We start from the raw sequence: 54,934 nt of genomic DNA on the forward strand, positions 1-54,934 counted from the left end.
CGCGTCAGATCTTGAAACGTATCGAGAACTGGTCTGTTCGATCTTTCACGACTACGCCGATCGGATAAGCTTCGCAAAGTCATGGATTGATCGCTTCTTATCTATTCAAAAGTTATGACTATCACTATCGGCGTCTCGTGATGACGAGAGAGCGAAGCTCTCTCGAACCACGCTCCTCGCTCGCGTTGCTCGCTGCGGTGCTTACAGCGCCTCTGACCGCCTCGCGACCGCCCCTTCGAGTCCCACCCACCCCGCACAGTACCTCACGCCTCCCCAGCCTCGGCGGACGGCCCGGCGCGGCTCCGCTCGCGCCGGACCGCCGCCTCCCTCGCGGGCCCCTCGCGGCCGCCCTCGGCGGCCGCCCGGCGGCGCGCCGTCGGCATGTTATACAACTAGCCGCGCTCAGTTCGGGTCCTCGATCGCTCGGGCAGCGGCGAGCACCTCGTCGTGGAGGGCATCGTTCGAGGCGACGAGCCCCGTCGAGTCGTGCCGCCAGCGATCTCCAGCCAAGTCCGTCACGCGCCCGCCCGCCTGCCGGATCACGAAGACGCCCGCCACCGTGTCCCACGGGTTCGCGGCGACGTTCGTGATCGTCCCCTCCAGCCCGCCGGCCGCGACCGTGGGGAGCACTACCTGCGCGGCGCCGAGCCGACGCATATCTCCGAACCGGGTGACGATCGCCTCGCAGGCGCGGGCGTACTCGTCGCGGGCGTCGTACGCCCACCAGATCGTCGGGTCGACGGTCGCGCGCCGGGGCTCGGTGGCGTCGCTCACCGAGATCGGCTCGCCGTTGCGGTACGCGCCCGTCGCGTCGGCGGTGTAGGTGTCGCCGAGCGCGGGGGCGACGATCGCGGCCGCAACGGGCTCGCCGTCGACGACGGCCGCGACCGCGGTGGCCCATACCCGGATGTCGCGGACGTAGTTGTGCGTGCCGTCGATGGGGTCGATCACCCACGCGGGGCCCTCCTCGGGCACGGTCTTCCGTTCGTCTTCTTCCTCGCCGACGACGGCGTCGTCCGGGTACGACTCGCGGATCTCGTCGATGACCGCGCGCTGGGCGGCGCGGTCGGCCTCCGTCACCACGTCGTCCTCGCCTTTCGTCTCCACGTCGATGTCGCTCCGGAACCCCTCGCGCGCCACGGCCGCGCCCGCCTCCGCGGCGCGCGTCGCGACGGCCGCGCGCTCGGCGACGTCATCGGCGCGCTCGTCTGCGTCGGTCATGCCCCCCGTCGCCGCTCCGGCGGCGTATAAACGTCGATTCCGCGCCCCGCCGCTGTCGCCCCCGGCGCCCCCGGCAAGCTTCGCCGCGCGGTCGAAATTAACTCGGTTCCGAATCTGAGTACCTTTAAGTGGGTCGCGGCCGCAGGAATGGGTATGGAACCAGAGGAAGCGGTCCGTCAGCTCGAATACACCATCGACGCCTCGCTCGACGAGATCGGTCAGCGCGCCGCCGCCGGCTACCGCCCCACCTTCGAGCGCGTGGCCGAACGCGCGGACGGGGCCGCGGTGTACGACCTCGCGGGCCAGCTCTCCGCCGAGGTCGTCGAGGGGTCCTGTCCCTCTCCGGCGGAGGCGAATCAGGTCGCCGAGCGCGTGCTCGACGACTGGGCGTACACCGACGGCGGGGCGTAAGGAACTCCCTCCCCGCTCCCGGTTCTCTCGTCAGCGTCGAACCGGAAGCCGCCATTCTCTCCCGCCGTCGGGAGCCGGTCACACCTCGGTCCGCTCCCCGATTTCGGGCGCGCTCGCCGCGACCCCGTCCGCGCGCAGGTCTTCGGCGAACGCCTCGCAGCGGTCGCCGTGATTCACCAGCACCTGCGCGTCTCGGTACGGGCGCAGGAACGACTCCAACCCCTCTCGGTCGGCGTGCGCGGAGAAGTCGTACGACTCCACCCGCGCGCTCACGGGCCGGACGCGCCCGTTCAGCTCCAGCTGCCCGCGCTCCTGAAGCTCTCGGCCCGGCGTCCCTTCCACCTGATACCCCGTCAGCGTCACGAGGTTCGTGGGGTTCGTCCGGATCTCCGGGAGGTAGGTGTGGACCGGCCCGCCCGCGAGCATCCCGGACGTGGTGACGATGGGCGCGTTCTCGGCCGCGATCCGCTCCCGCTGTCCGTCGCGGCCCGTGACGATGCGCGCCCGGCCGACCGCGTCGCCGAACGCGTCCGCGTCGCGCAGGAACGCCGGGTAGCGGCCGAGCATCTCCGTCACCTCGACGCCCATCCCGTCGACGTACGGCGTGAGTCCGTTCGCGGCCGCGACGAGCAGCAGTTCCTGCGTCCGGCCGATGGCGAACGCGGGCGCGACGACGGTGCCGCCCTCCCAGATCGCCCGCTCGACGCGCTCCGCCCACGCCGACTCCACCGCGGCGCGGTCCTCGTGGGTCACGTCCGCGTAGGTGGACTCACAGACCACGACGTCGGCGTCGGGGCGCGCGGTCGTCCCCGCGACCAGCCGCTGGTCGTCGGTGTGGAAATCGCCGGTGTACAGCAGCCGGGTGTCGCCGTCGTCGACGAGGACGTGCGCGGAGCCCGGGATGTGCCCCGCCGAGAACAGGGTCACCTCGTAGCCGCCGCCGTCGATTCCGCCGGCGACCGGGAACGCCTCCTCGTAGCCGTGTCGTCGCTCGACCTCGCCGAGCCGGGCGACGTGTTCGGCCCCGAACGGACACAGCGGGCTGTTGCCGTGGAGCTTCAGGGTGTCCTCGGCGAGGATGCGCGCGAGCTCGCCGGTCGGCGGCGTCCAGTGGATCGCCGGCCGGCGGTCGCCCTTCAGCAGCGCGGGGACCGCCCCGACGTGGTCGAGGTGGCCGTGCGAGACGACGACGGCCTCCGGCTCGGGATCGCGAACCGGGTACCGCGGCGGGTCGGCGGTCATGAGCCCGTAGTCCAGAATGAGGGTCTCGTCGACGAGGAGGGCGCTCCGACCGACCTCGCGGGCGCCGCCGAGGAACTCCAACTCCATCGACGGCCCGTAACCGCCGGCGGGGTTAGTGTCCGTCGGTCAGTCGATGCGCTCGGCCGCGTCGCGCTGGACCAGCGGGTCCGCGTTCTCGACCGGGAGGGAGACGACGTCCTCGCTGGCGAGCTCGTACTCCCGCTCGTCGACGCCGAAGATGGCTCCGACGTCGCGGGTGATCCGGACAGTCGCCCGTTCGGTCTCTCCGTCCGGTCCCGGGTCGGCGTCCGGATCGCCGCCTGCCGCCCCTCCGGACACCGCGCCGCCGTCCGTCGTCGCCTCGGCGCTCGGCCCCTCGTCGGCGTCGCTCGCGGGAGCGCCGTCCGGGGCGTCGCTCGCGGGAGCGTTGTCCACGGCGTCGCCCGCGGGAGTGCCGTCCACGGCGTCGTCGGAGTCGTCCTCGACGCCGACCGCCCCCGGGGGCGCGGGCTCCGGCGGGACCGGAGTCGGCTCGTCGTCGCCGTCGGTCGCCGCGTCTCCGTTCTGCTCCGGGACATCGGGCGCGGCGTCGTCCTCGGTCGGCTCGGACGACGCGCCGAGGGGCGCCTCTCCCCCGTTGCCTCCCATCGCGCCGGTGAGGGCGTCGGCGGCGTTTTCGTCGGCGTCCGCCCGTCGGGAACTCGGATCCGTCGACGACGCCTCGGCCGACGACTCGGCGACTTCGGCCGCCGAGTCGTCCGACCGCCGGTCGCCCGGCACCGAATCGACCGATTCCGCGGGATCGGCGGCGGCGGGCGACTCGGCGCCGGGCGAGTCGTCGGCCGCCGACCCGCTCGCCACCGGCGAATCGCCGGCGAGCACGTCGAGCACCGTCGACTTGTTCGCGGTGATGCGCTCGACGAGGTCGTCGAACAGCCGGCGCTCCTCGGTCGTCATCCCCTCCTCGTCGACCGACATGTCGGCCGCGGCGAAGGAGGCGAGCTTGACGACCTTGCCGACGCGGCGCTCGTACAGCGCCTCGGCGACCTCCTCTGCGGTCTCCACCTCGTCGGAGAGCCGTCGGACGTCGTCGTCGGCGAACGGGTTCTCGACCTGCTCGGCGCGGCGGTCGCGCGCGGCGCGGAGGTCCGCGACGTACGCGCCCACGTCGTCGTAAAACGAGTCCCGCAGGTGCTGGAGGCTGTCCTTCCGTCGCTCCTTCGCCTGCGCGGACCGGAGTTCGTCGAGGTTCATCTGTGGTCGGTCATCGTTCGGGCGCTTTCCGCGCCTCGCCGCGGGCCATCAGGAAGGCTCCCGCGAACTCGGGCACGGTGTTTCTACCGGATTCAACTCTGACGCGCTCACCGTTTAATTCTACCGTCCGATCCGCGTCCGTCTCGATCCGGATCTCGCGGCCGACGAACCGGTCGGGGACCGCGTCGCGGAGGGGGTCGAAGTCGGCGAGTTCGTCGCGGTCGAGCGGCGTGACGACCAGCGCGGAGCCGCCGTGGAGCGTCCCGGGAAGCCGGATGAGCCGTCGGGTGTCCGTGGTCACCGGCTCGTCGATCGGCGCCGCGTCGGTCGCGGCGACGCGCGAGGCGAGCGCGGAGACGAGCCGCCGCACGCCGGGGCCGCCGGCCTCCACGTTCCCCTCCCGGACCGCGGTCGGGTTCCGGTCGAACGCGCCGAGGATCGTTTCCGCGCGCCCCTCGCCGATCCCGTCGAGCTCCATCAGTCGCTCGCGCGCGGTCTCGTCGTCCATCTCGCGGAGGTCGTCGGCGTACTCGACCAGGGCGTCGTGGACGCGCGCGCCCCACCCGCCTTCGGTCCGGAGGACGCGCTTCGTCGTTCCGCGGTCGGAGACGGTCCGGATCAGGCCGTCGGTATCGAGGTCGATCGCCCGCACGTAGTCGACGATCTCCCGTCTGGCCTCGCTGTCCAGCTCCCGGACGCCCTCGTCGCGGACGTGGACGTGGTAGCCGCGGCCGCCCGAGAAGACGACGGTCACGTCCTCGAACGTGAAGTCGTCGTCGATGAAGTCCAACAGCCGCAGGAGGGCGTCCTTACACGCCGCCAGCATCTCCGGGTACGAGGTCGTCTCCGGGTCGACGCCGGGGAGGTGGTCGGCGTCCAGATCGAAGACGAGGTCCGCGTTCCGCCATCCCTTCTGTCCCATGGTCGCCGCGCCGGGATCGTCGTACCGCGCGGCCGAGAAGTACGCGTGGCGGGGCGCGTTGTCCGCGAAGAACGTGTCGACGTCGCCGAGGTCGAACAGCGACTGGTGGCGGACCATCGTCGTCCCCGACCCGGGGGTCCACGGGATGTGGCCCCACTCGCGGAGGTTCGCGTCGGGCGGGAGCGACAGCGACACCGACCGGTAGTAGTCGCCGAACCGCCCCCGGAGGTACTCGCGGGTCCGCTCGTCCATCTCTCCGTCCCTACCCGCGGTCGACGTATCAACGTTGCCGTTCAAGAGCGGGCGCGGCGCCGTCCGCGTACGAATGATGCCAATGCGGTGGCGCGCGCCTGCGAGCGGCCGACAGGCCGCGAGTAGCGAGAAACCTTGGGTCTCTCGCTGGAGTCGGGCGCGCGGAGGACGACCGGAGGGAGTCCGAAGGCCGCGCCCGACGAGGCTGGGGAGGCGCGAGGTGCGGGGCCGGGCGGGACTCGAAGGGGCAGGGCTTCGGCGGTGGTCGTGTCGATCGGCGCTTCGCGAGCGTTCGCCGCAGTCGCCGCCTCGTCTCGGCCACAACACTATCCGGGACCGCTCCGTACCCGTTCGCATGCGCTCCGAAGAGGAGGTCAGAGAGCAGTACGAGTTCCTCCGCGAGCAGTTGGACGACGAGGAGATGAGCCACCGCGGCGTCGAGGAACTGTTCACGCACTACAAACGCGCGCTCGGTTGGGTGTTAGAAGAGGAACACATGTGAGCGACGTACGACACGTTTATGACGCTCTACCCAGTACACCCACGTGACGCTTCGTCTGGAGGGCCGAAGCGTCAGCGGGGACCAATCGGCAGGCCCGACGCGGCTTTTTTCCGCGTCGGGCGTGCCTTCTTCGGAAACTGATTCGACTAGCGTCCCGCACGAACTCGAGACGCTCCGTATCCCGACTCCGACGTCCGCCGGGACGGACCGCGCTCCCGACTCCGAATCGCTGACACGTCAGACGGTAAAAACGAGTTTGCGCCGCCGACGTGCGACCTCGTTCCGACAGACAGTTGCGGAGTTGACACAACGAGCCCGTCGGTTACGGAGGGTAAATGGCCGCGGGGCGGTCGTCCGAGGACTGAAATAACGGTATATTTATTTATTTTCGACAGGTATGTATGAGCAGTTGTATGTACGACCTCACAGGTTTTCAGCGTGACCTGCTCTACGTGATCGCGGGGCTCGACGAGCCGCACGGGCTGGCCATCAAGGAGGAGCTCGAAGAGTACTACGAGAAGGAGATCCACCACGGCCGCCTCTATCCCAACCTCGACACGCTCGTCGAGAAGGGACTCGTCGAGAAGGGCCAGCGCGACCGCCGCACCAACTACTACACGCTGACCCGCCGCGGGCGCCGCGAGATCGAGGCCCGTACCGATTGGGAAGCCGAGTACATCGAGCACTGACGCGGCCGCCCGTCGCTCCCCCACCCGACCGATAAGCCGCCGCTGTTCTTCCCTTTCGCCGCTGTTCTTCGTCCGCTGCTCGGCCCGCCGCCGTGCCGTCCCGAACGGTTGGATTCAAGTCCGCCCCGGCGGAACCGGAGCGTATGCAACCGGGAGATCGCGTCCGCGTCGAGCGCGGGGGCGTCACCAACGAGGGCGTACTGCTCCCCTCCACGACGCGCGACCACCTCGTCGTCAAGCTCGACGGCGGGTACAACGTCGGTATCGACCGCGACGAGGCCGACGCCGAGGTGTTGGAGTCCGGCGTCCGCGAGGTCGACCCCGCGGCCGACGCCGACGACGGCGGCGACGCCACCTCGGAGATCACCTTCGACGAGGGGCTGCCCACCGTCTCGCTGATCTCCACCGGCGGAACGATCGCCTCCACCGTCGACTACCGGACCGGCGCCGTCACCGCGCAGTTCGACGCCGAGGACGTCCTCCGCGCGGTCCCCGAACTCGCCGGACGCGCGAACTACCGCGGCCGGGTCGTCGCGAACATCCTCTCGGAGAACATGGACCCGTCCATCTGGCGCGACCTCGCGGACGCGGTCGCCGAGGAGATCGAGGCGGGCGCCGACGGCGTCGTCGTGATGCACGGCACGGACACGATGCAGTACTCCGCGTCCGCGCTCTCCTTCATGCTCGACTCGCCGGTCCCGATCGTGTTCACGGGGAGCCAGCGCTCGGCGGACCGGCCCTCCTCGGACAACGTGATGAACGCGGTGTGCGCCGTCGAGGCCGCGAAGGCCGACCACGCCGAGACGCTCGTCTGTATGCACGCGAGCCCCTCGGACGACGCCTGCGCGCTCCACCGCGGCACGCGCGTCCGGAAGAACCACACCTCGCGGCGGGACGCCTTCGAGACGGTCGGCGCCGAGCCGCTCGGGCTGATCGACTACGAGGCCGCCGCGGAGGCGGGAAGCGAGGGCGACGCGGCCGACGCCGCGATCGAGTGGCACCGCGAGCCGCTCCCGCGTAGCGGCGGCGAGAGAGGCGACGAGAGCGCGGTCGACGTCGACCTCGCCCCGGACCTCGACGGCGACGTCGAACTCGTCAAGTTCACGCCCGGGATGGACCCGGCCGCGTGGGAGTACCTCGACGGCAAGGACGGCGTCGTTATCGAGGGGACCGGCCTCGGCCACGTCCACACCGACCTCATCCCGCGGATCGAGGAGCTCGTCGAGGGCGGCACCGTCGTCGCGATGACGAGTCAGTGTCTCGCCGGCCGCGTCTGCGACCGCGTGTACGACACCGGCCGCGACCTGCTCGACGCGGGCGTCGTCGAGGCGGGCGACACGCTTCCCGGCACCGCGAAGGTGAAGCTGATGTGGGCGCTCGCGAACACCGCCGACCCCGCCGACGCGATGGGCCGCGACCTCGCCGGCGAACTCACCGAGGAGTCGCGGCCCTGGCGATGAGCGAGGGCGACAGCGGCGACGGCGTCGCGGGCGCCGATACCGCCGACCCCGAGACGACCGTCGTCGTCCGCGAGGCCCGCCCCGCCGACGCCGACGCGGTCGCGGCGTTCACCGGGGACACGTGGGGCGAGCGCCACGAGGACTACATCCCGCGGGTGTTCCCCGACTGGGCCGCGTCCGACGACCCCGACCGGGGCACGTTCGTTGCGACGCTTCCCCCGGAAGCCGTCGACGCTGACGGCATCGACGACCTCGACGGCCGAGCGTCGGGCGACACGCACGTCGAGGGCGACGGGACCGGCGCGGCCGACGCGGGCGAGCCGGAGGCGGTGGTCGGCTGTATCCAGGGCGCGCTGCTCTCCGAGTGGGAGGCGTGGGGACAGGGGATCCGCGTCGACCCCGCCGCGCGCGGCCACGGCGTCGGCACGGCGCTCTCCGAGGCCGCGCTCGGCTGGGCCCGCGAGCGCGGCGCGACGGTCTGTCGGAACATGGTGTTCTCGTGGAACGTCATGGGGCTCGGCCAGTCGCGCGCGGTCGGCTTCGAGCCCGAGACGGAGGTCCGGTTCGCGGAGCCGGAGCCCGACGCCGACGCGCTCGACGGCGACGCGGACGCCGCGACCGCCGACGGCGACGCGGTCGCCCCCGTCGCCGACCCCGATCCGAACGCGGCGTGGGCGTTCTGGAGCGACAGCGACGCCCGCGACCACCTGCGCGGCCTCGCGCTCGATCCGGGCGAGTCGTGGGCCTGCTCGCAGCTCACCCGCGAGCGGCTCGCGGCCGCGGCCGCCGAGGGGCGACTGATCGCGGTCGCCGACGCGGCCGCGGTCGCCGGGTTCGCGGTCCGGACGCGCGTGACGGAGCGCGAGGTCGACGGGGAGACGACCCGGGCCGCGACGTACGGCGTCGCCGCGTGGCGTGACGTCGACGCGGCGGGCGTCCTGTACGACGCGCTCGCCGCCGACGCGGCCGAAGCGGACGCCGACGCGGCGCGCGCGCTGATCCCGGAGACGGTCGAACACGTGAGCGACACCGGCGCCAACCGCGTCCCGGTCGCCGGCGAGCCGGACTTCGTGATGTGCGCCGACCTCACCGGCGGGGACCGATGACCCTCTTCGGTCTCGCGCTCCCGTGGTCGCTGCCGCTCACGCTCGTCATCTACGGCGTCGTCGTCGCGGCCGCGGCCTGGATCTACCGCGACGCGAGGGCGCGCGGGAACCGCTACGCGATACTCTGGGCGCTCGCGACGCTCCTGTTCACGATCGTTCCGGTGCTCGCGTACCTGTACCTCCACCGCGACGCGGGACCGGCGCGCTGAGTCGGTCGCGCCTCGCGTCGGATCGGTCCGACGCCGCGCAGTTCGGTCGTCCCCGACCGCTTATGTGTGACGGCATGGAACGACCGACGGATGCCCTCCTCCCGACTCCCCGGACCGCTTCGCGCGCTCGGTCGCGGTCGTCGCCTCCGCGCGCTCTCGGTGGCGGTCGCCAACCTGCTCCCGCTGGTCGGCGTCGTCGCCCTCGGCTGGAACGCGGCCGCGCTGATGACGCTGTACTGGTTCGAACTCGGGATCACGTCCGGCTGGGCGCTCGTCCGCGCGCTGTTCGCCGGCAGACCGTCCGAGATCGAGCGGGACGGGCTGATCGTCGGCCCGCTCGCGGAGCGCCGCGCCGGGCTGTCGATCCCGCTGACCGGCGTCGAGATCCGATTCTCGTCGCTGCTCGTCCTCCCCATCGCCGCGGCGATCCTCGGCGTCGTCTGGGTGGTCGTCGGCACGCTCACCGTCGGCGTCGTCGCCGACGGCGGGCTGGGGCCCGAGGCGCTCGACACCGTGACGCTCGCGGTCCTCGCCGTCTTCGTCGGGGAGGGCGCGACGACGCTCGTCGAGTACTTCGGTCGCGGCGAGTACCGCGACCACAGCGCCCAAACGGCGATTCAGGGCGTGTTCGCCCGCGGCGCCGCGATCTTCTTCGGCGCGCTGGTCACCGTCACGATCGTCGGCGCGAGCACGCTGGAGGGCGACGCGCCGATCTCGGCGATCGACCCGGACGCGATCGGGCTGCCGCTCCTGCTCGGGATCGTCGCGGTGAAGTTCGCCTTCGACCTCGCCGGGCTGTACGGCGACCGCCTCGCGGCGTTCGACGAGTCGTCGGCGCTCGATCTGGGCTTCTCGCACGAACCGCCCGCGGCGGAGCCGGTCGACGGCTCGCTCGCGGAGCCGGTCCGCACCGTTCGCCAGCCCGTCCGCGCGCGGCTGGCCGGGGCGCTGACGACGCCGCTCGGCCACCCGGGGCTGTGGTACCTCGCCTCGCTCCCGGCGCTCGGCGCCGCGCTGTTCGCGATCGGCGGCGAGTGGGGGGCCGTCGCCCTGCTCCTCTGCGTCGCCGCCGCCGTCCCGCTCGGCCTCGCCGCGCTCGACCACGAGCTTCGACACGGACTCGTCGCCTACCGCGCCGGCGGCGACGCGCTCGCGGCGCGCGACCGCCTCTCCGGCGTGACGCTCTGGCGCGTCGAGCCGTGGGACGAGACCGACCTGCGCGTGGAGCGGGGGCGGCTCGACCGCCGGCTGGGAACCGAGACCGTCGTGATCGAACTCCGGGACGACGAGCATCGGATCCCGGGACTCGCCGACCCCGAACCGATACTCGACGTGTTCGACCGGCGGGCGACTCGGCCGGACGGACAGGCCGGGCCGGACGGACAGGCCGGGCCGGACCGACAGGCCGGACCGGATCGATCGACCAAGTGAGCCGCGTCAGCCGTTCGCGTCGCTCGTCTCCTCCCACCCGGACAGCGAGTGCGCGTCGCCGCCGACCCGCTCGAACGCGAGGAGGGCCCCGGCGTGGACGGCGACGAGGACGGTCACGCTCGCGACGATGATCGCCACCGCCGGCGGCGTCGAGAGGAGTCCGAGCGAGGCGATGAGCGTCGTCGCGCACGCGGGCGGGTGGACCCAGTCGGTCGCGATCATCGCCCAGCTGGTCGCCACGAGCGAGAGGACCGCGCTCGCGGTCAGCCGGAACCCCTCGGGCGAGAAGGCGGGCGGCGTCGCCGTGAGCGCGGCGCCGTCCGCGACGACCGCCCACGCCGCCAGCCCGGCGAGCCCGCCGAGGAGGTGGCCCCCGACGACGCGGACGGCGCGGTCGCGGTCGGTCGGCGGGTCGAACGCGAGGACGAACGCGGACGGGCCGAGGCTCGGGAAGACGAACGGCCGGCCGGTCGCCCACGCGACGAGGCCCAAGACCGCGAACAGCAGGCCGGCGTACAGGCTGGTTCCGAGGCGGCGGCGCATTGCGATCCGGTCGGCTGGCGAGTCACAAAGTCCCGACGGATCGGGGACGCCGAGGCGGCGCGACGGCTCGGACGCGGACCGGCGGTATCGATCGCGATACGCGAACCCGAACGCCTAATTGGTCTCCCCTCGGCCGTGGAGACATGTTTGCGACGCTGCCGGACCTCCTCCGACTGCTCGTCGTCCCCGTCTTCGCGTGGGCGGCGATCCGGGACGTCCGGACCCGGCGCCTCCCGAACCGGATCTGGCCCCCGCTGTACCTGTTCGGCGCGCTGCTCCTCGTGTGGGAGGCCGTCTCGCTGTGGCCGTTCGCCGGGTTCGACGGGCGGATCTTCCTCGTGCGGGGCGCGATCAGCCTGCTGTTCGTCGCGCCGCTCGGCTACGCCTTCTGGTACCTCGGCGCGTTCGGCGGCGCCGACGCGAAGGCGATGATCGCGCTCGCGGTGATCTTCCCGACGTTCCCGGCCTACGAGCTCCTCGGGGTCACGCTCCCGCTCGTCGACACCCAGCTCGGCGTGTTCTCGCTCACGATCCTCACGAACACCGTCCTCATCGGGCTCGCGTACCCGATCGGCCTCGCCGGTCTCAACCTCGTCCGCGGCGAGGCCTCGCCGACCATGTTCTTCGCGCGCCCGGTCGAGACCGACTCGCTGTCCGACCGACACGGCCGGCTGTTCGAGGACGCCGACGGCCCGACCCGGAACGGGGTCGATCTGGACGCGCTCCGGATGTACCTGCGCTGGCGCGGGCTCACGCTCGCGGACCTGCGGGGCGACCCGGACGCCCTCCGCGACCCCGACTCGGTCGGCGAGACGTTCGACCCCACGGACGGCGGGACGCACGTCGGCCCCCGGACGGACGGTGGGCGCGCGGTCGACCGGGAACCCGAGGACGCCGACGACGCGGTCGACGCCGGGGGTACGGGCGACGGGACGGGCGACGCCGACCGCGACCCCGACGATCCGTGGGCCGCCGCGCGCTTCCTCGACGACATCGACCACGGCGCCTACGGCACCGACGCCGCGACGCTCCGCGACGGCCTCGATGTCGTCGCCCGCGAGGACCGCGTGCTGGTCTCGCCGGGGATGCCGTTCGTCGTCCCGATGGCCGCCGGGCTCGTCGTCTCGCTGACGTACGGCGACGCGCTGTTCGCGGCGCTCGGCGCAGTCGGGTGGGTGTGAGTGAACGACGACGAGCGCATTTATAAATGGCCGAGCGGTGCGGTGGCGTGTGCCGACGAGCGCCCGCAGGGCGCGAGTCGCACGCGCGAGGGAGTCGCTGGCGGCGCCAGCCGCCAGCGACGAGGCTGGGGAGGCGTGAGGCGCGGTCGCGGTGCGTTCCCGCGAGCGAAGCGAGCGGGAGCACGGAAGTCGCAGCCCGCGCAGCGAAGCGAGCAGGACCGTCTTCCGGAGGGGCGGGACTCGAAGGGGCAGTCGCCGGCGGCTTCGCCGCCGGCTGCCCGTGGCGCGTCGCGCCACGCTGCCGCGAGGGCGAAGCACGACGACGCAAGGACCGCAGGAGCGAGCGAAGCGAGTGACGAGGACCGCAGCGAGTCGCGCGAGCCGTCGCGGCTGGGGCTTTGGCGGTGTTCGCCGCCGATCCGCGAGCGGCCATTTATAAACAAAAGGCGATGACCGCGCCGTATCGTCAGCTTCCGGCGCGGAGGTCGGCCGCAGTCAACACCCGCGTCCCGACCGGACGCTTCACGAACTCGCCGAGGTCGCGGCCGACGAGGTCACCGACTCCGCGCTGGGCCGACACGTCGAGCAGCCGCTGGTCGACGGTCCCGTCGACGACGACCGCGTGCGGCGCGGTCTCGGCGCCCTCGACCGCGTCGAACGCGTCTCCGGCGTCGACCTCGTCGAGCACGTCGAATCCCTCGTCGAGGAGCCGCGCGCGGCCGGTTTCGTCGTCGACGACCTCGCCGACGTGGGCCGCTATCGAGTCCGGTTCGTCGGTGTCGACGGACTCGTCGGCCGGATCGGCGTCGGTGTCGACGGACTCGTCGACCGGATCGGTATCGGCTTCGTCGGTCTCGTCGGCCGGATCGGCGTCGCCGTTGCCCCCGGAGTCCGCGTCGGGGGCGTCGTCACCGTCCGCGCCGGGACCGACGCTCGCCTGCGACTCGCCGTCGTCGGTCGTCGCAGTCGGCGAGTCGTCCGCTCCGCCGGTCGGGGTCGGATCGCGGATTTCGGCCGCCGCGTCGGCGTCGGCCGGCTCGGTCGATCCGTCCCCCGATGTGTCGCTCCGTACCGCGCCCCCGTCCCCGACGCGGGCGACAAAGCCGGAGGCGTCGCCGTCGGCTCGCTCGTCGCTGTTCGTTCTCTCGCCGCCGTTGACGACGCCCCCGTTACCGGGGTCGCTCTCGGTCGCCCCCTCGTCGCTGGCGGCCGCCCGGAGGTCGGCGGCGTCCGCGAGGCTCGCGTACGGGACCTTCCCCCGGAGCGCCTCGAAGACGGCGTCGCGGCCGAGGTCCTCGACGGACTCGCCGGGGGGCGCGAACGCGACGTAGTCGACGTCGCCCACCTGCGAGAGCTCGCGGAGGATGAGCTCGCCGCCGCGGTCGCCGTCGAGGAACGCGGTGACGGTCCGGTCGGCGGTCAGGTCGGCGACCGCGTCGGGGACGTTCGTCCCCTCGACGGCGACGGCGTTTTTGATCCCGCAGTCGAGCAGCGTCAGCACGTCCGCGCGCCCCTCGACGACGATGACGGCGTCGGAGTCGCCGACGCGGGGCCCCGCCGGGAGTCCCTCGTAGTCGACGATGCCCTCGACGCGGGCGGCGTCGCGGACCTCGTCTAACACGTCGCTGCTCGCGAGGCTCGTCTCCTCGAACCCGCCGGCGATCAGCTCCTTCGCCCGCTCGACGACCTCGCGGCGCTTGGCCGCGCGGACGTCCTCGATGCTCGTCACTTCGACGGAGGCGTGACAGGGACCGATGCGGTCGATCGTCTCCAGCGCGGCCGCGAGGATCGCGGTCTCGACCTTGTCCAGGCTCGACGCGACGGTGACCTCGCCGAACGACTGCCCGTTCTCGGACTCGACGGAGACGTCGATCCGACCGACGCGCGAGGACTCTTGGAGGTCCCGGAGGTCCAACTCGTCGCCGAGCAACCCCTCCGTCTGGCCGAACACCGCGCCGACCACGTCGCTCCGCTCGACGACGCCGTCGGCCGCGATGGTGGCGTGTATCAGGTATTTCTCTGTGTCTTTCATGAGTGGTGAATGGTGATTACGGGCGGTAGCGCCCGCCCGTGTATCGTTGCGTTCCTCGCGGAAAATAGCTATCGCCACGCTCCTCCGGCGACCGATGTTGAAGAGAATTTTTCTCCGATAACTATGTTCGAACTCGTTCGTTAGTTCTTAGTTCCTATAGATGTACCGTTGACTCACATGACGCGTTCACGGAGCGATATCGTGTGGATACCGACGTTCGCGATCCTCGTGGCGTTCGCGGTCCCGTGGCCCCTGTGGGGCGTCGACCGCGTCGTCGCGGGGCTGCCGGTGTGGATCTGGTGGCACGTAGCGTGGCTCGGGCTGTGTGCGACCCTGTTCGCGCTGTTCGTCCGGAGCGGCGCGTGGGAGCGCGGGATGGGACAGCGCCCGACCGCGGTCGCCGACGCGGGGACCGTCGAGGAGAGCGCGACCCCGACCGCCGACACGGAGGGGGACCGCTGATGACGCTCGGCCTCTCGCTCGGGATCGTCGTCGGCTACCTCGTCGTCGCGCTCGGGCTCGGCCTCGTCGCGTACCGCGTCTCGGAGACGACCGCCGAGGACTACTACCTCGCGAATCGGTCGATCGGGACGCTCGTCCTGTTGTTCACGACGTTCGCGACGCTGCTGTCCGCGTTCACCTTCTTCGGCGGCCCGAACCTCGCGTACGCCGCCGGGCCGGAGTGGCTGATCGTGATGGGGACGCTGGACGGCGTCCTGTTCGCGGTGCTGTGGTACGTGATCGGCTACAAGCAGTGGCTGATCGGCGCCCGCAACGGCTACGTGACGCTCGGCGAGATGCTCGGCGACCGGTTCGGTTCGACCGGGCTTCGCGCGCTCGTCGCGGGGGTAAGCCTCCTGTGGCTGTTCCCGTACGTGATGCTCCAGCAGATGGGCGCCGGCGAGGCGCTCGTCGGGCTGACGGGCGGCGCGGTCCCCTACTGGGGCGGCGCGGCGCTCATCACCGGGTTCATGATCCTCTACGTCGCCGTCGCGGGGCTCCGCGGCGTGGCGTGGACGGACACGCTCCAGGGGCTCTTTATGCTCTCCGTCGTCTGGATCGCGGCGGCGTGGGTCGTCTCGTCGCTCGGCGGCGTCGGCGCCGCGACCGAGGGGATGCTGGCCGCCCGCCCCGAGTTCGGGAGCTTCGGCGGCGGGACGTACACGCCCGGATTTATCGTCTCGACGGCGATCACCATCGCGTTCGGCGTGACGATGTTCCCGCAGATCAACCAGCGGTTCTTCGTCGCGAAGTCGGCGACGACGCTGAAGCGGTCGTTCGCGCTGTGGCCTGTCCTCGTCCTCCTGTTGTTCCTCCCCGCGTTCATGCTCGGCGCGTGGGCGGCCGGGACGCCGATCGAGGTGCCGGACGGCGCGAACGTGTTGCCGGTGATCCTCGGCGAGTACGCGCCGGCGTGGTTCACGGCGCTCGTCGTCGCGGGCGCGATGGCCGCGATGATGTCCTCCTCGGACTCGATGCTGCTGTCGGGGTCGTCGTACTTTACCCGCGACCTCTACCGACCGCTGATCGACGCGAACGCCTCCGAGCGGCGCGAGGCGTGGATCGCGCGGATCGGCGTGGCGGCGTTCGCGACGCTTTCGTTCGTCGCGAGCCTGTTCCGGCCCGGGACGCTGATCGAGGTGGGCGACACCGCGTTCTCCGGGTTCGCGCTGCTCGCGCTCCCGGTGATCTGCGCGCTCTACTGGCCGCGGACGACGCGGACGGGGATGATCGCGGGCGTCGCGGTCCCGCAGGTCGCGTACCTCGCGGTGGTGCTGTCGGCGGTCGTCGGCGCCGTCCCGACGCTCCCGCGGACCGTGTTCGGCGGCTGGGACGTCGCCCTCGGGCTGATGGTCCTGTCCGGCGCGCTCACGGTGGGCGTCTCGCTGCTCACCGCGGCGACCGACGAGGGCGACGCCTCCCGGTTCGCGGTGGCCGGAGACTGATCGACCGCGGCGGTTGCTTCCACCGACCGCCGCCCGCACCCGCGGAGCGACTGATCGGATGGGCAGTGCGAACCGATTTCACTCCGCACACGTCTATTTTTATACTCAGGCGATCATTTATAAGTGGAATCACAATGAGACGCCTTTCCCTACTCCTCGTCGTTTCCGTGCTGCTCGCGAGCGCGCTGGCCGGGGGTGCGGTCGCGCAGACGGACGACGGCGACGACCTGTACGAGTCGCTCGAAGAGATGGTTCCGGTGTACAACGAGAACGCCGACGCCGTCGACCTCGGGCCGATCAACCTCGCCGGAACGACCAACATCTACATCGAGGACGGCGACGGCGAGGTGACGTACTCGATCACCATGGACGAGCGCAACCGGATCACCGCGCTCGACGACAGCCGCAGCGACGACGCGGTCCGGAAGATCACGACCGACCGCGAGACGCTCGAAACCATCGCCGCGGCGGACAACCCCGCGGCGGCCTTCCGGAGCGCGGTCGCGAACGACGACATCGTGATCAGCGGTGAGGACGGGCGGTTCTTCGAGGGCGTCAAGTGGACGGTGATCAACGCGTTCAAGGGATTCTTCATCTGAACGCCGGCGATCCGCGCCGGTGATTGCGACGCTCCGAGCGGCCGGGACGGCGCTCCGAGCGGTCGGGCATCGGCGAAAGTCAAAAGAGCCGTTCCGGGCTATGACTCGTATGAACGAGCCCGGTACCGAGGGCGTGCTGTTGGACCAAGCGACCCTCCACGACCGGCTGGACGACGCCCCGGACTGGCTGCGCGAGCATTACCGCACGTTCCGCGAGTCGATGCTCGGCGAGCGCGACGGGTCGCCGTTCCCCTGCTACTTCGGGATCGAGGTCGAGCGCGAGGGCGACCTCCTGTACGCCGCCTGCGAGTCGACGACGGACCCGGCCGCGCTGTTGCGGCTGCGCGACGTCCTCGTCGAATACCTCGACGCGTACCCCGACCACGCCGACCGAGCCCCGCTGGCGGTCTTTTTCAAACCTCCGGAGGGCGACCGCGGGGAGGCCCACTACCACGAGCGGCTCTGGCACGCCCTGGAGTTCCTCCACGTCCACGATCCCGAGCCGTGGCCCGACGACATCCCGACCGACCCGGACACCCCGCGCTGGGAGTTCTGCTTCGGCGGCGAGCCCCTGTTCCCGACCTCGCGGGCCCCCTTCTACGAGGAGCGCAAGAGCCGGTACTCGCCGGTCGGACTGGAGATCACGTTCCAGCCTCGGGCCGTCTTCGAGGGGATCACCGCCGACACCGAGGCCGGCGAGCGCGCCCGCGAGGTCATCCGCGACCGGATGGGCGACTACGACGGCGTCTGCCCCCACGCCGACCTCGGCGACTGGGGCGTCGAGGGCGACCGGGAGTGGACGCAGTACCTGTTCCGCGAGGACGACGCCGCCAGTCCAGACGCCTGTCCGCTCGACCCGACGCGCGACCACCCGAAGGCACCGGCCGAGCTCCTCGAACCCGGCGCGTGGCGAGCGTTCGACGACGACGCGGACCCGGGCGACCGCGACGCCTCCCTCACCGCGGGGCTCGGCGATGACTGACGACGCCGTCCTCCTCCTCGTCGACTTCCAGACCGGCTTCGACGGGCCGGGCTGGGGCGAGCGCAACAACCCCGAGGCCGAGTCGGTCGCGGCCGCACTCCTCGACCGCTGGCGCGAGACCGACCGCCCCGTCGCGCACGTCCGCCACGCCTCGACGGAGCCGGACTCGCCGCTGCGCCCCGACGCCCCCGGTTTCGCGTGGAAGCCGGAGACGACCCCGGTCGACGGCGAGCCGACGTTCGAGAAGTCGGTCAACGGCGCGTTCCTCGACTCGGGGCTCGACGCGTGGCTCCGCGAGGCGGGTTACGAGTCGCTCGTCGTCTGCGGGCTCACCACCGACCACTGCGTCTCGACGACGACGCGGGAGGCGGAGAACCGGGGGTACGACGTCCGCGTCGTCGCCGACGCGACCGCGACGCACGCCCGCGAGGCGCCCGACGGCGAGCGGATCGACCCGGAGACCTCCCACCGCGTCGCGCTCGCGCACCTGAACGGCGAGTTCGCGACGGTCGTTGAGGGCGCCGACCTGCTCGCGGACTGACCGAGAACTCCCTGACTACGCGTCGCCGACTCCCCGCTCAGTCGTCGTCGGCCGCCTCCGCTCCGCCCTCGCTGCCGCCCCCGCTCGCCCGTTCGGCCGCGTTCGCGAACATCCCGCGCCGCGTCGTGTACAGGAAGTACGCGCCCAGTCCGAGGAAGCCGACGACGTTCGAGGCCGCGACCGCCCAGAAGACGGCCTCGACACCCCAGCCCAGCCCCGGCGTCACCGCGACGCCGAACGCGCCGAACGTCGTCGCGACCGGCACGGCCGCGACCGCGATCGGGAACCGGACCGCCCAGTACTTGATCAGGTCGGCGACGAACGAGGTACGCGTGCGAGAGGCGCCGTTGAACCCGGCCAGCAGGGTGTACGTGCCGCCGAGCGCCCAGTAGCTCGCCGCGAGCAGGCGGAGGTACGTCACCGCGAGGCCCCGGCCCGTCGCCGTGAGATCGGGCGCGAGGAGGTCCGCGATCCCGCCGGCGAAGAGGAATTGGAGGGCGCCGAGCGCGAGGAACCCGCCGACGACCATCCCCGTCCCGACGGTCGTCATCCGGCGGGCGCGCTCGGGGGCGTCCGCGCCGAGGTTCTGTCCGATCATCGACTGCGCGGCCTGTTGTATCCCGAGCGCCGGGACGACCGCGAGCGTCGCCACCCGCGCGCCGACCGTGTACGCCGCGACGCCCGCCGCGCCGCCCGCGACCGCGACCAGTCCGACCACGAGTACCCTGACGAGCTCGCTCACGCCGCGCTGGCCGCCGAGCGGGAGGCCGACCGAGACCACTTCTCGGACGGTCGCGAGGTCGAGCGCGAACGCCTCGCGGGTGAGCCGGAAGGTGTCGCGGCCGATCCCCGCAGCGTACCCGAACACCCACAGGAGGCCGGCGACCCCGGCGAGCGCGGTGCCGAGCGCGGCGCCCGCGACGCCGAGGCGCGGGACCGGTCCCACGCCGAAGATGAGGACGGGTGCGGCCACGAGGTTGACGAGGACGCCGACGAGGCTCACGTGGAACACCGCGCGGGTGTCGCCGTACGCCGTAAAGCAGTTCTCGACGGTGTCGCCGACCGCGCCGACGGGGAGGACGGCGGTCACGATCGCGAGGTACGTCGCGGTCGTCCCCGCGAGCGCGGGGTCGGCGCCGAGCAGCGCCACAACCTCCTCGGCGTAGACGGCGACCGGGAGCGCGACCGCCGCGGTGACCGCGAGCGCGACGAGCGCGCCGTTGACCGCGGCGCTGCGCGCGCCCGCCTCGTCGCCGTCGCCGGCGCGCTGCGCGACGAGGATCTGGGTGCCGACCGCGCCGATCACGACCGTCGCGCCGAGCAGCGACTGGATCGGGAGGCTGAGGCCGACGGCCGCGACCGCGTCCTCGCCCACCCGCCCGAGCCAGAACGTGTCGACCAGCGCGTTCGCGACGTAGACGAGGTTCTGCGCGACGAGCGGCGCGGCGAGGACGAGCAGCGCCCGCCCGACCGGCCCGTCGGTGATCGCCTCGCGGTCGACGTCGAACATCGGATCGTTTCGACGTAGTGTTGGGAAATTAAAAGTATACTGGTGCTGAAACGCTCGCCGCGTCGGCCGATCCCTCGGTTTCCGCGGGACGATGGCGCGAACCGACCGCGTCCGGGCTGCGCGGAGCCGCCGCGAAGGGAAACCTCTTAATGGACTACACACGGAGGTCGTGGTATATGAGCAACGGCGACGACGACCCGGCCGACGCCGACGAGGCCGACGCCGCGGACGACGGCGGAGACGCCGGCGAGCCGACGGAGACGGCCGCTCCGACGCTCCCCGACGACCCGACGGAGGAGTCCCTGAACGAGTACCTTGACGAGATCGCCGATCGCCTCGACGCCGCGGAGACCGAGGCCGACCTCGACGACGTCGCGGCGCTGCTGGACGACGCGGAGAGCGGCATCGAGGAGGCGGACCTCCCCGAGCCGGACGAGGACGACGAGGACGCGGACGACCCCCGCGCCGACCTCGAAGCCCGCGTCTCGGAGCTCCGAGACGGCGTCGAGGACGCCCGCGGCCCGTACGGTGAGGACGTCGTCGACGCGGTCGAGGCCGCCGCCTCGACGGTCGAGGGCACGGAGTGGACCGAGGCCGGACACGACGACGTCGCGGCCGCCGTCACGTCGTTCGTCGACGAGGCGGCCGACGCCATCGACGACGCGGCCCCCGCCGCGATCGACGAGGCCGACGAGGACCCCGAAGCGCTCCTCGCGGAAGCCGACGACGCGGACAGCGAGGAGGACGCCGCCGCGGAGCCGGTCTCCACCGATCAGCTCGTCGCGGCGCTCGACGCCGTCGCGGCCGCCGTCGCCGACGCCGACTTCGACGCGGACGACGACGCGGACGTGATCGCCGCGCTGCTGGCGGCGACCGACGAGCTCGAGACCGGCCTCGACGAGGCCGAGGAATGGGACGACCTAGAGACCCACGAGCAGCTCCGCGCGCAGGGGTACTACGACGTGCTCGGCCACTACAAGGACTTCCCCGTCGAGTGGGCCGCGCTGAAGGAACACGAGGCGCGCGGCAACGTCGACATGATCCTGCTCGCGCTCGACTCCCTCCAGTCCGAGTTCATGGAGCGTCACTGTCTGGAGGCGTTCGAGCGGATGGGCAAACGGGGCAAGACCGAGGCCTCCGTCGAGGAGATCCTCGGCCGGGCCGAGAAGCGCGACCAGCCCGCGATCCGAATCCTCGGGAAGATGGCGGCCGAGGAGGCGACGGAGACGCTCGTCGAGTACGTTGACGAGGATTCGAACCCGCAGCTCCAGAAGGCCGTGTTCAAGGCGCTCGGAGAGATCGGCGCCCCGGAGGCCGTCCAGCCGCTCGCGAACCAGCTCGACCCGGACGGCGACACCGACGAGCTCGTCCGTCCCCACGCCGCCCGCGCGCTCGGGCTGATCGGCGACACGCGCGCCGTCAAGCCGCTCGCCGACGCGCTCGACGCGCACCCGTCCGACGACGTCCGCGCGGCCGCCGGCTGGGCGCTCCGCCAGATCGGCACCCGCGAGGCGCTCGAGGCCGTCGCCGAGTATGCCGACGAGCGCTCCTTCGTCGTCTCCACCGAGGGCGAGAAGGCGCGCGACGCGCTCGACGACGAGCCCGAACCCGCGGCGACGGCCTGACGCGGGCGCCGTCCGGCCGACCCTTCTTATCGGAAGCCGGGGAGAGACCCCGGCGTGTCGTCTACTCCCTTCCACTCCGCGGGCAACGCGACCGCGAGCGTCGCGGCCGTCGCGCTCGGGCTGCTCGTCTTCACGACCCTCGCCCCGGTTGCGGCCGCGGTCGACGCCGGAGCCGGCTCGCCGGCCGTCGGCGTCGATCCCGGCGGTGCCGCCGCAGCGGCGAACGAGAGCGCGGCAAACCCGACGCTCGTCTCGACGACGCCGCGGATCGTCGAGCTGTTCCCGAACCCGGCGGCCGCGGAGAACCGCGGCGAGTACCTCGTCGTCCGGCTCCCGGAGCGCGGGAACTGGTCGCTCTCGGACGGCTACCACGAGGCGGAAATCCCGGCGAACGCAAGCGGCGTCGTCGCCCTCTCGATGGACCCCGCGAACGCGACGCCGCTGCTCGCCGACGAGACCGCGGTCGCCGGCACCGGCGGCACCGGCGACCCGACGCTCCGCGCGCTCGACGATCACTTCCCGCTCGCCGCGTCGGGCGACCGGGTCGAGCTCCGCCGGAACGGGACGACCGTCGCCGTGGTGGCGTACGACCGCGCCCGCGAGGGGTACCGCTGGCGCGCCGACTGGGGGGAGTGGCGCCCGCGGGGTTACGACGCCCGCTCGCCGGAGCGGACCGCGGACGCGGCCGTGACGCCGTTCGTGCTTCCCGACAGTCCCGGACTGCCGATCGAGCCGCTTCGGACCGCGGACGACCGGCTGTTCGTCGCCGGTTACACGCTGACCTCGGAGCGGGTCGCGGACGCCCTCGTCGCGGCCGCCGACCGCGAGGTTCGCGTTCGCGTGCTGCTCGAAGGCTCGCCGGTCGGCGGATTCTCGACGCGCAGCGCGGAACTGCTCGACCGGCTGACGGCGGCCGGCGTCGAGGTCCGTATCCTCGACGCCGAGGTCGAGCGCTTCCGCTTCCATCACCCCAAGTACGCGGTCGCGGACGGCCGCGCCGTCGTCCTCACGGAGAACTGGAAGCGGTCCGGCACCGGGGGCCGGAGTAACCGCGGCTGGGGCGTGGTCGTCGGGGGCGACCGCCGCGCCGAGGGTGAGACGGACGCCGGAGACGGGGGTGAGCCCGCCCCCGACGCGACCGTCGCGGACGACCTCGCCGCGCTGTTCGTCGCCGACTTCGAGGCCCGCGACGCGCGACCGTGGCGCGCCTTCCGCGCCGACGCCGAGTTCCACGACGGCGGGCGCGCGAACGGCACCTACCCGACGCGCTTCGACGCGCCCGCGGAGCCGGCGACGGCGAACGTGACCGTGCTGACAGCGCCCGGCAACGCCGCAGACCGGATCGTCGCGCGGATCGACGCCGCCGACGAGCGCGTGCTCGCGGTCGTGCCGCGCGTGGGCGGTCCAGACGACCGGATCGTCCGCGCGCTCCGGCGTGCGGCCGACCGCGGGGTCGACGTCCATCTGCTGCTCTCGGACGCGTGGTACGACCGCGAGACGAACCGGAACCTCTCGGAGCGGCTCGCGGACGAGCCGATCGCCGTCGACCTCGCCGAGCCGCGCGGCCGGTTCGGGAAGGTCCACGCGAAGGGGCTCGTCGTCGACGACACAGCGGTCGTCGGGAGTCTCAACTGGAATCCGAGCGCGGAGACCAACAACAGGGAGGTGTTGGTCGCGGTCGAGAACGAGTCGGTCGCGGAGTTCTACGCTCGGGCGTACGCCGCCGACTGGCGCGGCGGCGGCGTCCAGCTTCCGATCGGCTTCGCCGCCGGGCTCGGCGTCGCGCTCGCGGGCGCCGGCGCCGTCGCTCGACGGGAGATCGCGTTCGGGTGAGAACCGGGCTCGGGTGGGAATCGGATTCGATGAGTACCGGGTTCGGATCGGGACCGAGTTCAGATGCGAACCGGATTCGGTCCGACCGGCCGCGGCGGCCGGCTCAGTCGTCGAGCGCGATGGTCGACGAGAGCGCCTCGTCGATCTCCGCGCCGGCCATCTTCTCGACGAGCGCCTCGATCACCTCGCTCCGGCGCCCCTTCACGAACTTGATGGAGCCGACGACGAGGTGGCCGCCGCCGGAGACGCCGGCCTCGGGCAGCTCTTCGTTCAGCTCGGTCACCATGTTCGGGATGTCGAGCCGGACGCCGTCCGAGCGGAGGACGCAGAAGTCGGGGCCGTAGCCGATGGTGATGACGGGGTCGCCGGTCTCCGTTACCTTCGCGTCGTGGAGCTCGCCGGTGGTCTTCCCCGGCGCGGGGTAGGTGAACCGGTGGGCGTACTCGTCGAGATCGATGCGGTAGAGGTGCGCGCCGGAGGCGAGCCGCTCGTGTTCCACGTGGTCGTCGACGGCGTCGAGCTGGCGTTCCACGTCGCGCTCGGCGCGATCCGAGAGGAACTCGACGAGCTCCTCGTGGCGCGCTTCGTCGTCGCAGCCGACGTTGAGGGCGTCGTTGACGAGCGTCTTCCCCTCGGAGTAGCGGAGCCAGTGGGCGGCGTAGTCGAGCGCCTCCCCGATGTCGAGGAGGTCGGACTCGTCGTAGCCCGCGCCCTCGGCGAGCGCGACGTAGTCGTCCATGGTCTCGGCCTTCGAGCGGTCGGAGAGACCGGCCACCGCCGGCACGTGTTCGAGCTCTTCGGTGAGCGAGGGGTCGATCAGCCGGGCGAGTTCGACGCACATCATCCCCGTGGTGATCCGGTAGTCCTCGCCGTGGAGATAGGGGTTCACGTGGGCGTTGAGCAGGGACTCGACCGCCTCGGGGTCGGGGTGGTGGTGGTCGACGGCCGCGATGGGGATGTCGTAGTGCGCGAGGTTCTCGTAGGCGGGCACGTCCTCTTCGGTCGAGCCGTTGTCCAACATTAGGAGGAAGGGGAGCTTCTGCCCGTGCCGTGCGCGGCCCTCCAAGGCGAAGTTGAGGTCGCGGGTGACGTCCTCCATCTCGTAGTAGGGGGCCTTGCTCGGGAGCCGCTTGAAGAGGTGCCGCGGCGAGTCGGGGTCGCCGTGGACCTCCTCGATCAGGTTCTCCACGGCGAGTTGGACCGGAATCGCGGCGCACATCCCGTCACCGTCGGCGTGGTGTCGGACGCGGATCGGGCGCCCGGCGAGGACGGTCCGCCGGATCAGCCCGGCGAGTTCGCGGAGGTCGTCGTGGATCGGCTCGAACGCCTCCCACTCGACGAGCTGGTCGACGTCGGCGGGCGACGCGCGCTCGTCGAGGGCAGACTCGTAGCGCTCGCGCGCCTCGGCGGCGCGGTCGTCGGGGAGCCGCTTCAGGGAGTCGACCTCCAGTTGGAGCGCGTTCTCGCGGGTCTCGATCGTCCCGGAGACGTGGACCATGTCGCCGACCTCGACCTCGGGGTACGCCCGGACGCCGGCGGACTCGAAGGCGGCACAGGAGACGACACCGGAGGCGTCGGCGACCGCGAACACCGTCGGGCCGCCCGTCTGTTTCGCCTGGACGACCTCGCCCTCGACGGTCGCCTCGTCGCCGGGGGAGAGTCCGCGGACCCGCGAGACGGTCGGCTCGTGGGCGACGGTCTCGGTGCGGTAATCGGCGAGGTCGACGTCGTCGAAGGCGACGTCGCCGTTCTCCTTCACCTCGGTGAGCCGGACGATCAGCCGGTCGCCGACGGCGTAGTCGTCGTCGAGGTTCGACTCGTGGACGAGCCCGCTGACGGCGTCGGAGAGGTCGACGAACACGCCGTAGTCGACGACGCCGTTGACCTCGGCGTGGTACAGCTTGTCGACCGCGGCGTCTTCGAGGGTACAGTCCGGCGCCAGGTCGTAGACGGTCGGCCGGTCGTCGGTCGCGCTCTCCGGCCGGTCGTCGGTCGCGCTCTCCGGCCGGTCGTCGGCCGCCCCCTCCGCCTCGTCGGCGTCGGGTTCGGGGCTCGAATCGCCCCGCGTGCCGGAATCCCCGGCAGTGTTTTCGCTCATGTGGTTCCTCCTCGGGAACGGCCGGTGTTAAGCCTGTTCTCTCGGGTCTCGCGGCGTCGAGCCGCGCCCGTCGGCCGGCGGAAACGCCCCCCACGTCACGCGGTCCGGAACCCCTATGAGGCGACGGCGACTTATCTCGTTCATGCGACTGTTCCGCTCGGACGAGCTCCTCGGCATCGCCCGAGAGACCCTGGAGTTCGTGCTCGAGGCGAGCGAGGAGACGCACCCCAACGAGTACATGGGGTTCCTCCGCGCGGACGACGCCCGGAAGCTGGACCTCGACCGGGACGGACAGGTGATAACCGACGTGCTCGTCATCCCGGGCACGGAGTCGAGCCCGACGAGCGCCACCGTCCGCACCAACATGAAGCCGAACGACATGCGCGCGGTCGGCTCGGTCCACTCGCACCCGAACGGCGCGCTCCGGCCGAGCGACGCCGACCTCGCGACGTTCGGACAGGGGAAGGTCCACATCATCGCGGGCGCCCCCTACGGCTGGGGCGACTGGAAGGCGTTCGACAACGAGGGGCGACAGACCACCCTCGACGTGCTCGACGTTGAGGTGCCGGACGAGCACTTCTTCGATTTCACGCAGGCGGACATCGACCGGGAGCTGGAGGACCGAGACGACGGCGGCTTCCTCTCGTGGTTCCGATGACGCGGGTCGTCGCGCAGGGGACGTTCGACCTGCTCCACCCCGGCCACGTTCACTACCTGGAGGACGCGGCGACGTACGGCGACGAGCTCCACGCCATCGTCGCCCGCCGCACCAACGTCACGCACAAGCCCGCACCCGTGCTGTGTGCCCGCCAGCGACGGGACATGGTCGAAGCGCTCGACGCGGTCGACGAGGCCCATCTCGGCGACCCCGAGGACGTGTTCGTCCCCATCGAGCGGCTCGACCCCGACGTGATCGTGTTAGGGTTCGACCAGCACCACGACGAGGCCGACATCGCGGCCGCGCTCGACGCCCGCGGGATCGACTGCCGGGTCGAGCGCGCGTCCGGCCGCGAGCCGAAGTACGAGGACGAACTGCTCTCCAGCGGCGACATCGTCGATCGGATCTTGCGCGAGCGCGGCGACGAGTCGGGCGTCACGGGCCGGTGAACGACGGACGGCCGCGTAGACGACGGACGCTCTCGTGAACGACGGACGGCCCGGTGAACGACAGACGCCCCGATGACCCGATGGACGGGCTCGGACGGGGGGCGGAAGCGCGGCATCTAAATGGACTGGCTCCTAAATCGAGGTGAGTGAACGTTCCCGACAAGTTCCCCGCGGTGTTGGCCGCGGCCGCGATGGGCGTGTACCTCCTCGTCGTCGTCGGCGCGACCACTTCCCTCACGGAGGCGGCGACCGCCTGCGGCGGCTGGCCCGCCTGCGGGAGCGGCGCCGCCCTGCCGACGGCGACCGAGGGGTGGATCGCCCTCGGCCACCGCGCCCTCGCGGTCGCCGTCGGTCTCCTCGTCGCGCTCTCGGCCGCCCTCGCGTGGCGGGACGGCGCCGACCGTCGAGTCCGGCTCGCGCTCGCGCTCGCGCTCGTCGTCTACCCCGCGCAGGCCGGCGTCGGGGCGCTCGTCGCGCTCGGCGACCTGCCGGCCGCGCTCGGCTCCGCCCACCTCCTCCTCGGGGTCGGCATCTTCGGCGCCGTCCTCGCGGCGCTCGCGTGGTGGCTGGAGGCCGAGACGGGGCACCCGGACGACGCCCCCGACGACTTCGAGCCCGGGACGGACCACCTCCCGCCGGTCGAGGAGGCGCCGGAGCCGGAGATTCCGACGGCGACGCTTCCCCGGCTGCGGGCGACGGCGGCCGCGTACTTCCGGCTGATGAAGCCGCGCCTGATGTGGCTGCTCTGTCTCGTCGCCGCGGCCGCGATGGCGCTCGCGGGCGGGTCCGGGTTCACGCCCGGCGTCGTGGCGGCGACGCTGGCCGGCGGCGCGCTCTCGATCGGCGCCTCCGGCACGTTCAACCACGTCCTCGAACGCGACGTGGACAAGCGGATGCAGCGGACCAGCGACCGCCCGCTCGCGACCGACCTCGTGCCCGTCCCGAACGCCCTCGCGTTCGGCGGGCTGCTGACGCTCGTCTCGCTCGGGCTGTTCTGGAGCGTGAACCCGCTGACGGCCGCGCTCGGGCTGGTCGCGATCGTGTTTTACAGCGTCGTGTACACGCTCGTCCTCAAGCCGAACACGGTCCAGAACACGGTCATCGGCGGCGCGGCCGGCGCGCTCCCGGCGCTCATCGGCTGGGCCGCGGTGACGGGCGAGGTCGGCGGCGGCGGGCTGCTGCTCGCCGCGGTCATCTTCCTGTGGACGCCGGCGCACTTCTACAACCTCGCGTTAGCGTACAAGGACGACTACGAGCGCGGCGGGTTCCCCATGATGCCCGTTGTCCGCGGCGAGACGGCGACGCGCCGGCACATCCTCTGGTACCTCGGCGCGACGCTCGTCGCCGCGGTCGCGCTCGCCGCGGCCGCCGACCCGCTCGGCGCGCTGTACGCGGTCGTCGGCGTCGGCGTCGGCGCGGTCTTCCTCTGGGCCGTCGTCCGGCTGCACTACGAGCAGACCGAGGACGCCGCGTTCCGCGCGTTCCACGCGTCGAACGCCTACCTCGGCCTGCTGCTGTTCGCGGTCGTCTTCGACGCGCTGGTGGTGTGAGAGGGTCGGCGTCGTCGCGGCGCCCCGGAGTTCGTCGCGGCGCCTCGCGTGTTCGTCGCAGCGCCTCGCGTATTCGTCGGGGGCGAGTCGGCGACCGCCGCGACCGCCCGTTTTAATCGGTTGCGCGTCCTACCTCGTGGTATGACACGCGTCGAAGTCGAGTACTGCGTCCCCTGTGGCATGTTGAACCGCGCGCAGGACGTCTCCGAGGCGATCCTGAAACAGTTCGGCGAGGGGATCGACGAGGTCGCGCTGGTGACCGGCGACGACGGCGTGTTCGTCGTCCGCGCCGACGACGAGGTCGTCTTCGACAAGACCGAAGACGAGTACGACGTCGACGCCATCGTCCGCGCGGTCAGGCCGTACGTCGGCGCGACGGCGTAAGGCTCGGTCGTTTATTTATAAATGGCTTCGGACGGATCGACGAGGAGCGCCGCCGAAGCCCCAATCGCTCGCTTATAACTAGCTGCTTCTGAATCGGCGGTGTTCACTGCCGAAGCCCCAGTCGCGAAGCAGGCGCACGCTCGCTGTGCGCCTCACTCGGTCGCTCACTGCGTTCGCTCCCTCGTTGCGGTGCTTGCTTCGCCTGCGCCTGCTTCGCGACTGCCCCTTCGAGTCCCCCCGCACAGCACCGCAACCGCACCTCACGCCTCCCCAGCCTCGCGGTTCGCGCTCTCCGAGCGCTCACCGCTCCCTCGCGCGTGCTGCTCGGCCGCGAGGCGGCCTCGCAGGCACGCGCCACCGCTTGCTTTCGAGTCGAATCGGGTCCCCGTCAGTTTTCGTTATAAACGGCGCGCGCGGAGTTCGTCACCACGAGGATGCTGCTCGACGCCATCGCGAGCGCGGCGAGCAGGGGGTTGAGGAGGCCCGAGAGCGCCAACGGAATCGCGACCGCGTTGTAGACGAACGCCCAGCCGAGGTTCTGCTTCAGCCGCCGGTTCGTCCCGCGAGTGACGGCGAACAGCTCCGGGACCGCGGAGAGTCGATCCTCCAGCAGGACCGCGTCCGCGGCGTCCGCCGCGAGGTCGGTGCCGGAGGCGATCGAGACCCCGAGGTCGGCGGCGGCGAGCGCCGGGGCGTCGTTGCTCCCGTCGCCCACCATCGCGACCGACCCGTCGGCGCCGAGCCGCCGCACCGTCTCGGCCTTCGCCTCCGGCGGTACCTCGGCGAACACCTCGTCGATCGCGGGATGCTCCGCGAACCGCCGCGCCGCGGCCGGCGCGTCGCCGGTGAGCACGACGACGCGGCGGCCGTCCGCGTCGAGGTCGGCGACGACCGACTCCCAGCCGTCGCGCACCTCGTCGCCGACGGTCAGGACGCCGCGGACGCGACCCGCCCAGCCGACGTAGACGGGGACGTTCCCGCGGTCGCGGGCGGCCGCCCCCGCCTCGCGGAGTCGGTCCGGGGTCGGCCAGTCGCGCTCGGCGAAGAGGTCGCGGTGTCCGACGACGACCTCGTCGCCGTCGACGCGCCCCGCCACCCCGCGGTCGAAGACGTCGACGTCAGTGGCGGCGGCCCCGCCGTTCGCGGACGCACTGACGGTACCGCCGTCGGTCGCGGCCCGGTCGCCGGATCGCTCGCCAGCACCGTCGTCCGACCCGCCGCTCACGCCCGCGACGATCGCCTCGGCGATCGGGTGGATAGAGGCGCGCTCGACGGCGGCCGCGCGCTCTCGGACGCGCTCGACCGAGGTCCCCTCGGCCGCGGTCGCGTCGAGCAGCCGCATCTCGCCGTCGGTGAGCGTCCCGGTCTTGTCGAGGACGACGGTGTCGACGTCGTCGGCCGACTCGAAGACGGCGTCGGAGACGACGACGATCCCCCGCCTCGCGGCGTCGCGGATCCCGGCCGCGACCGCGAGCGGCGTCGCGAGCCCGAGCGCACACGGACACGAGACGATGAGCACCGTCAGTCCCACGAGCGCGGCGTCGATCGGCGCCGACCCGAGCGCTAGCGTGGCCGCGGCGCCGACGGCCGCGACCGCGACGACGAGGGGAACGAAGGCGGTCGCCAGCCGGTCGACGAGGCGCTGGATCCCGGACCGCGAGCTCTGGATCTCCCACAGCAGGCGCACGAGCGTGTCGAGGGTGTTCGCCGCGTCCGCCCCAACCTCGACGACGACCGGGGAGTCGGTGACGACGGTGCCGCCGCGGACCGGGTCGCCCGCGCGCTTCGTCACCGGGAGCGACTCCCCGGTGACGAGCGCCTCGTCGACCGCCGCGGTCCCCTCGGCGACGGTGCCATCGAAGGGCACGCGCTCGCCCGGCCGGACGAGCAGGCGGTCGCCGGGGTCGACCGCGTCGGCCGCGACGGTCTCGCCCGCCTCGGTCCGGACGGTCCGGTCCTCCGTCGCCGTCAGGTCGGCGAGCATTCCCGTCGCCCGCCGCTTGATGATCGACTCGTAGTGGTTGCCCGCGGTGACGACGAGGACGACGGCGATGGTCACGTCGAAGTAGAGGTCTGTCCGGCCGACGAGCAGCGCGAGCGTGCTGTACGCGTACGAGCTCGTCGCCGCGAGCGACACGAGCAGGTCCATGTTCGGCTGTCTCGCCCGGAGGCTCACGTACGCGCCGCGCAGGATCGGGTAGCCGGTGTAAAACAACACGATGGAGGCGAACAGCCAGATCTGTGCGAAGAGGTAGGTTCCGGAGACGCCGCCGAGGTCGACGATGGGATCGTACCCGAAGTAGGTCGGGTATAAGAAGAGGACGTACCACAGCATCGCCATCATCCCGAAGAAGCCGCCGCCGATCAGGAACCGCACGACCGCGTCGTTGTCCTCCGCGTCCGGGTCCGCCCGGTCGCTCGCCGAGTAGCCCGCGACCGAGAGCCGGTCGGGGAGTTCCGCGGCGCTCACGGCGTCCGGGTCGTAGTCGACCCGGATCGTGTCCGTGGCGTAGCTCGCCTCTGCGGCCGCGACTCCCTCCTGCTCGCCGGCCGTCATCTCCAGGAATGACTCGCAGGTCGCGCAGTGCATCCCGTCGACGTGGAGAAACGTCGTCTCGCCGTCGAACTCGTCGTCCGGCGTCGCGTCCGGCCGGCGCTCGTCGAGGTCGTCGAGGTCATCGACGTCGTCGAGCGAGCGCGCGACGGTCAGGCAGCCCCGACAACAGAACTCGCCGTCGACGTCGGGGGCCGTGTGCGGGTCGTCCCCGGTCGGGAGGTCACAGAGCGTACAGCGTGACATGCGTGGTGGTGTTCGTCGTTCCGCCGGGCGGCGCGGTCCCGTTTCCGTCGATCTTCTCGCGTCGCGTCCGCCGTGCGTCGGTCAGACCGACGCGTTCGAGCGGTTACGCCCGTTCCGGATCGGTCGCGTCGTCTCCCACTCCCGGGAAGCTCCCCCCGGTCGCGATCCGGAGGCTCGCCCAGATGAGCAGGACGTTCACCAGTGTGACCGCGACGAAAACCTCCGATCGGTCCGCGATAAACACCGCGGCGGGGACGAGCCCGCCGAGGACCAGCAGTACGGCCTGTTGGATCGAGAGCCCCATACCGCGATGTACGACTCCCTGAAGATATATACCGCCCGTGTTCTCACGGTTCGAAAACCGCTGTATCATATATATTCCGCTACCGACAACCGCGGCCCATGGCGCAAAACGAGACCGCACACGCTCCCGCGGACGACGTGGGCGGCGACACCGAAGAATTCGACCCGATCGGGACGCTGACGCTCATCGGGATATACTTCGTCATCTTGGTGCTGTCGTGGGTGTACATCTACTACATCGAGTTCCTCGGCCGCGATCTGGTCGTCGTGGGGTGATCACGAGATGCACATTCACGCCTACGAGAAGATCTGGCTGGCAACGTCGGTGCTGCTAATCTTGTTCCTCCTCGGCTCGGTCACCTACGGCGCCGTCGGCCCCGGCGTCGCGATGGTGAGCGACACCGAGCCGACGATCGACGCCGGCGCGCTCGACGAGGACGAGCGATTCTCCGAGCCGCGGGTCGAACAGGTCGGCGAGAACGAGTACGCGGCGTACGTCGTCGCGCGACAGTTCGGGTTCCAGCCCGATCCGATCGTCTTACCGGCGAACAGCACGGTGACGTTCTACATCACGTCCGCGGACGTGATACACGGGTTCGAGGTCGCCGGGACGAACGCCAACACGATGGTCGTCCCCGGCGAGGTCTCCGAGATAACCGTCAGGGTCGAGGAGCCCCAGGAGTACGGCCTCATCTGTAACGAGTACTGCGGCGCCGGCCACCACGTGATGGAGGGGAAGGTGAACGTCGTCAGTCAGGCGGCCTTCGAGGAGCGGACCAGCGGGGGTGACGGCGAATGAGCGAGGCGCTCGAAGGGGACCGGACCTTCGCCGACAAGTACCCGGAGGAGGCCCGCATCGTCCGCGCAGCGCTCCTCAGCTCCTTCCTCGCGCTGGTGATCGGGGCGATACTCGGGATCATTCAGACGCTCCACCGCACCGACGTGGCCCGGATCATCCCGTCGACGGACTACTACACGGTGCTGACCGCGCACGGGGTGTTCCTCGCGATCAGCTTCACGACATTCTTCCTCGTCGGGCTGTTCACGTGGGCGGTCGTGCGGAGCCTCGACCGGCCGCTTCTCAACACCAAGATCACGTGGACGTGGTACGGGCTCATGGCGGTCGGGATGACGATGACCGGCGTCTCGATCCTCGCGGGGTTCGTCGACGCGGTCGACATGAGCGCGGACGTGCTGTTCACGTTCTACGCGCCCCTCCAAGCCCACCCGATGTTCTACGCCGGGCTCGCCGTCTTCATCGTCGGCTCGTGGATTGCCGGCGCTGACTACTTCCGCACGTGGCTCGCGTGGAAGCGCGAGCACCCCGACGAGCGGATCCCGCTCCAGACGTTCATGGTGTTGACGACGATGGCGATGTGGTACATCGCGTCCTCGGCGGTGGCGGCGTCGGTGCTGATCTTCCTGCTGCCGTGGTCGCTCGGGCTGATCGATCAGGTGAACCCGACGCTGACCCGGACGCTGTTCTGGTTCTTCGGCCACCCGGTGGTGTACTTCTGGCTGATGCCGGCGTACCTGCTGTGGTACACCGTGCTGCCGAAGATCGCCGGCGGGCGGCTGTTCAGCGACCCGCTGGCTCGGGTCGTGTTCGTGCTGTTCCTCCTGCTTTCGACTCCCGTCGGGATCCACCACCAGTACCTCGATCCGGGGATCGCGGAGGGGTTCAAGTTCATCTCGATGACGAACACGCTGTTCCTCCTGCTGCCGAGCCTGCTCACCGCGTTCACGGTCGTCGCGAGCGTCGAGTACGGCGCCCGCCAGCGCGGCGGCGGCGGGCTCCTCGGCTGGCTCACCGACCTCCCGTGGCGCGATCCGGCGTTCACGGGGATGATGCTCGCGGGACTGATGTTCGCCGCCGGCGGCTTCTCCGGGATGGTGAACGCCGGGATGAACATCAACTACATGATCCACAACACGATCTGGGTTCCGGGCCACTTCCACCTCACCGTCGGGACCGCCGTCGCGCTCACGTTCATGGCCGCCACGTACTGGATCTGGCCGCAGATCAGCAACAAGCCGATCTACAGCCGGACCATCGGACTGGTCCAGGTCGTGGTCTGGTTCGTCGGGATGGCGCTGATGTCGAACGCGATGCACGCGCAGGGGATCATGGGCGTCCCGCGCCGGACTGCCGAACCGGAGTACACCGGCTTCGACTACCCGACGATGTTCGGCGGGTTCGAGGAGCTGAACATTCAGATCGCGATCGGCGGGACGCTGCTGTTCGTCTCGACGGTCCTGTTCATCGGGAACCTCCTGCTCACGATGGGGAACCCGAAGGTCTCCGGGCTCGCGGACCCGCTGCCGCCCGCCTTATCCGGTCCCGACGATTCGCCGAAAGTGCTGGATAACCTCCGGCTGTGGGTCGGTATCGCGCTCACGCTCGTCGTCCTCGCGTACGCGCTCCCGCTGGCGGCGATCGTCCAGCGCGGCGGCCTGCTCGGCCCCGGCGTCGGCACCTATCCGGTGTGGCTCGCGCCGCTGTTCGACGCGCTCGCGGACGCGGCCGCGCCGCTCGTCGGCGCGGTCGCCGACGCGTCGGCCTCGCTCGCCGAGGTGGTCCGATGAGCGTCGACATCTCCCGCGGCGGGCTGCTCGTGACGCTCGCCGTCTTCGGCGTGATCGTCTACGAGATGCGGACCGTCCTCGATTTCATTGGGATCGAGCTGCCGCTGATCCCGTACATGGCCGGGGTGTTCGTCCTCGCCGGCCTCTCGGTGTGGTACGTCACGCTGAAGGGCGGCTGGCGGACCGAGCCCGAGGGCGACGAGCCGGCGTAGCGAGGCGGTCTCCGACTTTCATCCTCTTCTCGCTTCCCGATCCATCCGCGAAGTCGATTTCGCCGACAGAAGCAGTTATCACCCCTCGACCGCAATAGTGTGTATGGAATCCAATACTGTGTCGAACGGGGCCGACGCGGCCGACGCCGACGCGGCCGACGCCGAGGCGGCCGACGGCGGGGACCGCCCGGTTTCGCTGGCTGACGAGGCGGAGCTCGACGCCTTCGTCGCGGACGCCGACGCCGCGCTCGTGGAGTTTTACACCGACGGCTGCGGGATCTGCGCGAGCATGGAGCCGGTGATCGGGAACGTCGCCCGGGGCGTCGAGACCGACCTCGCAGTCGGGCTGGTGAACCCCCGCGACGACCCGCCGCTGGTCGAGCGGTTCGACGTGCGGAGCGTCCCGCTGTTCGTCCTCTTCGTCGACGGCGAGCCGGTGGCGCGCCGCGCCGACGGTTTCATCCCGGGCGACGAGCTGACGGCGTGGGTCGAGGAACACGCGGCCTGATCGATAGCGCTGTGTCGGTCTGGACTCGTTCCGGGAGTTCGCCGCGACGACGACCACCGAAACCCCAGCCGCTCGGCCGTACGACGATTTCATTTATAAATCGCTAAGCCACACGGACCGCTCCGAAGCCCCAGCCGCGAGGCGGGCGCACGCTCGGAGCGGTCCTCGCTCGTTCGCTCCGCTCACTCGCTGCGGTCCTGCCTTCGCCTGCGCCCGCCTCGCGACTGCCCCTTCGAGTCCCACCCCGCACCGCGACCGCACCTCACCCCTCCCCAGCCTCGTCGGTGGTCCTCCGCTTCGCTCCGGACCACCGACTCCCTCGCGCGTGCTCCTCGCGGCCGCCGAGGGCGGCCGCTCGCAGGCACGCGCCGCCGCACGTGGTGGTTTCGCTTATTAAACGACCGCGTTCGACGGAACCCTTTTGAGCCGGAGCGGCCTACTCGGAGCCAGTATGGGACTGGGCTCGGACATGTACCGGCAGCAGATCCTCGACCACTACAAGAACCCGCGAAACTACGGGGAGATCGAGGATCCGGACTTCACGCACGTCGGCGAGAACCCCTCCTGTGGCGACACGATCCGGATGGACGTCGACCTCGACGACGACGGGGAGACGATCGAGGCGGTGCGGTTCACCGGCGACGGCTGCGCCATCTCGATGGCCTCCGCGAGCATGCTCTCGGAGCGGCTCCACGGGATGGACGTCGAGGAGCTGGACGCGCTCGACACCGACGACGTCACCGAGATGCTCGGCGTCGACATCTCCCCGATGCGCGTGAAGTGCGCGGTGTTGGGACGACAGGTCGCGCAGGACGGCGCGAAGATCCACCGCGGCGAGCTCGACCCCGACGACCGCACGATCACCGAGGAGTAGCCGGCCTCTCGCGCGGGAGGCCTCTCCTCCGGCCCGAGCCCACGGAACTTTTGCCCGCGAACCACGTTCGTTCGTCCATGAGCGACGGCTTCGACAAAGAGGCGGAACGCGAGAAGCTCCGCGAGAAGCTCGCGGACGACGAACAGAAGCGCGAGCACACCCAGCGGATGTCCGAGCTCCTCCTGAAGGGCGCGACGATGACGAATCGCCACTGCGACGCGTGCGGTGACCCGATATTCCGCCACGACGGCCGCGAGTTCTGCCCCACCTGCGGGAACGAGGTCGGGGGAGGGACGGGCGAGACGACTGAGACCGCGGCCGACGCGGACGGGACGGCGGCCGACGCGGACGCAGCCGCGGCGGACGGCGCCGCCGCGGAGAACGGCTCGATCGACGCCGGCTCCGCCGACACCGTCGCCCCCGACCCGACGGACGCCGGCGTGGTGGACGCCGCCCCGACCGAGACCGCACAGTCACCGTCGTCGCCGCCGACCCCTGCGCCTTCGCAGGAGTCGGTATCCTCGCAGAGCTCGTCGCCCTCTCAGGGAGCCGCGCCGCCGCAGCGGTCCGAGCCGCAACCACCCGCGTCCCGGCAGTCGACGCCGTCGCAGTCGGCCGACGACGCCGGCGGCGTCGACGCCGCTCGCGCGTCGCTGACGCGCACGCTGACGCGGTTCGCCCGCGCGGCCGAGGAGACGGACGACCCGCGACGCGCCCGCGATCACCTCGAAGCGGCCCGCGAGGCGGCCGAGGCGCTTGCGGCGCTCGAACGGTGACGACGCGGAGCGACCGCGTACCGAGAAGCGACCGGCGAACTGCGACCGCACGTCAGTAGCGACCGGCGAAGGGAGCCCGCAGCGTAGCGACCGGCTTCCAGCGGGGTCGGCGTCAGACCCGGACCGGCGATCCGGCGGGCTCCATCTCGGCCCAGCCCGGCTCGTCGCGCAACAGGGCACAGACGATCCGAACGACCTCGTCGACGCTCTCGTGACAGTCGACGTCGCCGCACTCCGCGCGGCGGGCGAACCGATCGACTTCCTCCAGCGTCACGGTTCCGTCGGCGACGGCGCCGGTGAGGGTCTGCGTGTCGCTTTCGAGCGCGTTCAACAGCTCGGGCGACGGGTCGGTCTCCGACGAGGCGGGACGGGACGTGCGGGCCGGGTTCGCGGTGGTCATCTCAAACGTTACTACAGACTGAGTAAACATATTACTACCGGAAAACGTTAGAAGTATGTCTGTTCTTGGCGTTGGTTGCGGCGGGACCGGCTTCGCGACGCCGACCTGCGTCGTTTATCACCCATCGCCGGCGGGTGTGCGGGCAACACCTCCGAAGCCTCAGCCCCTCGGCCGGACGACGATGTCGCTATCGGCCGGCTGACTCCAGCGAGGGGCGAAGGTCCACGGAAAAACGAACCGTCGCTATCGACCGCTCTCGACGGCGACGCGCATGTCCTCGGCGAGCTTCTCGGCGCGGTCGGCGTCGGCGGACTCGGCGTAGATCCGGATCTTCGGCTCGGTGCCGGAGGGGCGGACGAGCACCCACGCGTCGCCGTAGTCGAGGCGGTAGCCGTCGGTCGTGTTCGGCTCGGCCTCGGCCGTCTCGACGTAGGCGCGGGCGGCAGAGAGCATCTCGTCGCGCTCGTCGTCGTCCGCGTACCCGACGTTCTCCCGCACGAAGTGGTAGTCGCTGTACGGCGCGACCACCTCGCTGACGGGCGCGCCACCCGCGCCGGCGAGCAGTTCGAGGAAGCGCGCGCCGATGTACGCCCCGTCGCGGGAGAGCCGGTACGGCGGGAAGAAGATCCCCCCGTTCCCCTCGCCCGCGACGGGGACGTTCACTCCCTCGTCGTGGAGCTCGCGGGTGCGGGTGATGATGTTCGTGGCACCGATGGGCGTCAGTTCGAGGTCCGCGTCGTTGTCGGCGCAGACGTCGACGAGCCGCTGGGAGACGTTGACCGCGCTGACCACCGCGTCGCCGGGCGCGAGGCAGTCGTCCGCCATCGCCGCGAAGGAGGTGTCGCCGTCGACGAACGCTCCGGTCTCGTCGACGAAGACCGCCCGGTCCGCGTCGCCGTCGTGCGCGATCCCCACGTCTGCGTCGGAGGTCGCCACCAGCCGCGAGAGGTCCGCGAGGTTCTCCGGGACCGGCTCGGAGTCGCGCCCGGGGAAGTGACCGTCCGGGGTCGCGTTGACGGTCAGCACCTCACAGCCGAGTTCGCGGTAGATCCGCGGGGACGCGACCGAGGCCGCGCCGTGACCGGGGTCGACCGCGACCGTGAGGTCGGCGTCGGCGATCGCCTCGCCGTCGACCGCGGCGGTCAGCTGGTCGACGTAGTCGTCGACGACGCCCTCGATCGCGGTCGTCGCGCCGGCCGACCGCCAGTCGGCGCGGTCGTACTCGTCGTCGAGAACGCGCCGTTCGATCCGCTCTAACACGTCGACCGACAGCTCGACGCCGTCGTCGCCGACGAGCTTGATCCCGTTGAACTCCGGCGGGTTGTGCGAGGCGGTGACGAGGACGGCGGGGACCCCCGCCGACTCGCAGTAGTTCCCCACCGCGGGCGTGGGCACCACGCCGAGGCGGTCGACGTCGCAGCCGACCGCGGCCAGCCCGCTCGCGGCCGCGTTCGCGAACAGCTCGCCGGTGGTCCGGGTGTCGCACGCGACGGCGACCCGGTCGGCGTCCCAGACCGTCCCGGCCGCCTTCGCGATGTCGAGGACGAGCGCGGGCGTGAGGTACCGCAGCGCGACCCCGCGGATGCCGCTCGATCCGAACAGCTCCATGCGAGGCAATGCGCCGGCCGACGGGAAAGCGGTTCCGAACCGCTCGGACGGGCACGTGTCGGTCGGCGGACACCCCGACGCTCGGCTCCCGGACGACGCGTGCGGTTCATGCCGGTGGCGCCCGTTCGCTCGGTATGGACCACACGCGACGCGACGCGCTCGTCGGAAGCGCGCTCGCGCTCTCGGTCGCGACGGCGGGCTGTCTCGACTTCGCGGCGGGCGACGGACCGCAGGGACCCGAGGGGACGCCCGAAACGCTGACCTGCGAGGACGACGGGTTCGTCCGCCTCGATCAGCCGTTCGAGGCGTCGGTCACCGAGACGATCGCCGAGACGCCCGAGACGACCGTCGAGCTCTCCAGCGAGGGGACGACCGAGACGTACGGCCAGTCGCTCCGGCTCGTCCTCCGGAACACCGGCGACGCCCCCGCCGCCACGCTCGGCGAGGCCGCCTACTCGCTCCAGCGCGAGACGGGTGCGGGGTGGCTCGACGTCCGCGGGGCGACGACCGGCGAGCCGGTCGAACTCCCCCGCAACGAAGCGTCGCTCGACACGAGTTCGGCGTACTCTTGGGACATCACCCTGACGGAGACCGGGATCGCCGACGCGGTCGACGGCGTCGACCTCGACGTCTGTCCGCCGCTCGGCCCGGGGACGTACCGGTTCGTCTACTGGGGGCTCGTCGACGCGCCGCCGATCGGCGCGGCGTTCGAGCTGGTGGGGTGAGGGCACACTCCGGCGCTACGGAACCCGATCAGAACGGCTGCCACTCGGAGGGCTTGCCGACGCGGCCGCGGACGCGGAACTCCCGTTCGTCGTCCTCGACGCGCGTCTCGACGACGATCTCGAACGGCTCGTGGAGGGTGTGGACGACCTGCTCGTCGTGCGCGGTCGAGCCGACGACGCCGACGAACGGCCAGCCCTCGCCGGAGGTCTGCGAGGTCATCACGCGGGTGAACCGGTAGATGCGTTCCGGGTCCCAGTACATCAGCAGCTGCGACAGCGAGTAGATCCCGACGGCGCGGTCGCGGCCGGCCGAGGACTCGACGACGTCGGTGAACTTGATCCCGATGTCGGTGAGGTTGCCGGCGCTGGCGACGTACTTCGTCGTCGGCGTGTCCTCGCGCTTGTCGCCCTGCTCGTGGGTGACGCAGTCGATGACGACCACGTCGTCGCCGCTCTCTCCCGTCAGCTCCTCGTAGTCATCGCGGACCTTCTCCGCGGTCCGTCCGGTCGAGATCACGACCGGGCCGTCGGACCACGCCGCGAGCAGCCGGTTGAACAGGTCGTACTTCCCGCTCATCGGGGGACCGCTGATGAGGACGCTGTCGGCACCGCGGACAGCGTCGGGAAGCGCGGTCATGGTGAAGACGTGAGAGAGTGTCGGATAAAACCCTTCCGAGGGGTCACTTTCGGAGCATGGAGGGGAGGTCGAGCGACGACGGCGGCCCCTCCCGCGGTCCGTCGGTCAGTGTCAGTTCGCGTATCGCACCGGGGAGCGCGGCGGGCACCGGCGACTCGCGCGGCGTCCCGACGCCGTCGACGAGCGACCGCCAGACAGCCTCGTCGTCGGAGTCGTCTCGCTCCGCTCTCGCCTCCAGCGCCTTCGTCCGCCCCTCGTCGTACGCCAACTCCACGATGCTCTGGTCGTAGGCCCCCGGGAACGCCTCCAGCACGCGGTCGAGCTCGTCGGGACGGGGGCTGTCGACGCCGGCCGCGACGCCCAGCGCGAAGGCGCGCTCGACGGCCTCCTCCCGAGAGAGGTCGTCCCACCCCGTGCCGAACGTGCGCTCGTACATCAGTGGGTCACCGTCGTCGCCGGGCCCACCCGGAGACCGCTGTCGGTGAATTCGACGTCTTGGATGTCCGTGTCGACGTTCGTCCCCCGCATCTTCAGCACTTGGACCCCGCGGCGCATCCCCTCGTCTTCGAGGTAGTTGTGCATGAAGACGACGCCGTGTGCGAGGTAGTGCTCCTCCGAGTAGGCGCTCGGGTCGGTCATCTCGGAGATCAGGAGGGTGGTGGCGTCGGTCCGCTTCAGCGACGAGAGCAGCTGGATCATCGTGTCCTCGTCGTCGTCGAGGAGGAACCGCAACAGCATCGTGGAGTCGAAGACGACGCGGTCGATGTCGCGGGAGTTGATGAACCCCGTCAGGCGGTTCGTGACGCCCGAGCGGTCGCGGCGGTCGCCGGGGAGGCCGAAGAAGCGCCGACCGTCCGAGGAGAAGGAGTCGAGGAAAGTGACGCGATCGGAGTCGAGCGCGCGGTCGAACCCGAAGTCGTAGCCGCTCATGTCCTCGCGGATCCCCTCTTTGGTCTCGTGCATGCTGATGTACAGGACGTCCTCGCCGTTCCGGGCGCCCTGGGCCGCGAACTGCGAGCAGAATGTCGTCTTTCCGCTCCCGGGCGGACCGCTGACAACGTAGAGGCGGCTCTCGGGGAATCCGCCGTCGGCGAGATCGTCGAACCCCGGGACGCCGCTTGACACGCGCATACGTACCGAACCCGTCGGACCGCTGATAAGCGTTGGCTCCCGGTTCTCACGGGTGAGAACCGGTCGGTGCGGGGCGACGATAGAGTCGTCGCCGTCGCAGTCCGGCTACATGGGCCGTCGCGGGTCGACGACGCCGCGACCCGGCTACGCCTCCGCGGTCTCGACGTCGTCGAGGTCGGCCGCGAGGGCCTCGTCGACGTCCGGCGAGACCCACACGACGAACCGGTCGTCCGACTTGACGATCCCGCGGACGCCCTCGTCTTCGACGGTGGTGCTCTGGTCGACGTCCTCGGGCGAGACGTCGCGGACCTGGAACACCTCGTCGACCATCCACCCGACGGTGCCGCCCTCGTCGACCTCCGCGTCGTCAAAGACGACGATCCGCTCGCGCGGGCCGTCCTCGTCGATGTCGAACAGCGTCTTCGGGTCGACGATCGTCGTCGTCCGGCCGCGGAGGTCCATCACGCCCTCGACGTGGTCGGGAGAGTTGGGAATCCGGGTGAGCTCGCCCGCGTCGACGATCTCGTCGATGACCCCGATGTCCAGACAGTACGTCCCGTCGCCCAGGCCGAACTCCAGCACCTTCGTCGGTTCGGCGTCCGCCTCTGTGGCTGCCATACCCGTCCCTGCGGTCAACCGACAAATAACCGTGATCCCTGAATTATCAGGGGTGATTACTGGGTCCGTGGATTTATGCTGATTCTGGGCCCGCTGTGGAACATGAGCAGGACGACGGATCGGCGCGGCGGTCGGGACGGGTCGCCGCGGGTGGTGGTCGTCGACGACTCTCCGTTCATGCGGGGACTGATAAGCGACCTCTTGGCCGACGCCGGGGTCGCGGTCGTGGGCGAGGCTGGGGACGGGGAGGAGGCGCTCTCGGTGGTGGCCGAGACGCGCCCCGACGTCGTGACGATGGACGTCGAAATGCCCGGGATGGGCGGACTCGAAGCCGTCGAGCGGCTGATGGAGGAGACGCCGACGCCGGTGTTGATGCTGTCGGCCCACACCGACGAGGGCGCGGAGGTCACCTTCGAGGCGCTCGACCGCGGCGCGGTCGACTTCTTCGCGAAGCCCGGGGGAGAGGTCTCCACCGGCGTCTCGCGCGAGTCCGACCGGCTCGTCGACGCGGTGCGGTCGGTCGCCGACGCCGACCTCGACGCCGCGACCCGCGAGCGCGACGACCCGACCGTCGCGGCCTCGCGGTCGACCGGCTCCGGCGCCGACGCCGGGGCAGGGGCCGACGCGGCGGATATCGACGCGCCGCTGACGGTCGTGATCGCGGCGTCGACCGGCGGCCCGAACGCGGTCGAGCGCGTCCTGTCGGCGCTGCCGATGGCGGACTGCCGCGTGGTGGTTGTCCAGCACATGCCGGAGGCGTTCACCTCGCGGTTCGCCGACCGACTCGACGCGGCCTCCGCGTACGACGTGCGGGAGGCGAGCGACGGCGCGCGGATCGGCGCCGGCGAGGTGCTCGTCGCCCGCGGCGGTAGCCACACCGTGATCGACAGCTACCGCTCGGGGCGGCTCCGGGTGAAGCTCGACGAGGACGACGACTCCCACACCGTCACGCCCGCGGCCGACGTGACGATGCGGTCGGCGGCCGAGGTGATCGACGACCCGCTCGTCGGCGTCGTGTTGACCGGGATGGGCTCGGACGCCGCCGAGGGGATCCGCGCGATGGCCGACGCCGGGGCGCGCACGATGGCGCAGAGCGAGGACACCTGCGTCATCTACGGGATGCCGAAGCGCGCGGTCGAGACGGGCGGGGTCGACGCGGTGTACGACCTCGACGACGTCGCCGGCGCGATAGTCGGGGGTGAGGCCTGATGGACTCCCACCGCGCCGCGTTCGTCGCCGAGGCCGAGGACGGAATCACGGACCTCAACAACGCCCTGCTCGCCCTCGAGGCCGACCCCGAGGACGCCGAGGCGATGGACGACGTGTTCCGCGTCGCGCACACCCTGAAGGGGAACGCCGCGGCGATGGGGTACGAGGACGTCTCCGACTTCGGCCACGCGCTGGAGGACCTGCTGGACGCGGTCCGGCAGGGCGACCGGGACGTGAACCCCGAGCTGATGGACCTCCTCTTCGAGGGCGTCGACACCGTCGAGGCGATGGTCGAGGAGATCGCCGACACCGGCGAGGTGTCGACCGACCCCTCGGACCTCGAATCGCGGCTGCGCGAGATGGAGGAACACGGCACCGTCGGGGGCGGCGACGACGGCGAAAGCGGCGGTGCCGGTGGCGACGAAGCGGGCGGCGACGACGGCGAGACCAACGGGGCCGTCGACGCCGATAGCGAGGCCGATGCGGCGGGGGGCGAGCCGGAGGAGGACGGTGCGGACGAGACCGCACCCGACGTCTCGGTGCCGGAGCCGCCCGCGGCCGACCTCGCGGACCCGGTCGCCTACGCGGACGTGACGATCGGCGACGCGCAGATGCCGGGCGTCGACGCGGCGCTCGTCCTCCAGGCGCTCGACGAGCAGTTCGACGGGCACGCGACCGACCCCGCCCCGGAGGCGCTGGAGGGCGGCGAGTACGACGAGGGGTTCGACGCCTTCGTCGGCGGCGCCGGGCCCGAGGTCGTCGCCGAGGGGCTCCGGGCGCTCACGCAGGTCGAGGCGGTGACGGCGGTCGCGGTCGACGGCGACGACGCGGAGTCGGACGCGGCCGACGCCGACGCGGGATCCGAGGCCGCCGCCGAGGCCGGCGAATCCGAGGGCGACGCCGACGCCGAATCCGAAGTCGAGGCCGATCCGGAACCCGACGCGGATGCGGAAGCCGAAGTCGAGGCCGATCCGGAGTCCGAGGCCGACGCTGAACCGGACTCGCCCGCCGAGGCCGACGACGGCGGCGACGGCGACTCCGAATCGTCCCCGGACGACGCCGGCTCGAAGTCCGACTCCAAGTCCGGTGACGAGATCAAATCGATCCGGGTCGACGTCGACCAGGTCGACGAGCTGTACGGGCTCGTCGAGCAGCTGGTGACGAGCCGGATCAAGCTCCGCCGGGAGATCGAGGGGACGGAGGCGGAGTCCGACGCCCTCGACGAGCTCGACAAGCTCGCCTCCAGCCTTCAAGACACGGCGATGGACATGCGGCTCATCCCGTTCTCGCAGGTGTCCGACTCGTTCCCGCGGCTCGTCCGCGACATCTCGCGGGACCTCGACAAGCGGATCGACTTCGAGATCGAGGGCGACGACGTCGAGCTCGACCGCACCATCCTCACGGAGATGCGCGACCCGCTCGTGCACGTCCTCCGGAACGCGGTCGACCACGGGATCGAGTCGCCAGAAGAGCGCGAGGCCGCGGGGAAGGACCCGACCGGCCACGTGGAGCTCACGGCCGAGCGCGAGCGCGACCACGTGATAATCGAGGTCGCGGACGACGGCGGCGGGCTCGACCCCGACCAGCTCCGCGAGAAGGCGGTCGAAGAGGGGGTCAAGAGCCGCGAGGCGGTCGAGGCGATGGAGGACGACGAGGTGTACGACCTCGTCTTCCACCCCGGCTTCTCCACCGCGGAGGAGGTCACCGACGTCTCCGGCCGCGGGGTCGGGATGGACGTGGTCCGCACGACCGCCCGCGACCTCGACGGCTCCGTCTCCGTGGAGAGCGAGCCCGGCGAGGGGACCACGGTCCGATTCCGGCTCCCCGTCACCGTCGCCATCGTGAAGGTGATGTTCGTCGACGTGGGCGGCACGGAGTACGGGATCCCGATCAAGTCGATCGCCGAGGTCGCCCGCGCCGACGACGTCGAGGAGGTCCACGGCGACGAGGTCGTCAGACACGAGGACGACCTCTACCCGGTGATCCGGCTGAACGAGCGCCTCGGCGAGATCGGCTCGGGCGCGCCGGAGGCGTCGGCGGCCGCGAACGAGACGCCCGCCGCCGACGGCGGCGTCGCGGTCGACGGCTCCGGGGGCGCCGAGGGGAGCGACCCCGCCGGCCCGGGGACCGACGCCGCGGGCGGTGCGGGCGAGACCGACCACGGGATGCTCGTCCGTATCCGCGAGGAGACGCGACAGGTCGCGCTCCACTGCGACGCGGTGTTAGACCAGGAGGAGGTGGTCGTCAAACCCCTCGACGGCCCGCTCTCGGGGACGCCCGGCCTCAGCGGCACGGCGGTCCTCGGCGACGGGGACGTCGTGGCCGTGCTCGACGTGGTGAGCCTATGAGCGGATCGGCAGACGACGGCGAGACGGCGTTCGAGGGCGTCCTCCGGCAGATCGACGACACGGTCCCGTTCGAGCCGGGGTACTACAACGAGTCGTACCTCGACCGCCGGATCACGGCGCGGATGCGGCGCCGAGACACGGAGTCGCACGCCGAGTACGAGCGCATCCTCCGCGAGGACGCCGAGGAGCGGCAGGCGCTGATGGACGCGCTCACGATCAACGTGACGGAGTTCTTCCGCAACCCGGAGATGTGGGACGTCCTCCGGGACGTGTTGCGCGACCGGACCGCGAACCAGCGGCGCGTCCGCGTCTGGTCGGCGCCGTCGGCCGACGGCCGCGAGCCGTACTCCGTCGCGATGTTGGCCTGCGACGACCCCGAGATCGACGAGTCGCGCGTCGAGGTGCTCGGCTCCGACATCAGCGAGGAGGCGCTCGAAAACGCCCGCGAGGGCGTCTACCACACGACGCGGACGACGGACATCGCCGAGGAGCTGGAGCCGCTCTCCGACCCCGACCGCTACGTCGAGCGCGACGAGGACACCTTCCGGGTGCGTCCGGCGGTCAAGCGGCTCGTCGAGTTCGAGACGCACGACCTGATCCGTGACGGCGCCCGCGACCCCTTCGACGTGGTGTTGTGCCGGAACCTGCTGATCTACATCGACGTCGACCACAAGGCGGCGCTGTTCGACACGCTGGAGGCGTCGCTGGCGGAGGACGGCGTCCTCGTGTTGGGAATGACCGAGAGCGTCCCCCCGGACCGGAGCGACCGCTACGAACCGATCGACAAGCGGCGGCGGGTGTTCGGGAGGCGCTGATGTCGCTGTACCAGCACGCCCGGGACGGGAACGCGGAGCGCCTCCGGGACGCGCTCGGTAGCGACAGCGCGGCGGTCAGGCGACGTGCGGCGGAGTTCCTCGGCGAGATCGGCGAGGAGGGCGACCAGCCCACGATCGACGGGCTGCTCCGCACCGCGACGACGGACGACGACCCGGAGGTCCGCGGCGCGGCGGTCGACGCCCTCGACGAGATCGGCGAGGCGGCGCTCGAACAGCTCCTCGAAGAGCTCACCGGCGGCGGCGGGGACTCCGAGGCCGAGTGGGTCACCGCGCAGAAGTTCGCGCGGGCGCTCCAGACCGACCGGCCCGAGCTCCGGATGGCGGCGGCGAACGCGCTCGGTCGCCTCGACGACGCGAGCGGCCTCCAACCCCTAGTCGGCGCGCTCGACGACGAGGACGCCCGCGTCCGGCTCCGCGCGGCGCAGGCCTGCGGGACCTTCGCGGACCCCCGGGCGGTCCCCGGGCTCCGCGAGCGGCTCGGCGACGAGGAGCCGCGCGTGCGACGCGCCGCGGCGAACGCGCTGGGCACGATCGGGACCGACGAGGCGCTGTCGCCGCTCCTGGACCTGCTCGACGACGGCGACGAGTCGATCCGGCGGATCGCGGCCGGCGCGCTCGGGAAGGCGAGCACCCCGGAGCCAGTCGAACCGCTCGCCCGGGCGCTCGGCGACGAGAGCGCGGTCGTGCGCAACGCGGCGGTGTACTCGGTGATCGAGCTGCTCTCGAATGTTCCGACCCAGCAGAGCCACGCTGTCCGCGATCAGGTGGTCTCGGAGCTGAAGGCGGCCGACGACGCCACCGTCGTCGAGCCGCTCGTCGAGATCCTCACCGACGGCCAGCAGTCCCGCCAGCGGCGGAACGCGGCGTGGATCCTCGGCCGGGTGGCGGACCCGGACGCGTCGCTGGCGGTGGAGGCGCTCGCGGACGCGCTCGCGGACGACGACCCCCAGACCGCGCAGTTCGCGGCCACGAGCCTCAAGAGCCTCGGCGGCCCGGTCGTCGAGGACCGTCTGCTCGACAAGCTCAGCCCCGAGAACCCGGAGGACGCCCGCGCGAAGGCGGTGTTCGTCCTCGGACAGATCGGCGGCCAGGAGACGCTGAACCGCCTCGAAGAGTACGCCGACGACGACAGTCAGGCCGTGAGAAAGCGCGTGTTCTCGGCCGTCTCGAAGCTCCGCGCGGGGGGCCCTTAAATGGCGCAACAAGGAGACGAGTACAAGATCACCGACACGCAGGCGAAGTTCGCGGTCGCGGTCCGCGAGGGCCGGAAGGTGAGCGACGTCTCGTGGACGCCCGGCCGCGTCCTCCTCTCCAACCGTCGCCTGATCCTCGCGGGCAACGACGGGAAGCGGACGGTCCCGCTGTCGAAGCTGGAGCGCCTCGGCGGTCGGCACGACGCGAACCAGTCGGTCGCGCGCGTCTCCAACTACGTGAGCTTCGACCTCGGCGAGCAGGTGCTGCTCGTCGCCGCGAAGGACCACGAGCCGTTCGAGCGCGACGTCTACCGCGCGCTGCTCGACCAGAAGACGGTGATGGCGAAACACCCCGCGATCGAGGGGGGCGTCGTTCAGGACACGGGGTGGGAACAGGCCCGCGTGAAGATCGACGAGAACGGGCTCAACGCCGCCTTGGAGCGCGGCGCGTTCGTGAAGTTCGACCTCGACGACATCAGCGGGCTCGACGCCGCGAAGCGCACGGTGAACGGCGAGAAGAAGCCCGTCATCGAGGTGTCGCACACGGACGACGAGGGGACGAGCATCGAGACGCACGTCGCGGGTGACCCCAGCCGGATGCGGTTCGTCGAGTCGTGGCTGCGGAAGGGCGAAGAGCGTAGCTCGACGAACGTCGACCTCTCCAGCCGCGACCGAGAGGTGCTGATGGCGCTGTACTCCGGCGTCTCGCCGTTCGAGATCCCCTCGTTCCTCGGGATGGACGTCGACGACGTCGAGGAGACGTTCGAGCGGCTCGTCGACCTCGAAGTGGTCGAGGAGGTGCGGATCCGCCGCGAGGTCGCGCTCAACTCCCGCGGCCGCAACATCGCCAGCGAGGCGATGAACGAGCAGTAGCGGGACTCGCGTCCCGCGCGCCGACTCCGAACCGTGACTCCCCGCCACTGCGTCGAACCACGCTTAAGTCGGTCCCCCTCCGAGTCGGTCCATGAGCTACGAGGCGGTGTTATTCGACCTCGACAACACGCTGTACCCGTACGCCCCCTGTAACGAGGCGGGCAAGCGGGCCGCGCTCGACGCCCTCCGCGAGCGCGGGTACGAGCTGGACCGCGGGGCGTTCGACGACCTGTACGCGGCGGGGCGTCGGGAGGCCAAACGCGAGACGCGCACCACGGCGGCCTCCCACGACCGCCACATCTATTTCAAGCGCGGGCTGGACCGACGCGTCGGCGAGCCGGACGTCGCGAGCGCGCTGGCGGCCGGCGACGCCTACTGGAACGGCTACCTCGCGGCGATGTCGCTCTGCGACGGCGTCGAGGCCGTCCTCGACGCGCTCGACGCGGCCGGCACCGACGTCGCCGTCGTGACGAACCTCACGACCCGGGTCCAGCTGCGCAAGCTCGTCAGACTGGGGCTCGACGACCGGATCGACCTGCTCGTCACCTCCGAGGAGGTCGGCCGCGAGAAGCCGAGCGCGCTCCCGTTCACGACCGCGCTCGCCGAGCTCGACTGTCGCCCGAGCGAGGCGCTGGCGGTCGGCGACAACGTCGACACCGACGTCGCGGGCGCGAACGCCGTCGGGCTCGACTCGGCGCTGTTCGTCGCCGACGGCGACGCGCCGGCCGGCGCGGACCTCCCGGAACAGCAGCGGCCGGACCACCGGCTCGACGCGTTCGCCGACCTGACGGAGGTGGCGGCGTGACCCGCGACGGCTCCGGGGGAGCGCCCGACTCCGACACGCATCCGGACGCGAACCCCGACCTCCTCCGCGATGCGCGCGAGGCGGTCGTCGAGTACGCGCCGGCGCTCGCCGACCTGACCCCCGGCCGGACCGGGAACCTGAGCGTCCGCGAGGGCGACCGCGTCGCGGTCACACCCACCGGCGTCCCCTACGACTCCTTCGACGCCGTCGACGTGCCCGTGGTGTCGCTCGACGGGGAGCGGCTCGCGGGACGGATGGCCCCGTCGAGCGAGGTACCGATGCACACGGGCATCTATAAGCACGACCGGCCGGGCGCGATCGTCCACACCCACTCGCCGTGGGCGACGACGATGGCGACGCTTCACCGGAAGCTCCCCCCGATCCACTACATGATCGCCGCCGTGGGCCGGGAGGTGCCGCTGGCGGACTACGCGCCGTACGGCACCGAGGAGCTGGCGGCGAACGTCGTCGCCGCGATGGCCGAGGCCGACTCCGACGCCGCGATCCTCGCGAACCACGGGCTCGTGGTGACCGGCCCGGACGTCGAGACCGCCGTCGAGAACACCCACCACGTCGAGGACATCTGCCGGCTCTACCTGCGCGCGTCTGCCGTCGGCGAGCCGCACGTCCTCACCGACGAGCAGATGGCGACCGTCGAGGAGCGGTTCGAGAGCTACGGCCAGCAGCCGGACGCCGAGTAGGTCGGCCCGACGGGGGGCGACGCGGTCCGCCGCGAGCGGGGCCGGAGCCGCCGGCGGTCGCGGAGCCGGTTTTATAAATACGCGGGCGGCTACCGGATCGGTATGACAGACACGGAGCCGGCGCCGGCGGTCCGCGAGACCGCCGAGTCGATCGCGACGATGGAGATCCGCGGCGCGGCCACCATCGCCTCCGCCGCCGCCGAGGCGCTCGCCGAGCAGGCGGAGGCGGCGGCCGAGACGGACGCGACCGCGAGCGACCCCGCGGCGTTCCGCGCGTCGATGCGCGCCGCCGCCCGGACCCTCCGCGAGACGCGTCCGACCGCGGTGTCGCTGCCGAACGCCCTCCGGTACGTCCTCCAGCGGATGGAGGGCGACTCGGTCGATCGGCTCCGGCGGAGCGTCGTCGACGCGAGCGAGGCGTTCGTCGACCAGCTCGACCGCGCGCAGGAGGACCTCGGACAGGTCGGCGCGAACCGCCTCGCCGACGGCGACACGGTGATGACTCACTGCCACTCCACCGACGCCTTGGCGTGTATCGAGGCGGCCGTCGAGCAGGGGAAGTCGATCTCCGCGGTCGTCAAGGAGACGCGTCCGCGCCAGCAGGGCCACATCACGGCCGAACAGCTCCGCGACGCGGGCGTCCCGGTCACGCTCATCGTCGACTCCGCGGCGCGGCGCTACCTCGACGAGGTCGACCACGTCGTCGTCGGCGCCGACTCGATCGCCGCCGACGGCGGCGTCATCAACAAGATCGGCACCTCGGGGCTCGCCGTCAACGCCCGCGAGCGCGGCGTCCCGATCATGACCGCCGCGCAGACGATCAAGCTCCACCCGGAGACGCTGACGGGCCACACCGTCGAGATCGAGATGCGCGACGAGACCGAGGTGATCGACGCCGAGTCCCGCGAGGCGATCGGCGAGATCGCGGTCGAGAACCCCGCGTTCGACGTGACCCCGCCGCGGTACATGGACGCGATCGTCACCGAGCAGGGACAGTTCCCTCCGGAGAGCATCGTGACGCTGATGCGGGAACTGTTCGGCGAGGGCGCCGCCGAGCCGTGGGCGGAGCCATGAGCGGACGCGACGGCGCTCCGGGGGACGACGCTTCGGGCGACGGCGAACGGCCCGACGACGGCTCTGAACCCGCCGAGGGTGTCGACGACTGGGACGAGACCGTCGCGGAGTGGGACCAGGAGGTCGACGAGTGGGAGGACGCGACCCCCGAGAACGGGACCGCCGACGGCGCAGGGGACGTCGATCCCGCGGTCGACCGCGACCCCGACCTGCCCCCGGACGACGGCGACCGCGTGCCGAAGGTCGTCTCGGCGGGCCACATCAACTGGGACGTGACGATCCACGTCGACAGCCTGCCCGAGCCGGACGGCGAGACGCGGATCGAGCGGCTCGAACAGTCGGGCGGGGGGAGCGCCGCGAACGTCGCGGTCGGGCTCGTCGACCTCGGCGGGCAGTCGGTCGTCTACGGGAGCGTCGGCGGCGACGAGTCGGGCGCGCTGGCGCTGCGCGAGCTCGCCAGCGCGGGCGTCGACCCCGGGCAGGTGCTCGTCGACGCGAGCGAGCCGACCTCCGTGAAGTACGTCATCGTCGACGGGAGCGGGGAGCTGCTAATGTTAGCCAACGACGGCGCCAACGAGTCGTTCTCGGCGGCCGGACTCGACCGCGACACGCTGTCGGCGGCCGACCACCTCCACCTCACCGGCCAGCAGCCCGAGACCGCCGCGGCGCTCGCGACGGCGGCGGCGGAGGCGGGCGCGACGCGGAGCTTCGACCCCGGTCGTCGCGTGGCCGACCGCGAGTTCGACGCCGCGCTCCACGCGACCGACGTGCTCTTCTTGAACGACCGGGAGGCGGACGCGCTCGCGGCGGCGACCGACCTCGACCCGTGGGAGCCGGACGACCGCGTCGTCGCGATCAAGCTCGGCGACGAGGGGGCGACGGTCCGGACGCCCCACGGTAGCGTCTCGCACCCGGGGTTCGACGTCGACCCGGTCGACACGACCGGCGCGGGCGACGCCTTCGCGGCCGGGTTCCTCGCGGCCGCGCTGCGCGAGCCGGAGATCACCGGCGACGGCTTCTCGCACGACCCGCGCGACTACCAGGTGCCGGTCCTGGTCGGCAACGCCTGCGGCGCGATCGCGACCGAGTCGGTGACGGCGCGCACCGACCTCTCGTGGGAGCGCGTGCGGGAGCAGCTGGGCGAGTCGCCCGAGACGGACCTGCTGATCGAGGTCCGGGCCTGAGGCGTCGCCCGTAGCCGCCTCCTTTTTTATTCTTCTCCTCGACGAACGCGCGTCCACCCACCCGCTCCGCGACCGAGCGGCCGAGGCGTTTCGTCCGGCCTACGCCGGCGGCGCGAACAGCGCCTCGATCCCCTCGCGGTCGAGGCCGGCGGCGAGGCCGAGCGCGAGCGCGACGCGCGCCTTCGCCGCCGGGAGGTCGCCGGCGAACGTCGCCCCGCGGTCCGCGAGCGTGACGGCGCCGCCCGGCGTCCCGTACACCGGCTCCGTCGGCCCGGCCGGCGGGCGGCCGGCGACGACGACCGGCACGGAGTCGACCGCCTCCCCGATCGCGTCGCCGAGCGCCCCCGTGACGTTTCCGAGGCCGGTCCCCTCGACGACGACGCCGCCGACCCCCGCGTCGAGCGCGCGTTCGAGCGCGCCCGCGCCGACGCCGGTCCCCGAGTGGATCACCGGGACCTCGGGCACGTCTTCCGCGCTCCCGATCGCGTCCGCGAGGGGTTCGACGGGGACGCCACGCTCCGGGGCGCGGACGAGCCGCGAGGCGGCGCGAGTGAAGGTCGCGACCGGGCCCGCCCCCGGCGAGGTCATCGTCGACAGGGCGTTGCTGTGGCCCTTCACGACGTCGCGGGCGGCGTGGAGCTCGTCGTCGAACGCGACGTGGACCCCCGGGGCGAACCGGCGGTCCGCGGCGGCCCTGACCGCGAGCGCGAGGTTCGCGGGCGCGTCGCTGGACGGTTCGTCCAATCGGCGCTGCGCGCCCGTCACGACGACCGGCGCGTCGAGGTCGGTGAGCAGGTCGAGCGCGAACGCGGTGTCCGCGAGGGTGTCCGTCCCGTGGGTGACGACGACGCCGTCGGCCGCCCCCTCTGCGCTCCCGCTCGCCTCGTCCGGGCTCTCCCCCACCGCGTCGCGCACTGCGGCCGCGGTCGCGAGCACGTCCCGCCACCGGACGTCGAACCCGGGCTGCGAGCACACCTCGCTGGTCGTCACCCGCGCGTGGTCGCTCACGGCCGGCACCGCCGCCACGAGGTCGTCGCCGGTCTTCTCGGGGGCCGCCCCGTCGTCGCCCGGCTCCGAGGCGATGGTGCCGCCGCAGGCGACGACCGCCACCTCCGGGCGGCCGCCGTCGGCGCGCGCGGCAGCGCCGTGTCGATCCCTCCGGTCCTCGCGTCGGTCGCGGCGATCGCTTTCTGGCATACCCCACCTCGCTCCCCGACGGACAAAGCGGTTGGTGCCGCGGCAGTCCGGTTCCGGTGTCGTCGGTCCGCGGCGACCGGATCGGCTCGAAACGGCCGGATCCGGTTCGAACCAGAAACAAAGGATTAGCGGCCGGTATGAACTGTTAAAATGTCTCTGCGACGGTTTTAAAACGTCCGAACCGGCCGAGAAATGTGGTAAAATTCGTCGAACCCTCGTCGGGGTATATGTGGTCCCCCGTCGTACGGAGAAGTGTCCATGTCAACCCCCGCTCCCACCCAGATCGCCTCCGGCGAACGGCTCGCCGGGCTGATGACCGGCACCGTCAAGGCCGCCGCCTTCTGGGCGGCCATCGCCATCCCGGCCGCCTACCCCGTCCTGCTGTACTCGGGGCTCGACGGCGGCACCGGGCGGCTGTTCGTCGCCCTCCTGTTCGCGAACGCCCTCGCGCTCGCCCTCGGTCACGACTACAAGCGCTGAACTCGACGCCGCCCGGTCACCGAGAGCCGACCCGAACCGCCCGTCCGACCGCCGACGCGTCGCGTGGACACCGGCGCTCGCCCTCCCGCCCTCCGTTCGCTCGGCTTTCGCCCTCCGTTCCCCTCGACCTCCCGCTCTCTCTTCGCTCGGCCTCGTTCTACGGGGTTCCGCTTTCCGCTCCGGCCTTCCGCTCTCGAAGCGCTTACCCCCGCCCCGGTCCGACTGCGCGTATGACCGACGAGACCCGCGTCGAGTGGCGCGACTGGGGCCCCGAGGCGTTCGCCGAGGCCGACGAGCGCGACCGCCCGGTGCTGCTCTCGCTGTCGGCCACGTGGTGCGAGGGCTGTCACGAGATGGACGCGATCACCTACGCGGAGCCGCGGATCGCCGCCAACGTCAACGAGGGGTTCGTCCCCGTCCGCGTCGACGTGGACCGCCATCCGCGGGTGCGCGAGCGGTACAACATGGGCGGGTTTCCGACGACCGCCTTCCTCACGCCCGAAGGGAAACTGCTGACGGGCGCGGGCTACCTCGACGTCGACGGGATGCGGCAGGTCCTCGAATCGGTCCGACAGATGTGGACCGACAAGGGCCGCGAGGCCGGGCGCGTCCCGCGCGCGCTCGACGCCGATCTGCCGCCCCGCGGTGAGCTGACGGACGGGATCGAGAGTCACCTGGCGGGCCAGCTGGAGGTGAAGTACGACGACGAGCACGCGGGCTGGGGCACCGACGCGAAGTTCCCGCTTCCGCGGACCGTCGAGTTCGCCCTGAAGCGCGACCGGGGTCGCGCGCTCCGGTCGCTCGACGCGGTCCGCGACCACCTCGCGGACGACGTCGACGGCGGGTTCTTCCGGTACGCGGGGACGCGAGACTGGGGCGATGTCGCCTACGAGAAGCCGCTCGACACGAACGCGGCCGTGACCCGCGTGTTCGCGAACGCCTTCCTCTACACCGGAGACGACGCGTACCTCGACCCCGCGCTCGACGCCGTCGGCTTCCTCACCGACGACCTCTGGACCGGCTACGGCGTCGGCGGCAGCGTCGGGCCCGGACTCGGCCGGGCGTACTACGCGGCGCCCGCCGAAGACCGAGCGGACCTCGACGAGCCGCGCCGCGACCTGACGACCTTCGCCGGCGGCAACGCGCTCGCCGCGGACGCGCTGTTCGCCGTGGCGGGCTACACGGACGACGAGCGCGCCCGCCAGTACGCCGACCGGATCCTCGAC

The 54,934-nt window shown here is 71.6% G+C and carries 55 protein-coding genes (1 of these 55 cut by a window edge); 38 read left to right on the plus strand and 17 right to left on the minus strand.

Translation table 11 applies throughout. The annotated features are described in order from the left end of the window. Window positions 1-402: 402 nt before the first annotated feature. Window positions 403-1,221 carry an inositol monophosphatase gene (locus tag EXE46_RS01205; protein ID WP_137686680.1) on the minus strand — a complete coding sequence of 273 codons (819 nt, stop codon included), beginning with the start codon at window positions 1,219-1,221 and terminating at the stop codon, window positions 403-405. Between the two features lie 153 nt (window positions 1,222-1,374). Here EXE46_RS01205 and EXE46_RS01210 point away from each other — a divergent pair, with 153 nt between their 5' ends. Further along, entirely contained in the window at window positions 1,375-1,632 is a 258-nt protein-coding gene (locus EXE46_RS01210) for a hypothetical protein (RefSeq protein WP_137686681.1), read from the plus strand. Window positions 1,633-1,710: 78 nt separating this feature from the next. Here EXE46_RS01210 and EXE46_RS01215 read toward each other — a convergent pair whose 3' ends face one another. Genes EXE46_RS01215 through priS form a run of 3 tightly spaced genes read right to left on the minus strand, consistent with a single transcriptional unit; the run spans window position 1,711 to window position 5,302 of the window. Further along, window positions 1,711-2,961 carry an MBL fold metallo-hydrolase gene (locus tag EXE46_RS01215; RefSeq protein WP_137686682.1) on the minus strand — a complete coding sequence of 417 codons (1,251 nt, stop codon included), beginning with the start codon at window positions 2,959-2,961 and terminating at the stop codon, window positions 1,711-1,713. A 39-nt stretch (window positions 2,962-3,000) separates the two neighbouring features. Further along, window positions 3,001-4,128: a hypothetical protein gene (locus tag EXE46_RS01220; protein ID WP_137686683.1), complete on the minus strand. Its 1,128-nt coding sequence runs from the start codon at window positions 4,126-4,128 to the stop codon at window positions 3,001-3,003. Between the two features lie 10 nt (window positions 4,129-4,138). Beyond that, entirely contained in the window at window positions 4,139-5,302 is a 1,164-nt protein-coding gene (priS, locus tag EXE46_RS01225) for a DNA primase small subunit PriS (RefSeq protein WP_137686684.1), read from the minus strand. A gap of 355 nt (window positions 5,303-5,657) precedes the next feature. On the opposite strand from priS, the gene EXE46_RS16970 reads away from it, so the two are divergent. The 6 genes from EXE46_RS16970 (at window position 5,658) to EXE46_RS01250 (ending at window position 10,699) form a co-directional block, all read left to right on the plus strand. Continuing rightward, the gene (locus tag EXE46_RS16970; RefSeq protein ID WP_172863951.1) at window positions 5,658-5,804 is read left to right on the plus strand and encodes a hypothetical protein; all 147 of its coding nucleotides are present in this window, start codon (window positions 5,658-5,660) and stop codon (window positions 5,802-5,804) included. Window positions 5,805-6,217: 413 nt separating this feature from the next. Beyond that, window positions 6,218-6,493 carry a PadR family transcriptional regulator gene (locus EXE46_RS01230; protein ID WP_004597247.1) on the plus strand — a complete coding sequence of 92 codons (276 nt, stop codon included), beginning with the start codon at window positions 6,218-6,220 and terminating at the stop codon, window positions 6,491-6,493. A gap of 143 nt (window positions 6,494-6,636) precedes the next feature. Then, the gene (gene gatD, locus EXE46_RS01235) at window positions 6,637-7,953 is read left to right on the plus strand and encodes a Glu-tRNA(Gln) amidotransferase subunit GatD (RefSeq protein WP_137686685.1); all 1,317 of its coding nucleotides are present in this window, start codon (window positions 6,637-6,639) and stop codon (window positions 7,951-7,953) included. Then, window positions 7,950-9,059 (plus strand): GNAT family N-acetyltransferase, encoded by a 1,110-nt coding sequence (locus EXE46_RS01240; RefSeq protein WP_137686686.1) that lies wholly within the window; start codon window positions 7,950-7,952, stop codon window positions 9,057-9,059. The genes gatD and EXE46_RS01240 overlap by 4 nt, the downstream gene beginning before the upstream one ends. Then, on the plus strand, window positions 9,056-9,268 hold the full coding sequence (locus EXE46_RS01245) for a hypothetical protein (RefSeq protein WP_137686687.1): 213 nt from the start codon (window positions 9,056-9,058) through the stop codon (window positions 9,266-9,268). The genes EXE46_RS01240 and EXE46_RS01245 overlap by 4 nt, the downstream gene beginning before the upstream one ends. A gap of 90 nt (window positions 9,269-9,358) precedes the next feature. Beyond that, window positions 9,359-10,699, plus strand: coding sequence for a DUF6498-containing protein (locus tag EXE46_RS01250; RefSeq protein WP_137686688.1), 1,341 nt, complete (start codon window positions 9,359-9,361; stop codon window positions 10,697-10,699). Window positions 10,700-10,705: 6 nt separating this feature from the next. Here the strand turns inward: EXE46_RS01250 and EXE46_RS01255 are convergent, their stop codons facing one another. Continuing rightward, complete coding sequence (locus EXE46_RS01255; RefSeq protein ID WP_137686689.1) at window positions 10,706-11,242, minus strand: HPP family protein; 537 nt, start codon at window positions 11,240-11,242, stop codon at window positions 10,706-10,708. Window positions 11,243-11,385: 143 nt separating this feature from the next. Here EXE46_RS01255 and EXE46_RS01260 point away from each other — a divergent pair, with 143 nt between their 5' ends. Beyond that, window positions 11,386-12,423, plus strand: a complete 1,038-nt coding sequence (locus EXE46_RS01260; RefSeq protein ID WP_137686690.1) for a prepilin peptidase — start codon at window positions 11,386-11,388, stop codon at window positions 12,421-12,423. 466 nt (window positions 12,424-12,889) lie between these two features. On the opposite strand, the gene dnaG is transcribed toward EXE46_RS01260, so the two are convergent. After that, complete coding sequence (gene dnaG, locus EXE46_RS01265; RefSeq protein ID WP_137686691.1) at window positions 12,890-14,455, minus strand: DNA primase DnaG; 1,566 nt, start codon at window positions 14,453-14,455, stop codon at window positions 12,890-12,892. Window positions 14,456-14,632: 177 nt separating this feature from the next. On the opposite strand from dnaG, the gene EXE46_RS01270 reads away from it, so the two are divergent. The 5 genes from EXE46_RS01270 to EXE46_RS01290 all read left to right on the plus strand — a co-directional run bounded on the left by EXE46_RS01270 (window position 14,633) and on the right by EXE46_RS01290 (window position 18,523). Next, window positions 14,633-14,917, plus strand: a complete 285-nt coding sequence (locus EXE46_RS01270) for a DUF3311 domain-containing protein (RefSeq protein WP_241981482.1) — start codon at window positions 14,633-14,635, stop codon at window positions 14,915-14,917. Then, on the plus strand, window positions 14,917-16,401 hold the full coding sequence (locus EXE46_RS01275; RefSeq protein WP_137686692.1) for a sodium:solute symporter: 1,485 nt from the start codon (window positions 14,917-14,919) through the stop codon (window positions 16,399-16,401). The genes EXE46_RS01270 and EXE46_RS01275 overlap by 1 nt, the downstream gene beginning before the upstream one ends. A gap of 134 nt (window positions 16,402-16,535) precedes the next feature. After that, window positions 16,536-17,000 carry a hypothetical protein gene (locus EXE46_RS01280; protein WP_137686693.1) on the plus strand — a complete coding sequence of 155 codons (465 nt, stop codon included), beginning with the start codon at window positions 16,536-16,538 and terminating at the stop codon, window positions 16,998-17,000. 109 nt (window positions 17,001-17,109) lie between these two features. After that, window positions 17,110-17,982, plus strand: a complete 873-nt coding sequence (locus EXE46_RS01285; protein ID WP_137686694.1) for a YqcI/YcgG family protein — start codon at window positions 17,110-17,112, stop codon at window positions 17,980-17,982. After that, window positions 17,975-18,523 (plus strand): cysteine hydrolase family protein, encoded by a 549-nt coding sequence (locus EXE46_RS01290; protein WP_137686695.1) that lies wholly within the window; start codon window positions 17,975-17,977, stop codon window positions 18,521-18,523. The genes EXE46_RS01285 and EXE46_RS01290 overlap by 8 nt, the downstream gene beginning before the upstream one ends. 37 nt (window positions 18,524-18,560) lie before the next feature. On the opposite strand, the gene EXE46_RS01295 is transcribed toward EXE46_RS01290, so the two are convergent. After that, complete coding sequence (locus tag EXE46_RS01295; protein WP_137686696.1) at window positions 18,561-20,033, minus strand: MATE family efflux transporter; 1,473 nt, start codon at window positions 20,031-20,033, stop codon at window positions 18,561-18,563. A gap of 176 nt (window positions 20,034-20,209) precedes the next feature. Between EXE46_RS01295 and EXE46_RS01300 the strand changes: the two genes are divergently transcribed. Together EXE46_RS01300 and EXE46_RS01305 are read left to right on the plus strand one after the other, a co-directional pair. Beyond that, window positions 20,210-21,658 (plus strand): HEAT repeat domain-containing protein, encoded by a 1,449-nt coding sequence (locus tag EXE46_RS01300; RefSeq protein ID WP_137686697.1) that lies wholly within the window; start codon window positions 20,210-20,212, stop codon window positions 21,656-21,658. A 54-nt stretch (window positions 21,659-21,712) separates the two neighbouring features. After that, complete coding sequence (locus EXE46_RS01305; RefSeq protein ID WP_199234085.1) at window positions 21,713-23,491, plus strand: phospholipase D-like domain-containing protein; 1,779 nt, start codon at window positions 21,713-21,715, stop codon at window positions 23,489-23,491. A gap of 103 nt (window positions 23,492-23,594) precedes the next feature. Here the strand turns inward: EXE46_RS01305 and EXE46_RS01310 are convergent, their stop codons facing one another. Continuing rightward, window positions 23,595-25,589, minus strand: coding sequence for a DHH family phosphoesterase (locus EXE46_RS01310; RefSeq protein ID WP_137686698.1), 1,995 nt, complete (start codon window positions 25,587-25,589; stop codon window positions 23,595-23,597). Window positions 25,590-25,731: 142 nt separating this feature from the next. Between EXE46_RS01310 and EXE46_RS01315 the strand changes: the two genes are divergently transcribed. The 4 genes from EXE46_RS01315 to EXE46_RS01330 all read left to right on the plus strand — a co-directional run bounded on the left by EXE46_RS01315 (window position 25,732) and on the right by EXE46_RS01330 (window position 28,630). Next, the gene (locus EXE46_RS01315; RefSeq protein WP_137686699.1) at window positions 25,732-26,247 is read left to right on the plus strand and encodes a Mov34/MPN/PAD-1 family protein; all 516 of its coding nucleotides are present in this window, start codon (window positions 25,732-25,734) and stop codon (window positions 26,245-26,247) included. Next, on the plus strand, window positions 26,244-26,696 hold the full coding sequence (locus EXE46_RS01320) for an adenylyltransferase/cytidyltransferase family protein (protein ID WP_137686700.1): 453 nt from the start codon (window positions 26,244-26,246) through the stop codon (window positions 26,694-26,696). The genes EXE46_RS01315 and EXE46_RS01320 overlap by 4 nt, the downstream gene beginning before the upstream one ends. A 146-nt stretch (window positions 26,697-26,842) precedes the next feature. Next, window positions 26,843-28,246, plus strand: coding sequence for a heme o synthase (locus tag EXE46_RS01325; protein WP_137686701.1), 1,404 nt, complete (start codon window positions 26,843-26,845; stop codon window positions 28,244-28,246). Between the two features lie 141 nt (window positions 28,247-28,387). After that, window positions 28,388-28,630: a SelT/SelW/SelH family protein gene (locus EXE46_RS01330; RefSeq protein WP_137686702.1), complete on the plus strand. Its 243-nt coding sequence runs from the start codon at window positions 28,388-28,390 to the stop codon at window positions 28,628-28,630. 388 nt (window positions 28,631-29,018) lie between these two features. Here EXE46_RS01330 and EXE46_RS01335 read toward each other — a convergent pair whose 3' ends face one another. Beyond that, window positions 29,019-31,430 carry a cation-translocating P-type ATPase gene (locus tag EXE46_RS01335; protein WP_137686703.1) on the minus strand — a complete coding sequence of 804 codons (2,412 nt, stop codon included), beginning with the start codon at window positions 31,428-31,430 and terminating at the stop codon, window positions 29,019-29,021. A 103-nt stretch (window positions 31,431-31,533) separates the two neighbouring features. Then, complete coding sequence (locus tag EXE46_RS01340) at window positions 31,534-31,734, minus strand: hypothetical protein (RefSeq protein ID WP_137686704.1); 201 nt, start codon at window positions 31,732-31,734, stop codon at window positions 31,534-31,536. Window positions 31,735-31,832: 98 nt separating this feature from the next. Between EXE46_RS01340 and EXE46_RS16975 the strand changes: the two genes are divergently transcribed. From EXE46_RS16975 to EXE46_RS01370, 7 genes are all read left to right on the plus strand, one after another. Next, on the plus strand, window positions 31,833-32,009 hold the full coding sequence (locus tag EXE46_RS16975; protein ID WP_199234086.1) for a hypothetical protein: 177 nt from the start codon (window positions 31,833-31,835) through the stop codon (window positions 32,007-32,009). A gap of 7 nt (window positions 32,010-32,016) precedes the next feature. Further along, on the plus strand, window positions 32,017-32,532 hold the full coding sequence (locus tag EXE46_RS01345; protein WP_137686705.1) for a cytochrome c oxidase subunit II: 516 nt from the start codon (window positions 32,017-32,019) through the stop codon (window positions 32,530-32,532). Continuing rightward, complete coding sequence (locus EXE46_RS01350) at window positions 32,529-34,319, plus strand: b(o/a)3-type cytochrome-c oxidase subunit 1 (protein ID WP_137686706.1); 1,791 nt, start codon at window positions 32,529-32,531, stop codon at window positions 34,317-34,319. The genes EXE46_RS01345 and EXE46_RS01350 overlap by 4 nt, the downstream gene beginning before the upstream one ends. Then, window positions 34,316-34,531, plus strand: coding sequence for a CbaC protein (locus EXE46_RS01355; RefSeq protein WP_137686707.1), 216 nt, complete (start codon window positions 34,316-34,318; stop codon window positions 34,529-34,531). Before EXE46_RS01350 ends, EXE46_RS01355 begins: the two co-directional genes overlap by 4 nt. Before the next feature lie 103 nt (window positions 34,532-34,634). Further along, window positions 34,635-35,039, plus strand: coding sequence for a co-chaperone YbbN (locus tag EXE46_RS01360; RefSeq protein ID WP_137686708.1), 405 nt, complete (start codon window positions 34,635-34,637; stop codon window positions 35,037-35,039). 451 nt (window positions 35,040-35,490) lie between these two features. Continuing rightward, complete coding sequence (sufU, locus tag EXE46_RS01365) at window positions 35,491-35,913, plus strand: Fe-S cluster assembly sulfur transfer protein SufU (RefSeq protein ID WP_137686709.1); 423 nt, start codon at window positions 35,491-35,493, stop codon at window positions 35,911-35,913. Window positions 35,914-35,990: 77 nt separating this feature from the next. Further along, window positions 35,991-36,689: an Sjogren's syndrome/scleroderma autoantigen 1 family protein gene (locus EXE46_RS01370; RefSeq protein WP_137686710.1), complete on the plus strand. Its 699-nt coding sequence runs from the start codon at window positions 35,991-35,993 to the stop codon at window positions 36,687-36,689. 112 nt (window positions 36,690-36,801) lie between these two features. On the opposite strand, the gene EXE46_RS01375 is transcribed toward EXE46_RS01370, so the two are convergent. Both EXE46_RS01375 and glmM read right to left on the minus strand, forming a co-directional pair. Further along, on the minus strand, window positions 36,802-37,089 hold the full coding sequence (locus tag EXE46_RS01375) for a hypothetical protein (RefSeq protein WP_137686711.1): 288 nt from the start codon (window positions 37,087-37,089) through the stop codon (window positions 36,802-36,804). Between the two features lie 243 nt (window positions 37,090-37,332). Further along, the gene (gene glmM, locus EXE46_RS01380) at window positions 37,333-38,697 is read right to left on the minus strand and encodes a phosphoglucosamine mutase (protein ID WP_137686712.1); all 1,365 of its coding nucleotides are present in this window, start codon (window positions 38,695-38,697) and stop codon (window positions 37,333-37,335) included. Window positions 38,698-38,831: 134 nt separating this feature from the next. Between glmM and EXE46_RS01385 the strand changes: the two genes are divergently transcribed. Then, window positions 38,832-39,422 carry a hypothetical protein gene (locus tag EXE46_RS01385; RefSeq protein WP_137686713.1) on the plus strand — a complete coding sequence of 197 codons (591 nt, stop codon included), beginning with the start codon at window positions 38,832-38,834 and terminating at the stop codon, window positions 39,420-39,422. 28 nt (window positions 39,423-39,450) lie between these two features. Here EXE46_RS01385 and EXE46_RS01390 read toward each other — a convergent pair whose 3' ends face one another. The 4 genes from EXE46_RS01390 to EXE46_RS01405 all read right to left on the minus strand — a co-directional run bounded on the left by EXE46_RS01390 (window position 39,451) and on the right by EXE46_RS01405 (window position 41,808). Continuing rightward, entirely contained in the window at window positions 39,451-40,059 is a 609-nt protein-coding gene (locus EXE46_RS01390; protein ID WP_137686714.1) for a hypothetical protein, read from the minus strand. Window positions 40,060-40,102: 43 nt separating this feature from the next. Continuing rightward, entirely contained in the window at window positions 40,103-40,495 is a 393-nt protein-coding gene (locus EXE46_RS01395; RefSeq protein ID WP_137686715.1) for a hypothetical protein, read from the minus strand. After that, window positions 40,495-41,190 (minus strand): RAD55 family ATPase, encoded by a 696-nt coding sequence (locus EXE46_RS01400; RefSeq protein ID WP_137686716.1) that lies wholly within the window; start codon window positions 41,188-41,190, stop codon window positions 40,495-40,497. Before EXE46_RS01400 ends, EXE46_RS01395 begins: the two co-directional genes overlap by 1 nt. A 144-nt stretch (window positions 41,191-41,334) precedes the next feature. Further along, on the minus strand, window positions 41,335-41,808 hold the full coding sequence (locus tag EXE46_RS01405; protein WP_137686717.1) for a chemotaxis protein CheW: 474 nt from the start codon (window positions 41,806-41,808) through the stop codon (window positions 41,335-41,337). A 102-nt stretch (window positions 41,809-41,910) separates the two neighbouring features. On the opposite strand from EXE46_RS01405, the gene cheB reads away from it, so the two are divergent. The 9 genes from cheB to EXE46_RS01450 all read left to right on the plus strand — a co-directional run bounded on the left by cheB (window position 41,911) and on the right by EXE46_RS01450 (window position 52,031). Further along, window positions 41,911-43,017, plus strand: coding sequence for a chemotaxis-specific protein-glutamate methyltransferase CheB (cheB, locus tag EXE46_RS01410; RefSeq protein WP_199234087.1), 1,107 nt, complete (start codon window positions 41,911-41,913; stop codon window positions 43,015-43,017). After that, entirely contained in the window at window positions 43,017-45,365 is a 2,349-nt protein-coding gene (locus tag EXE46_RS01415) for a chemotaxis protein CheA (protein ID WP_137686719.1), read from the plus strand. Before cheB ends, EXE46_RS01415 begins: the two co-directional genes overlap by 1 nt. Beyond that, window positions 45,362-46,180, plus strand: coding sequence for a protein-glutamate O-methyltransferase CheR (locus EXE46_RS01420; protein WP_137686720.1), 819 nt, complete (start codon window positions 45,362-45,364; stop codon window positions 46,178-46,180). The genes EXE46_RS01415 and EXE46_RS01420 overlap by 4 nt, the downstream gene beginning before the upstream one ends. Further along, window positions 46,180-47,394, plus strand: a complete 1,215-nt coding sequence (locus EXE46_RS01425; protein ID WP_137686721.1) for a HEAT repeat domain-containing protein — start codon at window positions 46,180-46,182, stop codon at window positions 47,392-47,394. The genes EXE46_RS01420 and EXE46_RS01425 overlap by 1 nt, the downstream gene beginning before the upstream one ends. Next, window positions 47,395-48,267 carry a CheF family chemotaxis protein gene (locus tag EXE46_RS01430; protein WP_137686722.1) on the plus strand — a complete coding sequence of 291 codons (873 nt, stop codon included), beginning with the start codon at window positions 47,395-47,397 and terminating at the stop codon, window positions 48,265-48,267. It begins immediately after the preceding gene. 91 nt (window positions 48,268-48,358) lie between these two features. Further along, entirely contained in the window at window positions 48,359-49,072 is a 714-nt protein-coding gene (locus tag EXE46_RS01435) for an HAD family hydrolase (protein WP_137686723.1), read from the plus strand. After that, complete coding sequence (locus EXE46_RS01440) at window positions 49,069-49,773, plus strand: class II aldolase/adducin family protein (RefSeq protein WP_137686724.1); 705 nt, start codon at window positions 49,069-49,071, stop codon at window positions 49,771-49,773. Before EXE46_RS01435 ends, EXE46_RS01440 begins: the two co-directional genes overlap by 4 nt. Before the next feature lie 102 nt (window positions 49,774-49,875). Continuing rightward, on the plus strand, window positions 49,876-50,847 hold the full coding sequence (locus tag EXE46_RS01445) for a ribose 1,5-bisphosphate isomerase (RefSeq protein WP_137686725.1): 972 nt from the start codon (window positions 49,876-49,878) through the stop codon (window positions 50,845-50,847). Continuing rightward, on the plus strand, window positions 50,844-52,031 hold the full coding sequence (locus tag EXE46_RS01450) for a carbohydrate kinase family protein (protein WP_137686726.1): 1,188 nt from the start codon (window positions 50,844-50,846) through the stop codon (window positions 52,029-52,031). The genes EXE46_RS01445 and EXE46_RS01450 overlap by 4 nt, the downstream gene beginning before the upstream one ends. A 99-nt stretch (window positions 52,032-52,130) precedes the next feature. Here EXE46_RS01450 and EXE46_RS01455 read toward each other — a convergent pair whose 3' ends face one another. Then, entirely contained in the window at window positions 52,131-53,228 is a 1,098-nt protein-coding gene (locus EXE46_RS01455; RefSeq protein WP_137686727.1) for an asparaginase, read from the minus strand. A 258-nt stretch (window positions 53,229-53,486) separates the two neighbouring features. Between EXE46_RS01455 and EXE46_RS01460 the strand changes: the two genes are divergently transcribed. Both EXE46_RS01460 and EXE46_RS01465 read left to right on the plus strand, forming a co-directional pair. Then, on the plus strand, window positions 53,487-53,708 hold the full coding sequence (locus tag EXE46_RS01460) for a hypothetical protein (RefSeq protein WP_006630335.1): 222 nt from the start codon (window positions 53,487-53,489) through the stop codon (window positions 53,706-53,708). 230 nt (window positions 53,709-53,938) lie between these two features. Further along, window positions 53,939-54,934: the 5' portion of a DUF255 domain-containing protein gene (locus EXE46_RS01465; RefSeq protein ID WP_137686728.1), read on the plus strand. 663 nt of this gene lie beyond the right edge of the window; only the first 996 of its 1,659 coding nucleotides appear in the window; its start codon is at window positions 53,939-53,941; its stop codon lies off the right edge, out of view.

It is taken from the genome of Halorubrum sp. GN11_10-6_MGM (assembly GCF_005435165.1).
In the GTDB taxonomy this organism is placed as follows: Archaea; Halobacteriota; Halobacteria; order Halobacteriales; family Haloferacaceae; genus Halorubrum.

Excerpts from the sequence above, each read along its gene's own strand:
- sufU (WP_137686709.1), top strand. The coding sequence starts at position 35,491 with ATGGGACTGGGCTCGGACATGTACCGGCAGCAGATCCTCGACCACTAC.
- EXE46_RS01280 (WP_137686693.1), top strand. The coding sequence starts at position 16,536 with ATGAGACGCCTTTCCCTACTCCTCGTCGTTTCCGTGCTGCTCGCGAGC.
- EXE46_RS01260 (WP_137686690.1), top strand. The coding sequence starts at position 11,386 with ATGTTTGCGACGCTGCCGGACCTCCTCCGACTGCTCGTCGTCCCCGTC.
- EXE46_RS01445 (WP_137686725.1), top strand. The coding sequence starts at position 49,876 with ATGACAGACACGGAGCCGGCGCCGGCGGTCCGCGAGACCGCCGAGTCG.
- EXE46_RS01340 (WP_137686704.1), bottom strand. The coding sequence starts at position 31,734 with ATGGGGCTCTCGATCCAACAGGCCGTACTGCTGGTCCTCGGCGGGCTC.
- EXE46_RS01220 (WP_137686683.1), bottom strand. The coding sequence starts at position 4,128 with ATGAACCTCGACGAACTCCGGTCCGCGCAGGCGAAGGAGCGACGGAAG.
- EXE46_RS01460 (WP_006630335.1), top strand. The coding sequence starts at position 53,487 with ATGTCAACCCCCGCTCCCACCCAGATCGCCTCCGGCGAACGGCTCGCC.
- EXE46_RS01240 (WP_137686686.1), top strand. The coding sequence starts at position 7,950 with ATGAGCGAGGGCGACAGCGGCGACGGCGTCGCGGGCGCCGATACCGCC.
- EXE46_RS01285 (WP_137686694.1), top strand. The coding sequence starts at position 17,110 with ATGAACGAGCCCGGTACCGAGGGCGTGCTGTTGGACCAAGCGACCCTC.
- EXE46_RS01375 (WP_137686711.1), bottom strand. The coding sequence starts at position 37,089 with ATGACCACCGCGAACCCGGCCCGCACGTCCCGTCCCGCCTCGTCGGAG.
- EXE46_RS01205 (WP_137686680.1), bottom strand. The coding sequence starts at position 1,221 with ATGACCGACGCAGACGAGCGCGCCGATGACGTCGCCGAGCGCGCGGCC.
- EXE46_RS16975 (WP_199234086.1), top strand. The coding sequence starts at position 31,833 with ATGGCGCAAAACGAGACCGCACACGCTCCCGCGGACGACGTGGGCGGC.
- EXE46_RS01395 (WP_137686715.1), bottom strand. The coding sequence starts at position 40,495 with ATGTACGAGCGCACGTTCGGCACGGGGTGGGACGACCTCTCTCGGGAG.
- EXE46_RS01390 (WP_137686714.1), bottom strand. The coding sequence starts at position 40,059 with ATGACCGCGCTTCCCGACGCTGTCCGCGGTGCCGACAGCGTCCTCATC.
- EXE46_RS01255 (WP_137686689.1), bottom strand. The coding sequence starts at position 11,242 with ATGCGCCGCCGCCTCGGAACCAGCCTGTACGCCGGCCTGCTGTTCGCG.
- EXE46_RS01215 (WP_137686682.1), bottom strand. The coding sequence starts at position 2,961 with ATGGAGTTGGAGTTCCTCGGCGGCGCCCGCGAGGTCGGTCGGAGCGCC.
- dnaG (WP_137686691.1), bottom strand. The coding sequence starts at position 14,455 with ATGAAAGACACAGAGAAATACCTGATACACGCCACCATCGCGGCCGAC.
- EXE46_RS01405 (WP_137686717.1), bottom strand. The coding sequence starts at position 41,808 with ATGGCAGCCACAGAGGCGGACGCCGAACCGACGAAGGTGCTGGAGTTC.
- EXE46_RS01230 (WP_004597247.1), top strand. The coding sequence starts at position 6,218 with ATGTACGACCTCACAGGTTTTCAGCGTGACCTGCTCTACGTGATCGCG.
- EXE46_RS01310 (WP_137686698.1), bottom strand. The coding sequence starts at position 25,589 with ATGAGCGAAAACACTGCCGGGGATTCCGGCACGCGGGGCGATTCGAGC.
- EXE46_RS01400 (WP_137686716.1), bottom strand. The coding sequence starts at position 41,190 with ATGCGCGTGTCAAGCGGCGTCCCGGGGTTCGACGATCTCGCCGACGGC.
- EXE46_RS01245 (WP_137686687.1), top strand. The coding sequence starts at position 9,056 with ATGACCCTCTTCGGTCTCGCGCTCCCGTGGTCGCTGCCGCTCACGCTC.
- EXE46_RS01425 (WP_137686721.1), top strand. The coding sequence starts at position 46,180 with ATGTCGCTGTACCAGCACGCCCGGGACGGGAACGCGGAGCGCCTCCGG.
- EXE46_RS01420 (WP_137686720.1), top strand. The coding sequence starts at position 45,362 with ATGAGCGGATCGGCAGACGACGGCGAGACGGCGTTCGAGGGCGTCCTC.
- EXE46_RS16970 (WP_172863951.1), top strand. The coding sequence starts at position 5,658 with ATGCGCTCCGAAGAGGAGGTCAGAGAGCAGTACGAGTTCCTCCGCGAG.
- EXE46_RS01335 (WP_137686703.1), bottom strand. The coding sequence starts at position 31,430 with ATGTCACGCTGTACGCTCTGTGACCTCCCGACCGGGGACGACCCGCAC.
- EXE46_RS01210 (WP_137686681.1), top strand. The coding sequence starts at position 1,375 with ATGGAACCAGAGGAAGCGGTCCGTCAGCTCGAATACACCATCGACGCC.
- EXE46_RS01290 (WP_137686695.1), top strand. The coding sequence starts at position 17,975 with ATGACTGACGACGCCGTCCTCCTCCTCGTCGACTTCCAGACCGGCTTC.
- EXE46_RS01355 (WP_137686707.1), top strand. The coding sequence starts at position 34,316 with ATGAGCGTCGACATCTCCCGCGGCGGGCTGCTCGTGACGCTCGCCGTC.
- EXE46_RS01430 (WP_137686722.1), top strand. The coding sequence starts at position 47,395 with ATGGCGCAACAAGGAGACGAGTACAAGATCACCGACACGCAGGCGAAG.
- EXE46_RS01275 (WP_137686692.1), top strand. The coding sequence starts at position 14,917 with ATGACGCTCGGCCTCTCGCTCGGGATCGTCGTCGGCTACCTCGTCGTC.
- EXE46_RS01415 (WP_137686719.1), top strand. The coding sequence starts at position 43,017 with ATGGACTCCCACCGCGCCGCGTTCGTCGCCGAGGCCGAGGACGGAATC.
- EXE46_RS01450 (WP_137686726.1), top strand. The coding sequence starts at position 50,844 with ATGAGCGGACGCGACGGCGCTCCGGGGGACGACGCTTCGGGCGACGGC.
- EXE46_RS01455 (WP_137686727.1), bottom strand. The coding sequence starts at position 53,228 with ATGCCAGAAAGCGATCGCCGCGACCGACGCGAGGACCGGAGGGATCGA.
- EXE46_RS01350 (WP_137686706.1), top strand. The coding sequence starts at position 32,529 with ATGAGCGAGGCGCTCGAAGGGGACCGGACCTTCGCCGACAAGTACCCG.
- EXE46_RS01320 (WP_137686700.1), top strand. The coding sequence starts at position 26,244 with ATGACGCGGGTCGTCGCGCAGGGGACGTTCGACCTGCTCCACCCCGGC.
- EXE46_RS01360 (WP_137686708.1), top strand. The coding sequence starts at position 34,635 with ATGGAATCCAATACTGTGTCGAACGGGGCCGACGCGGCCGACGCCGAC.
- EXE46_RS01345 (WP_137686705.1), top strand. The coding sequence starts at position 32,017 with ATGCACATTCACGCCTACGAGAAGATCTGGCTGGCAACGTCGGTGCTG.
- gatD (WP_137686685.1), top strand. The coding sequence starts at position 6,637 with ATGCAACCGGGAGATCGCGTCCGCGTCGAGCGCGGGGGCGTCACCAAC.
- priS (WP_137686684.1), bottom strand. The coding sequence starts at position 5,302 with ATGGACGAGCGGACCCGCGAGTACCTCCGGGGGCGGTTCGGCGACTAC.
- EXE46_RS01250 (WP_137686688.1), top strand. The coding sequence starts at position 9,359 with ATGCCCTCCTCCCGACTCCCCGGACCGCTTCGCGCGCTCGGTCGCGGT.
- EXE46_RS01300 (WP_137686697.1), top strand. The coding sequence starts at position 20,210 with ATGAGCAACGGCGACGACGACCCGGCCGACGCCGACGAGGCCGACGCC.
- EXE46_RS01270 (WP_241981482.1), top strand. The coding sequence starts at position 14,633 with ATGACGCGTTCACGGAGCGATATCGTGTGGATACCGACGTTCGCGATC.
- EXE46_RS01385 (WP_137686713.1), top strand. The coding sequence starts at position 38,832 with ATGGACCACACGCGACGCGACGCGCTCGTCGGAAGCGCGCTCGCGCTC.
- glmM (WP_137686712.1), bottom strand. The coding sequence starts at position 38,697 with ATGGAGCTGTTCGGATCGAGCGGCATCCGCGGGGTCGCGCTGCGGTAC.
- EXE46_RS01315 (WP_137686699.1), top strand. The coding sequence starts at position 25,732 with ATGCGACTGTTCCGCTCGGACGAGCTCCTCGGCATCGCCCGAGAGACC.
- EXE46_RS01295 (WP_137686696.1), bottom strand. The coding sequence starts at position 20,033 with ATGTTCGACGTCGACCGCGAGGCGATCACCGACGGGCCGGTCGGGCGG.
- EXE46_RS01370 (WP_137686710.1), top strand. The coding sequence starts at position 35,991 with ATGAGCGACGGCTTCGACAAAGAGGCGGAACGCGAGAAGCTCCGCGAG.
- EXE46_RS01435 (WP_137686723.1), top strand. The coding sequence starts at position 48,359 with ATGAGCTACGAGGCGGTGTTATTCGACCTCGACAACACGCTGTACCCG.
- EXE46_RS01330 (WP_137686702.1), top strand. The coding sequence starts at position 28,388 with ATGACACGCGTCGAAGTCGAGTACTGCGTCCCCTGTGGCATGTTGAAC.
- cheB (WP_199234087.1), top strand. The coding sequence starts at position 41,911 with ATGAGCAGGACGACGGATCGGCGCGGCGGTCGGGACGGGTCGCCGCGG.